Source organism: Streptomyces galbus, from assembly GCF_005280195.1.
Lineage (GTDB): Bacteria > Actinomycetota > Actinomycetes > Streptomycetales > Streptomycetaceae > Streptomyces > Streptomyces galbus.
In genome coordinates this window covers 1-57414 of the sequence record NZ_SZPR01000008.1, presented here as the reverse complement: position 1 = coordinate 57414, position 57414 = coordinate 1, and the positions used below count along the sequence as shown (strand labels likewise).

Annotated in this window: 51 protein-coding genes, 1 tRNA gene and 2 pseudogenes (1 of these 54 only partly in view); 40 read left to right on the top strand and 14 right to left on the bottom strand. The window is 73.8% G+C overall.

Features of this window, described 5'->3' with window-relative positions; translation table 11 throughout:
- A protein-coding gene (locus E4U92_RS04745) for a sugar ABC transporter ATP-binding protein (RefSeq protein WP_137298980.1) crosses the window boundary here: on the top strand, positions 1 to 4 show its final stretch. Its footprint begins 1520 nt before the window's first position; 4 of the gene's 1524 nt are visible here — the last part of the coding sequence; its start codon lies off the left edge, out of view; its stop codon occupies positions 2 to 4.
- A complete protein-coding gene (locus E4U92_RS04740) occupies positions 1 to 1020 on the top strand; it encodes an ABC transporter permease (protein ID WP_137298979.1) in 1020 nt (339 codons plus the stop codon). Before E4U92_RS04745 ends, E4U92_RS04740 begins: the two co-directional genes overlap by 4 nt.
- Positions 1021 to 1037: 17 nt before the next feature.
- A complete protein-coding gene (locus E4U92_RS04735) occupies positions 1038 to 2081 on the top strand; it encodes a substrate-binding domain-containing protein (protein WP_137298978.1) in 1044 nt (347 codons plus the stop codon).
- A gap of 53 nt (positions 2082 to 2134) precedes the next feature.
- A complete protein-coding gene (locus E4U92_RS04730) occupies positions 2135 to 3445 on the top strand; it encodes a Gfo/Idh/MocA family protein (protein ID WP_137298977.1) in 1311 nt (436 codons plus the stop codon).
- Positions 3446 to 3457: 12 nt separating this feature from the next.
- On the top strand, positions 3458 to 4456 hold the full coding sequence (locus tag E4U92_RS04725) for a sugar phosphate isomerase/epimerase family protein (RefSeq protein ID WP_137298976.1): 999 nt from the start codon (positions 3458 to 3460) through the stop codon (positions 4454 to 4456).
- 174 nt (positions 4457 to 4630) lie between these two features.
- A complete protein-coding gene (locus tag E4U92_RS04720) occupies positions 4631 to 7132 on the top strand; it encodes a PQQ-dependent sugar dehydrogenase (RefSeq protein ID WP_137298975.1) in 2502 nt (833 codons plus the stop codon).
- Between the two features lie 12 nt (positions 7133 to 7144).
- Positions 7145 to 8464, top strand: coding sequence for a ThuA domain-containing protein (locus E4U92_RS04715; protein ID WP_137298974.1), 1320 nt, complete (start codon positions 7145 to 7147; stop codon positions 8462 to 8464).
- 219 nt (positions 8465 to 8683) lie between these two features.
- Positions 8684 to 9808 carry an inositol-3-phosphate synthase gene (locus E4U92_RS04710; RefSeq protein ID WP_137298973.1) on the top strand — a complete coding sequence of 375 codons (1125 nt, stop codon included), beginning with the start codon at positions 8684 to 8686 and terminating at the stop codon, positions 9806 to 9808.
- Positions 9805 to 10683 (top strand): SCO3242 family prenyltransferase, encoded by an 879-nt coding sequence (locus E4U92_RS04705; RefSeq protein ID WP_137298972.1) that lies wholly within the window; start codon positions 9805 to 9807, stop codon positions 10681 to 10683. The genes E4U92_RS04710 and E4U92_RS04705 overlap by 4 nt, the downstream gene beginning before the upstream one ends.
- Complete coding sequence (locus tag E4U92_RS04700) at positions 10680 to 11585, top strand: sugar phosphate isomerase/epimerase family protein (RefSeq protein WP_137298971.1); 906 nt, start codon at positions 10680 to 10682, stop codon at positions 11583 to 11585. The genes E4U92_RS04705 and E4U92_RS04700 overlap by 4 nt, the downstream gene beginning before the upstream one ends.
- Positions 11582 to 12286: an EboA domain-containing protein gene (locus E4U92_RS04695; RefSeq protein ID WP_137298970.1), complete on the top strand. Its 705-nt coding sequence runs from the start codon at positions 11582 to 11584 to the stop codon at positions 12284 to 12286. The genes E4U92_RS04700 and E4U92_RS04695 overlap by 4 nt, the downstream gene beginning before the upstream one ends.
- Entirely contained in the window at positions 12286 to 13134 is an 849-nt protein-coding gene (locus E4U92_RS04690) for a TatD family hydrolase (protein ID WP_137298969.1), read from the top strand. The genes E4U92_RS04695 and E4U92_RS04690 overlap by 1 nt, the downstream gene beginning before the upstream one ends.
- A gap of 3 nt (positions 13135 to 13137) precedes the next feature.
- Entirely contained in the window at positions 13138 to 14307 is a 1170-nt protein-coding gene (gene eboE, locus E4U92_RS04685; protein ID WP_137298968.1) for a metabolite traffic protein EboE, read from the top strand.
- Positions 14304 to 15710: an alkaline phosphatase family protein gene (locus tag E4U92_RS04680; protein ID WP_137298967.1), complete on the top strand. Its 1407-nt coding sequence runs from the start codon at positions 14304 to 14306 to the stop codon at positions 15708 to 15710. The genes eboE and E4U92_RS04680 overlap by 4 nt, the downstream gene beginning before the upstream one ends.
- A complete protein-coding gene (locus tag E4U92_RS04675; protein ID WP_137298966.1) occupies positions 15707 to 16864 on the top strand; it encodes a sugar phosphate isomerase/epimerase family protein in 1158 nt (385 codons plus the stop codon). The genes E4U92_RS04680 and E4U92_RS04675 overlap by 4 nt, the downstream gene beginning before the upstream one ends.
- Positions 16865 to 17006: 142 nt before the next feature.
- Positions 17007 to 17094 (top strand) — tRNA-Leu (locus tag E4U92_RS04670).
- Between the two features lie 535 nt (positions 17095 to 17629).
- Positions 17630 to 18943 (top strand): LCP family protein, encoded by a 1314-nt coding sequence (locus E4U92_RS04665; RefSeq protein WP_137299480.1) that lies wholly within the window; start codon positions 17630 to 17632, stop codon positions 18941 to 18943.
- A 330-nt stretch (positions 18944 to 19273) separates the two neighbouring features.
- The gene (locus E4U92_RS04660) at positions 19274 to 20476 is read left to right on the top strand and encodes an ATP-binding protein (protein ID WP_137298965.1); all 1203 of its coding nucleotides are present in this window, start codon (positions 19274 to 19276) and stop codon (positions 20474 to 20476) included.
- 14 nt (positions 20477 to 20490) lie between these two features.
- Positions 20491 to 20871, top strand: coding sequence for a roadblock/LC7 domain-containing protein (locus E4U92_RS04655; protein ID WP_137299479.1), 381 nt, complete (start codon positions 20491 to 20493; stop codon positions 20869 to 20871).
- On the top strand, positions 20868 to 21245 hold the full coding sequence (locus E4U92_RS04650; RefSeq protein WP_137298964.1) for a DUF742 domain-containing protein: 378 nt from the start codon (positions 20868 to 20870) through the stop codon (positions 21243 to 21245). The genes E4U92_RS04655 and E4U92_RS04650 overlap by 4 nt, the downstream gene beginning before the upstream one ends.
- Positions 21220 to 21813 (top strand): GTP-binding protein, encoded by a 594-nt coding sequence (locus tag E4U92_RS04645; protein ID WP_067230591.1) that lies wholly within the window; start codon positions 21220 to 21222, stop codon positions 21811 to 21813. Before E4U92_RS04650 ends, E4U92_RS04645 begins: the two co-directional genes overlap by 26 nt.
- 74 nt (positions 21814 to 21887) lie before the next feature.
- On the top strand, positions 21888 to 23174 hold the full coding sequence (locus E4U92_RS04640) for a cytochrome P450 (protein ID WP_373311456.1): 1287 nt from the start codon (positions 21888 to 21890) through the stop codon (positions 23172 to 23174).
- 225 nt (positions 23175 to 23399) lie between these two features.
- Entirely contained in the window at positions 23400 to 24557 is a 1158-nt protein-coding gene (locus E4U92_RS04635; protein WP_137298962.1) for a tryptophan dimethylallyltransferase family protein, read from the top strand.
- A 325-nt stretch (positions 24558 to 24882) separates the two neighbouring features.
- On the opposite strand, the gene E4U92_RS04630 is transcribed toward E4U92_RS04635, so the two are convergent.
- Complete coding sequence (locus tag E4U92_RS04630; protein ID WP_229861992.1) at positions 24883 to 25263, bottom strand: SH3 domain-containing protein; 381 nt, start codon at positions 25261 to 25263, stop codon at positions 24883 to 24885.
- 279 nt (positions 25264 to 25542) lie between these two features.
- On the bottom strand, positions 25543 to 26829 hold the full coding sequence (locus E4U92_RS04625; protein ID WP_137298961.1) for a flavin-containing monooxygenase: 1287 nt from the start codon (positions 26827 to 26829) through the stop codon (positions 25543 to 25545).
- Between the two features lie 250 nt (positions 26830 to 27079).
- Between E4U92_RS04625 and E4U92_RS04620 the strand changes: the two genes are divergently transcribed.
- Both E4U92_RS04620 and fusA read left to right on the top strand, forming a co-directional pair.
- Positions 27080 to 27784 (top strand): nucleotidyltransferase domain-containing protein, encoded by a 705-nt coding sequence (locus E4U92_RS04620; protein ID WP_137298960.1) that lies wholly within the window; start codon positions 27080 to 27082, stop codon positions 27782 to 27784.
- A gap of 359 nt (positions 27785 to 28143) precedes the next feature.
- Complete coding sequence (gene fusA, locus E4U92_RS04615; RefSeq protein WP_137298959.1) at positions 28144 to 30204, top strand: elongation factor G; 2061 nt, start codon at positions 28144 to 28146, stop codon at positions 30202 to 30204.
- A 63-nt stretch (positions 30205 to 30267) separates the two neighbouring features.
- On the opposite strand, the gene E4U92_RS04610 is transcribed toward fusA, so the two are convergent.
- Positions 30268 to 32079: a coagulation factor 5/8 type domain-containing protein gene (locus E4U92_RS04610; protein WP_137298958.1), complete on the bottom strand. Its 1812-nt coding sequence runs from the start codon at positions 32077 to 32079 to the stop codon at positions 30268 to 30270.
- Between the two features lie 258 nt (positions 32080 to 32337).
- Between E4U92_RS04610 and E4U92_RS04605 the strand changes: the two genes are divergently transcribed.
- The 5 genes from E4U92_RS04605 to E4U92_RS04585 all read left to right on the top strand — a co-directional run bounded on the left by E4U92_RS04605 (position 32338) and on the right by E4U92_RS04585 (position 39049).
- Positions 32338 to 33654: an ABC transporter substrate-binding protein gene (locus tag E4U92_RS04605; protein ID WP_137298957.1), complete on the top strand. Its 1317-nt coding sequence runs from the start codon at positions 32338 to 32340 to the stop codon at positions 33652 to 33654.
- 5 nt (positions 33655 to 33659) lie between these two features.
- Positions 33660 to 34655 carry a carbohydrate ABC transporter permease gene (locus E4U92_RS04600; RefSeq protein WP_137298956.1) on the top strand — a complete coding sequence of 332 codons (996 nt, stop codon included), beginning with the start codon at positions 33660 to 33662 and terminating at the stop codon, positions 34653 to 34655.
- Positions 34648 to 35517 carry a carbohydrate ABC transporter permease gene (locus E4U92_RS04595; protein WP_137298955.1) on the top strand — a complete coding sequence of 290 codons (870 nt, stop codon included), beginning with the start codon at positions 34648 to 34650 and terminating at the stop codon, positions 35515 to 35517. The genes E4U92_RS04600 and E4U92_RS04595 overlap by 8 nt, the downstream gene beginning before the upstream one ends.
- A gap of 29 nt (positions 35518 to 35546) precedes the next feature.
- Positions 35547 to 36905, top strand: coding sequence for a GH1 family beta-glucosidase (locus E4U92_RS04590; RefSeq protein WP_137298954.1), 1359 nt, complete (start codon positions 35547 to 35549; stop codon positions 36903 to 36905).
- Between the two features lie 236 nt (positions 36906 to 37141).
- A complete protein-coding gene (locus tag E4U92_RS04585; protein WP_137298953.1) occupies positions 37142 to 39049 on the top strand; it encodes a discoidin domain-containing protein in 1908 nt (635 codons plus the stop codon).
- Between the two features lie 24 nt (positions 39050 to 39073).
- On the opposite strand, the pseudogene E4U92_RS36510 reads toward E4U92_RS04585, so the two are convergent.
- Positions 39074 to 39208, bottom strand: a pseudogene (locus E4U92_RS36510) (deoxyxylulose-5-phosphate synthase); the annotation flags it as partial.
- Positions 39209 to 39368: 160 nt separating this feature from the next.
- On the opposite strand from E4U92_RS36510, the gene E4U92_RS04575 reads away from it, so the two are divergent.
- Positions 39369 to 39767: a hypothetical protein gene (locus E4U92_RS04575; RefSeq protein ID WP_137298952.1), complete on the top strand. Its 399-nt coding sequence runs from the start codon at positions 39369 to 39371 to the stop codon at positions 39765 to 39767.
- Positions 39768 to 40047: 280 nt separating this feature from the next.
- The gene (locus E4U92_RS04570) at positions 40048 to 40923 is read left to right on the top strand and encodes an alpha/beta fold hydrolase (RefSeq protein WP_137298951.1); all 876 of its coding nucleotides are present in this window, start codon (positions 40048 to 40050) and stop codon (positions 40921 to 40923) included.
- 22 nt (positions 40924 to 40945) lie between these two features.
- On the opposite strand, the gene E4U92_RS04565 is transcribed toward E4U92_RS04570, so the two are convergent.
- A complete protein-coding gene (locus E4U92_RS04565) occupies positions 40946 to 41713 on the bottom strand; it encodes a CDP-alcohol phosphatidyltransferase family protein (RefSeq protein WP_137298950.1) in 768 nt (255 codons plus the stop codon).
- A gap of 118 nt (positions 41714 to 41831) precedes the next feature.
- Here E4U92_RS04565 and E4U92_RS04560 point away from each other — a divergent pair, with 118 nt between their 5' ends.
- From E4U92_RS04560 to E4U92_RS36505, 5 genes and pseudogenes are all read left to right on the top strand, one after another.
- The gene (locus E4U92_RS04560) at positions 41832 to 42812 is read left to right on the top strand and encodes a zinc-dependent alcohol dehydrogenase (RefSeq protein WP_137298949.1); all 981 of its coding nucleotides are present in this window, start codon (positions 41832 to 41834) and stop codon (positions 42810 to 42812) included.
- Positions 42813 to 42952: 140 nt separating this feature from the next.
- A complete protein-coding gene (locus E4U92_RS04555; RefSeq protein WP_137298948.1) occupies positions 42953 to 43351 on the top strand; it encodes a 6-pyruvoyl trahydropterin synthase family protein in 399 nt (132 codons plus the stop codon).
- A complete protein-coding gene (locus E4U92_RS04550) occupies positions 43348 to 44535 on the top strand; it encodes a glycosyltransferase family 4 protein (RefSeq protein WP_229861993.1) in 1188 nt (395 codons plus the stop codon). The genes E4U92_RS04555 and E4U92_RS04550 overlap by 4 nt, the downstream gene beginning before the upstream one ends.
- Positions 44532 to 45617, top strand: coding sequence for a methyltransferase domain-containing protein (locus E4U92_RS04545; protein WP_174863704.1), 1086 nt, complete (start codon positions 44532 to 44534; stop codon positions 45615 to 45617). Before E4U92_RS04550 ends, E4U92_RS04545 begins: the two co-directional genes overlap by 4 nt.
- A pseudogene (locus tag E4U92_RS36505) lies at positions 45614 to 46528 on the top strand (lysylphosphatidylglycerol synthase transmembrane domain-containing protein); the annotation flags it as partial. The gene E4U92_RS04545 and the pseudogene E4U92_RS36505, both read left to right, overlap by 4 nt.
- Before the next feature lie 191 nt (positions 46529 to 46719).
- Here E4U92_RS36505 and E4U92_RS04535 read toward each other — a convergent pair.
- The gene (locus E4U92_RS04535; RefSeq protein WP_137298947.1) at positions 46720 to 47499 is read right to left on the bottom strand and encodes a creatininase family protein; all 780 of its coding nucleotides are present in this window, start codon (positions 47497 to 47499) and stop codon (positions 46720 to 46722) included.
- A gap of 39 nt (positions 47500 to 47538) precedes the next feature.
- Between E4U92_RS04535 and ribA the strand changes: the two genes are divergently transcribed.
- Positions 47539 to 48198 carry a GTP cyclohydrolase II gene (gene ribA, locus E4U92_RS04530; protein WP_137298946.1) on the top strand — a complete coding sequence of 220 codons (660 nt, stop codon included), beginning with the start codon at positions 47539 to 47541 and terminating at the stop codon, positions 48196 to 48198.
- A 102-nt stretch (positions 48199 to 48300) separates the two neighbouring features.
- On the opposite strand, the gene E4U92_RS04525 is transcribed toward ribA, so the two are convergent.
- Genes E4U92_RS04525 through E4U92_RS04515 form a run of 3 tightly spaced genes read right to left on the bottom strand, consistent with a single transcriptional unit; the run spans position 48301 to position 51562 of the window.
- Positions 48301 to 49533, bottom strand: coding sequence for a serine hydrolase domain-containing protein (locus E4U92_RS04525; RefSeq protein ID WP_137298945.1), 1233 nt, complete (start codon positions 49531 to 49533; stop codon positions 48301 to 48303).
- 59 nt (positions 49534 to 49592) lie between these two features.
- Positions 49593 to 50990, bottom strand: a complete 1398-nt coding sequence (locus tag E4U92_RS04520; protein WP_137298944.1) for an MFS transporter — start codon at positions 50988 to 50990, stop codon at positions 49593 to 49595.
- Complete coding sequence (locus E4U92_RS04515) at positions 50987 to 51562, bottom strand: TetR/AcrR family transcriptional regulator (RefSeq protein ID WP_137298943.1); 576 nt, start codon at positions 51560 to 51562, stop codon at positions 50987 to 50989. The genes E4U92_RS04520 and E4U92_RS04515 overlap by 4 nt, the downstream gene beginning before the upstream one ends.
- A gap of 106 nt (positions 51563 to 51668) precedes the next feature.
- Here E4U92_RS04515 and E4U92_RS04510 point away from each other — a divergent pair, with 106 nt between their 5' ends.
- Positions 51669 to 52118, top strand: coding sequence for a PPOX class F420-dependent oxidoreductase (locus E4U92_RS04510; protein WP_137298942.1), 450 nt, complete (start codon positions 51669 to 51671; stop codon positions 52116 to 52118).
- A 13-nt stretch (positions 52119 to 52131) separates the two neighbouring features.
- Here the strand turns inward: E4U92_RS04510 and E4U92_RS04505 are convergent, their stop codons facing one another.
- Complete coding sequence (locus E4U92_RS04505) at positions 52132 to 53013, bottom strand: NAD(P)-dependent oxidoreductase (RefSeq protein WP_137298941.1); 882 nt, start codon at positions 53011 to 53013, stop codon at positions 52132 to 52134.
- A gap of 122 nt (positions 53014 to 53135) precedes the next feature.
- On the opposite strand from E4U92_RS04505, the gene E4U92_RS04500 reads away from it, so the two are divergent.
- Positions 53136 to 53744, top strand: coding sequence for a TetR/AcrR family transcriptional regulator (locus tag E4U92_RS04500; protein ID WP_137298940.1), 609 nt, complete (start codon positions 53136 to 53138; stop codon positions 53742 to 53744).
- Positions 53745 to 53759: 15 nt separating this feature from the next.
- Here the strand turns inward: E4U92_RS04500 and E4U92_RS04495 are convergent, their stop codons facing one another.
- The 4 genes from E4U92_RS04495 to E4U92_RS04480 all read right to left on the bottom strand — a co-directional run.
- The gene (locus tag E4U92_RS04495) at positions 53760 to 55226 is read right to left on the bottom strand and encodes a membrane-associated oxidoreductase (RefSeq protein ID WP_137298939.1); all 1467 of its coding nucleotides are present in this window, start codon (positions 55224 to 55226) and stop codon (positions 53760 to 53762) included.
- 33 nt (positions 55227 to 55259) lie between these two features.
- Positions 55260 to 55868 carry a histidine phosphatase family protein gene (locus E4U92_RS04490; protein WP_137298938.1) on the bottom strand — a complete coding sequence of 203 codons (609 nt, stop codon included), beginning with the start codon at positions 55866 to 55868 and terminating at the stop codon, positions 55260 to 55262.
- A gap of 36 nt (positions 55869 to 55904) precedes the next feature.
- Positions 55905 to 56786, bottom strand: a complete 882-nt coding sequence (gnd, locus tag E4U92_RS04485) for a phosphogluconate dehydrogenase (NAD(+)-dependent, decarboxylating) (protein WP_229861999.1) — start codon at positions 56784 to 56786, stop codon at positions 55905 to 55907.
- Positions 56787 to 56794: 8 nt separating this feature from the next.
- On the bottom strand, positions 56795 to 57414 hold a 620-nt coding region (locus E4U92_RS04480), incomplete at its 5' end, for a glucose-6-phosphate isomerase (RefSeq protein WP_479681746.1).

Below are 57414 nucleotides of genomic sequence, written 5' to 3'. Positions count from 1 at the left end.
ATGACGCAGCACGCCTCCCCGCCGCGGGACAGCGCCGACACGGTCGCCCCGGCCGGCCGCACCCCCGCCTGGCGCGGCCTGCGGGCCCGCGCCGACGTCCGCACCCTCTCCCTGCTCGGCGTGCTCGCCGCGCTGGTCGTCATCGGCGGCGTCACCAAGCCGGACGAGTTCCTCGACACCCGCAACCTCCAACTGGTGCTCACCCAGGCGTCGGTGATCGGCGTGGTCACCGTCGGGATGACGTTCGTCATCACCTCCGGCGGCATCGACCTGTCCGTCGGCGCGATCGTCGCCCTGGCCTCCGTGTGGGCCACCACCGTCGCTACCCAGGAGTACGGCTTCGGCGGCATCCTGTTCACCGCGGTCCTCGTCGGCCTCGGCTGCGGGCTCGTCAACGGCCTGCTGGTCGCGTACGGCGGGATGGTGCCGTTCATCGCGACCCTCGCCATGCTGGCCTCGGCGCGCGGACTGGCCCTGCAGATCACCGACGGCCGCACCCAGATCGTCACCGTCGACGGCGTCCTGTCCCTCGGCGAGCGCGACTCCTACCTTCTCGGCATCCCCCCGCTCGTCCTGGTCTTCGCACTCGTGACGGTCCTCGGCTGGCTGGTGCTCAACCGCACGACCTTCGGCAGGCGCACCGTGGCGGTCGGCGGCAACGCGGAGGCGGCCCGGCTGGCCGGCATCGACGTCCGCCGCCAGCGCCTGTACCTCTACCTGCTGTCCGGACTGTGCTGCGGCATCGCCGCCTTCCTGCTGGTCGTCCTGTCCGGCTCGGGCCAGAACACCAACGGCAACCTCTACGAACTCGACGCCATCGCCGCCGCGATCATCGGCGGGACCCTGCTCAGCGGGGGGCGCGGCACCATCACCGGCTCCGTGCTCGGTGTGCTGATCTTCACCACGATCACCGACATCTTCGCCCTGAACAACCTGCAGAGCGACGTCCAGCAGATCGCCAAGGGCGCGATCATCGTCGCCGCCGTGCTGGTCCAGCGCCGTACCGCGAGCACGACCTGAGGAAAGGGTTCACCGTCATGTCGCACCGCACCAGTCGCAGAGGACTGCTCTTCGGGACCGCCGCCGTCTCGGCCGGCGCACTCCTGGCCGGTTGCACCAGCAACGACACCAAGGACGAGTCGTCGGCCGCCGGCGGCACCCGGCCGGCCGCCGACGACAAGCCCGGCAAGCACGTCACCATCGGCTTCGCGGGCCCCCAGGCCGACCACGGCTGGCTCAACGCGATCAACGACAATGCCGAGCAGCGGGCGAAGAAGTACGCCGACGTCAGCCTGGAGATCACCGAGGGCTCCAACGACACCGCCCAGCAGATCGGCCAGATCGAGACGCTGATCAACAAGAAGGTCGACGTGCTGGTCGTGCTGCCCGCCGACGGCAAGGCCCTCACCCAGGTCGGCCTGAAGGCGATGCGCGCCGGGATCCCCGTCGTGAACCTGGACCGGATCTTCAACACCCCGCAGGCGTACCGCTGCTGGATCGGCGGCGACAACTACGGCATGGGCCTGAGCGCCGGCCACTACATCGGCGAGAAGCTCAAGGGGAAGTCCGGTGCTCGCGTCATCGAGCTCGCCGGGCTGGACAACCTGGAGCTGACCAAGCAGCGCACCCAGGGCTTCGACGACGCCCTGAAGAACTACCCCAACATCCGCAAGGTGGCTCGCCAGGCGGCCGAGTTCACCGTCGAGTCCGGCCAGGCCAAGATGGCGCAACTCCTGCAGGCCCAGCCGAGGTTCGACGCCCTGTGGAACCACGACGACGACCAGGGCGTGGGAGCGCTGCGCGCCATCGAACAGGCCGGCCGGGACGACTTCCTGATGGTCGGCGGCGCCGGCGCCCTGTCCGCCTTCCAGGCCATCAAGCAGGACAACGGCGTCCTCAAGGCGACCGTGCTGTACCCGCCGACCATGGCCGCCTCCGCGATCGACCTCGCCCGCGCCCTCGGCCAGGGCAAGGGTGTCGGCGGGCTCGCCGAGTTCGAGATCCCCTCGTCGATCACCCTCTACTCGGCCGTCGTCGACAAGGACAACGTCGACCAGTACATGCCCACCGGCTTCCGCTGAGGCGCCCTGCCCCGCACCCCCCACCGCGCCACCACGAAGAGGAGGAGCACCGCATGGAACAGCCGCAGCAGCCAGCGGAACCGGAGGCGGAGGACACCGCACCGGCGGACACCGCGGCGGCGGGGCCCGCAACGGCCGGGACCGAAGCCACGGACCCGTCCGGGCGGACCACGCGGTCACCGGCCCCGGCCGACCGGCCCCCGCTGCGCGTCGGCATGGTCGGGTACGCGTTCATGGGTGCCGCGCACTCCCAGGGCTGGCGCACCGCGGGCCGGGTGTTCGACCTGCCCCGCCGGCCCGTGCTGTCGGTGGTCTGCGGACGGGACCGGGCAGCCGTGCGGGCCGCGGCCGACCGGCTCGGCTGGGCGGACACCGAGACCGACTGGCGGGCCCTGATCGCCCGGGACGACGTCGACCTCGTCGACATCTGCACCCCCGGCGACAGCCACGCCGAGATCGCCCTCGCCGCGCTCGCGGCCGGCAAGCACGTGCTGTGCGAGAAGCCCCTCGCCAACACCGTCGCCGAGGCCGAGGCGATGACCCGGGCCGCCGAAGAGGCGTACGGGCGAGGGCAGATGGCGATGGTCGGCTTCAACTACCGCCGGGTGCCCGCCACCGCCCTGGCCCGGCGAATGGTGGCCGCCGGCCGGCTCGGCACGCTGCGGCACGTGCGGGTGGCCTACCTCCAGGACTGGCTCGTGGACCCGGGGTTCCCGCTGACCTGGCGGCTGCGCAGGGAACTGGCCGGCTCCGGCTCGCTCGGCGACCTGGGCGCGCACATCGTCGACCTCGCCCAGCACCTGGCCGGGGAGCGACTGGCCGGGGTGTCCGCGCTCACCGAGACGTTCGTACGGGAACGCCCCCTGCCCGGCGGGACCCGCAGCGGTCTGAGCGCCGTCGCGGCGGGCGGCACCGGCACCGTCACCGTCGACGACGCCGCCCTGTTCACCGGCCGTTTCGCCTCCGGCGCCCTCGCCTCCTTCGAGGCCACCCGGTACGCGACCGGACGCAAGAACGCCCTGCGCCTGGAACTCAACGGCGAGCGCGGCTCCCTCGCCTTCGACCTGGAGCGGCTGAACGAGCTGTGGTTCCACGACGGCACCGACCCGGGCGCCGAGGCGGGCTTCCGCCGCATCCTCGTCACCGAACCCGACCACCCCTACCTCGACGCCTGGTGGCCCCCGGGGCACGGCCTCGGCTACGAGCACACCTTCGTCCACCAGGCCCGCGACCTCGTCCACGCCGTCGCCGAGGGCCGCCGCCCCGACCCCTCCTTCGCCGACGGGCTCCAGGTGCAGCGCGTGCTGGCCGCCGTCGAGGAGAGCGCCGAGAAGAACTCCGTCTACACCCCGATCGCGGACTGAGGAGGCACCGCCATGCCCCGCCCGTTCACCCTGTTCACCGGACAGTGGGCCGACCTGCCGCTGGAGGAGGTCTGCCGCCTGGCCCGCGACTTCGGCTACGACGGACTCGAACTCGCCTGCTGGGGCGACCACTTCGAGGTCGACAAGGCCCTCACCGACCCGGGGTACGTCGACTCCCGCCACCACCTGCTCGACAAGTACGGGCTGAAGTGCTGGGCCGTCTCCAACCACCTGGTCGGGCAGGCCGTGTGCGACGCCCTCATCGACGAGCGGCACCGGGCGATCCTGCCCGCCGACGTGTGGGGCGACGGCGACCCCGAGGGGGTGCGGCGGCGCGCCGCCGACCGGATGCGCGACACGGCCCGCGCCGCGGCCGCCTTCGGCGTCGACACCGTCGTCGGCTTCACCGGCTCCGCCATCTGGCACCTGGTCGCCATGTTCCCGCCCGCGCCCGCGTCGATGGTCGACCGCGGCTACGAGGACTTCGCCGAGCGCTGGAACCCGATCCTCGACGTGTTCGACGCGGAGGGCGTGCGCTTCGCCCACGAGGTCCACCCGAGCGAGATCGCCTACGACTACTGGACGACCGTACGCGCCCTGGAGGCCGTCGACCGCCGGCCGGCCTTCGGACTCAACTTCGACCCCTCCCACTTCGTGTGGCAGGACCTCGACCCGGTCGGCTTCCTCTGGGACTTCCGCGACCGGATCTACCACGTCGACTGCAAGGAGGCCCGCAAGCGCCTCGACGGGCGCAACGGCCGCCTCGGCTCCCACCTGCCCTGGGGCGACCCGCGCCGCGGCTGGGACTTCGTCTCCGCCGGACACGGCGACGTCCCCTGGGAGGACGTCTTCCGGATGCTGCGCTCCATCGACTACCGCGGACCGGTCTCCGTGGAGTGGGAGGACGCCGGCATGGACCGCCTCCAGGGCGCCCCCGAGGCACTCAGGCGCCTCAAGACCTACGACTTCGAGCCGCCGTCGGCCTCGTTCGACGCGGCCTTCTCCACCTGACCGCACCCCGTAGCCCACTTGACCGCACCCCCGTAGCCCACCTGACCGCACCCCGTAGCCCCCTGGTCCGACCGGCCCCCACGGCACCACGCCGGTCGGCACCCCCTCCGGGATGACGGCGCATCCCGGCGATCGCACCCGCCCGTACCACCGGCCCCTCACTGGAGGCATTTCGTGCACGGGAACGACCGCACCACCCCCACGGCAAGACCCACCACCCCCCGGCGGCGCCTGCACCGGGCCGTCGCCCTGCTCGGCGGAGCGCTGCTCGCGGGCGCCTCCCTCACCCTCTCCACCCCCGTCGCCGGCGCAGCCGTCGCCGCCCCGGACACCGCCCCGGCCGTCGCCGCCGAGGACTTCCAGCAGGTCACCCTCGCCAAGGGTGAGCCGGAGGTCGGCGAACCCATGTCGCTGGCCGTCCTGCCGGACCGCTCGGTCCTGCACACCTCACGCGACGGCGAACTGCGCCTGACCGACGCGGCCGGCACCACCAGACTGGCCGGCAAGCTCGCCGTCTACTCCCACGACGAGGAGGGCCTGCAAGGCGTCGGCGTCGACCCCGGCTTCGCCACCAACCGGTTCATCTACCTCTACTACGCGCCCCCGTTGGACACCCCCGCGGGCGACGCCCCGGAGACCGGCACCGCCGCCGACTTCGCCCCGTACGACGGCGTCAACCGCCTGTCCCGCTTCATGCTGAGGACCGACGGCACGCTCGACACCGCCAGCGAGACGAAGATCCTCGACGTCCCCACCACCCGCGGTCTGTGCTGCCACGTCGGCGGCGACATCGACTTCGACGCGGCAGGCAACCTCTACCTGTCGACGGGTGACGACACCAACCCCTTCCAGTCCGACGGCTTCACCCCGATCGACGAACGCGCGAACCGCAACCCCGGCTTCGACGCCCAGCGCACCTCCGGCAACACCAACGACCTGCGCGGCAAGATCCTGCGCATCAAGGTCCAGGCGGACGGCGGCTACTCCATCCCCGACGGCAACCTCTTCCCCGTCGGCACGGACCGGACCAGGCCCGAGATCTACGCGATGGGCTTCCGCAACCCGTTCCGCTTCAGCGTCGACCGGCAGACCGGCATCCTCTACGTCGGTGACTACGGCCCCGACGCCGGCGCCGCCGACCCCGCCCGCGGACCGGCCGGCCAGGTCGAGTTCGCCCGCGTCACCGGTCCCGGCAACTTCGGCTGGCCGTACTGCACCGGCGGCAACGACGCCTACGTCGACTACGACTTCGCCACCCGCACCTCCGGCGCCGCCTTCGACTGCTCCGCCCCGCGGAACACCTCGCCGCACAACACCGGCCTGACCGAACTGCCCCCGGCCCAGCCCGCCTGGATCCCCTACGACGGCCCCTCGGTGCCCGAGTTCGGCGACGGCTCCGAGTCCCCGATGGGCGGCCCGGTCTACCACTACGACCCCGCGCTCGACTCGCCGGTGAAGTTCCCCGAGGCCTACGACGGCGACTTCTTCGCCGGGGAGTTCGGCCGGCGCTGGATCAAGCGCATCACCAGCGACGCCGACGGCACCGTGCAGGCCGTGAACGACGTGCCGTGGACCGGCACGCAGGTGATGGACATGGCCTTCGGGCCCGACGGCGCGCTGTACGTCCTCGACTACGGCGTCTCCTGGTTCGGCGGCGACGAGAACTCGGCGCTGTACCGCATCGAGAACGCGACCGACGGCCACTCGCCCGTCGCGCAGGCCACGGCGAGCCGCACCTCCGGCCGGGCCCCGCTGAAGGTGCAGTTCTCCTCGGCGGGCACCAGCGACCAGGACGGCGACACGCTGACCTACAGCTGGGACTTCGGCGACGGCACACGGTCGACCGACGCCGCCCCGCGGCACACCTACCGCACGAACGGCACGTACACCGCGACGGTGACCGCCAAGGACCCCACGGGCCGCACCGGCAGCGCCAGCGTGCAGATCGTCGTCGGCAACACCGCGCCCACCGTGGTGCTGCAGACCCCGAAGGACGGCCAGCTCTTCAGCTTCGGCGACGCCGTCCCCTTCACCGTGAAGGTGACCGACCCCGAGGACGGACGCCGGATCGACTGCGCCAAGGTCAAGGTGACCTTCGTCCTCGGCCACGACACCCACGGCCACCCGCTCACCTCCGCCACCGGCTGCTCCGGCACCATCCAGACCAGCGCCGACGGCGGACACGACGAGGACGCCAACATCTTCGGCGTGCTGAACGCCGAGTACACCGACAACGGAGGCGGCGGCCAGGCGGCGCTCACCTCGCACGACCAGAGCGTCCTGCAGCCCCGCCACCGCCAGGCCGAGCACTTCGGCGACAGCGCCGGCGCCTCGGTGATCGCCAAGGACACCGCGCACGGCGGCAGGGTCGTCGGCGACCTCCAGCACGGTGACTGGATCTCGTTCACGCCGTACGTCGTGGACAACGCCCGGAAGATCACCGCGCGGGTCGCCTCCGGCGGCGCCGGCGGGACCCTGGAGATCCGGGCCGGCTCGGCGAGCGGCACCCTGCTCGGCAGGGCCACCGTGCCGGCGACCGGCGGCTGGGAGACCTTCCAGGACGTCCAGGCCGACCTGTCGCGCGCCCCGCGCGGCACCACCACGCTCTACCTGGTGGCCAAGGGCGGCACCGGAGCCCTGTTCGACGTCGACGACTTCACCTTCACCACGGGCTGAGAGGAGCCGCACATGCGCACAGTGACTGCCATCGCCACGGCCGCCCTGCTCCTCGGCTGCGCCTCCGCACCGGCCGCGTCGCAGGACGCGGACGACGGCGGACGGGTGCTGGTCTTCTCCAAGACGGCCGGTTTCCGGCACGACTCGATCCCCGCCGGTGTGGCGGCGGTGCGCGAACTCGGCGAGAGCGCCGGCCTCACGGTCGACGCCACCGAGGACGCCCGCGCCTTCACCCCGGCCGGGCTCAGGCGCTACGACGCCGTGGTGTTCCTGTCCACCACCGGCGACGTCCTCGACGCGGCCCAGCAGCGGGCGTTCGAGGACTACGTCCGCCACGGCGGCGGCTGGGTCGGCGTCCACGCGGCGGCCGACACCGAGTACGACTGGGCGTTCTACGGCGGCCTGGCCGGGGCCTATTTCCAGTCGCACCCCGCGATCCAGCCCGCCACCGTGCGGGTCGAGGACCGCGCCCACCCGGCCACCGCCGGCCTCGGACCGACCTGGCAGCGGACCGACGAGTGGTACAACTACCGCTCCGACCCCAGGGAGAGGGCCCACGTCCTCGCCTCGCTCGACGAGACGTCCTACAGCGGCGGCACCATGAACGGCGACCACCCGATCGCCTGGTGCCAGGAGTACCGGGGCGGCCGGGCCTTCTACACCGGAGGCGGCCACACCCAGGAGTCGTACGCGGACCCCGCGTTCCGCCGCCACCTGCTCGGCGGAATCCGGTACGCGATCGGCGCCGCACAGGCCGACTGCCGACCGGAGACGGGATACACCGCCCTGTTCGACGGCGGCTCGCTCGACGGCTGGCGCCAGGCGGGCCCCGGCTCCTTCACCCTGTCCGAGGACGGCACGCTCACCTCGACCGGCGGGATGGGCCTGCTCTGGTACGCCGACCGCGGCTTCGGGTCGTACTCCCTGAAGCTCGACTGGAAGACGGCCGGCGACGACAACTCGGGCGTGTTCGTGGGCTTCCCGCCCTCGGACGACCCGTGGTCGGCCGTCGACCACGGCTACGAGGTCCAGATCGACGCCACCGACGTCCCCGAGAAGACCACGGGGTCCGTCTACGGCTTCCGCTCCGCCGACCTGAAGAAGCGCGACCGCGCGCTGAACCCGCCGGGGGAGTGGAACACGTACGAGATCCGGGTCGAGGGCGAACGCCTGCGCGTCTGGCTCAACGGCGTGAAGATCAACGACTTCACCAACACCGACCCGGCGCGCAGCCTCACCGACGGACACATCGGCCTGCAGAACCACGGGGCCGGTGACGAGGTGTCCTTCCGCAACGTCCGGATCAAGGAACTGCCCGTCAGGGGCCGCTGACCGGCGGCGGGCGGGGGACGCCGGACTCCCGCCCGCCGTCGCTCCCCGTGACTCCAGCCGGACTCCGCCGGCCCGCGACCCGTCGTCGCCCCGCTCGATCCGCGACCCGTCGTCGCCCCGCACGATCCGCGCCCCACCCGCGCACCAGCCGCTGCGGAAGGCAGCGCGTCCTTCCCCTCACCCCCTTCCCGGTGTCCGCGTACGACAAGGAGGCTGCCCATGTCCGCGCCCCCCGCCCGTTCCCCGCGCGTCGGCGTCTGGCTGATCGGAGCCCGCGGCTCCGTCGCCACCACCGTGGTCGCGGGCTGCGCCGCACTGACCGCGGGCCTGCACCCGCCGACGGGCCTGGTCACCGAGGGCCCGGAGTTCGCCGGCAGCGGTCTGCCCGCCCTGTCGTCCCTCGTCTTCGGCGGCCACGACACCACCGACTGCCCCCTGCCCAAGCGCGCCGAGCAGCTCGCCGCGGGCGGGGTCCTGCCGCACCGGCTGCCCGGCGCCGTCGCCGCCGAACTCGCCGCCGCCGACCGGGAGATCACCACCGGCGGGCCGCTGCCCGGCGACACCCGCACCGACGAGGAACTCATCGCCGCCTTCACCGAGGACCTGCGCGGCTTCGTCCGGCGCAACGGCCTGGCCCGCGCGGTCGTGGTCAACGTCGCCTCCACCGAGCCGGTCGCGACCGGCGACGACCTGCCGCCCAGCTCGCTCTACGCGGCCGCCGCCCTGCGCGCCGGCTGCCCCTACGTCAACTTCACCCCCTCCACCGGCCTGCACCACCCCGCCCTCGCCGGGCAGGCCGCGGCCGGCGGACCGCCGTACGCCGGGCGGGACGGCAAGACCGGGCAGACGCTGCTGCGGGCCGCGCTCGGGCCGATGTTCGCCCAGCGGGCGCTCGCGGTGCGCGCCTGGTCCGGCACCAACCTGCTCGGCGGCGGCGACGGCGCCGCGCTCGCCGACCCGGCGGCGGCCGCCGCCAAGAACGCGGGCAAGGAGCGCGTCCTCGCCGACACCCTCGGCACCGTGCCCGAGGGCGAGGTCCACATCGACGACGTGCCGGCCCTCGGCGACTGGAAGACCGCCTGGGACCACATCGCCTTCGACGGGTTCCTCGGCACCCGCATGGTCCTGCAGACCATCTGGCAGGGCTGCGACTCGGCGCTCGCGGCGCCCCTGATCCTGGACCTGGCCCGCCTGGTGGCCCGCGCGCACGAGACGGGCCGGTCGGGCCCGCTGGGCGAGCTGGCGTTCTTCTTCAAGGACCCGGTCGGCACGGCACCGGCCGCGCTCGCCGCCCAGTACGCCGAACTGGTCGAGTTCGCCCGGCAGTTGAGTGAGGCCCGATGAGCCGGTCGCGCGCCTGGGCGGAACTGCTGCGGCTGCCCGCCCTGTTCACCGTCCCCGGCGACGCGCTCGCCGGGGCCGCGGCCCTCGGCACGCGCCCCACCGGGCGGACCCTGCTGGGCATCACCTCCTCGCTGTGCCTGTACGAGGCCGGCATGGCCCTCAACGACTGGGCCGACCGGGACGAGGACGCCGCCGAGCGCCCCCACCGCCCGCTGCCGTCCGGGCGGATCCGTCCCGCGGCCGCGCTGGGCGCCGCCGGTGCCTTCACCGCCGCCGGGCTGGCGCTGGCCGCCGGCGCGGGCCGGACGGCGCTCGCGGTCGCCGTGCCGCTGGCGGCCACCGTCTGGTCGTACGACCTGGTCCTCAAGCGCACACCGGCCGGCCCGCTCGCGATGGCGGCCGCCCGCGGCCTGGACCTGCTGCTCGGCGCGGCCGCCACCGCCGGACGGGTCCGCCCGGCCCTGCCCTCGGCGGTCCTGCTCGGCGCCCACACCCTCGCGGTCACCACCGTGTCCCGCCAGGAGACCGGCGGCGGTACCCCGCTCGCCCCGCTGACCGCGCTGGCCACCACGGGAGCCCTGACCTGGCGCCTGCGCCGCCGCGCCACCGGCCGGCCGCAGGCCCCGGCGCCCGCCGAACCCCTGCCGCTCGCCCTCGCCGCCGGGTACGCCCTGACCACGGTCCGCCCCTACCTGCACGCCGCGCTCAACCCGTCGGCACCGCTCACCCAGCGCGCCGTGGGCGCCGGCATCCGCGCGACCATCCCCCTGCAGGCCGCCCTCACCGCCCGCTCCGGCGCCCCCGCCACGGCCCTGTGCACGGCGGCCCTCGCCCCGCTCGCCCGCGCCTTCGCCAGGCGGGTGAGCGTCACATGACCACCCCGGCGGACCCCCGCTCCTTGCGCTTCGGGTACGGCACCAACGGCCTCGCCGACCTGCGGCTGGACGACGCGCTGGGCCTGCTCGCCGACCTCGGCTACGACGGCGTCGGCCTGACCCTCGACCACATGCACCTCGACCCGTACGCCCCCGACCTCGCCGCCCGCACCCGGCACGTCGCCCACCGGCTGGCCGCGCTGGGGCTGGAGGTGACCGTGGAGACCGGTGCCCGCTACGTCCTGGACCCGCGCCGCAAGCACGGCCCGACCCTCCTGGACGCCGCGCCCGAGGACCGCCGGCGCCGGACCGGCCTGCTGCTGCGGGCCGTCCGGGTGGCCGCCGACCTCGGCGCGCACGCGGTGCACTGCTTCAGCGGAATCGTTCCGCCCGGTACGGACCGGGAGGCGGCCTGGGAGCGCCTCGCCGCCTCCCTGACCCCCGTGCTGGAGGCGGCCGCCGGCGCGGGCGTGCCGCTCGCCGTCGAACCCGAGCCCGGCCACCTGCTCGCCACCCTCGCCGACTTCCACCACCTGCGCCGGCTCCTCGGCGACCCCGCACCGCTCGGCCTCACCCTCGACATCGGCCACTGCCAGTGCCTGGAGCCGCTCCCGCCCGCCGACTGCGTGCGCGCCGCCGCGCCCTGGCTGCGGCACGCGCAGATCGAGGACATGCGCCGCGGCGTCCACGACCACCTGCCGTTCGGCGAGGGCGAGATCGACTTCCCGCCCGTGCTCGCGGCGCTCGCCGACATCGGCTACCGGGGCCTGACCGTCGTCGAACTGCCCCGCCACTCGCACGCCGGACCGCACCACGCCGAGCGGTCCCTGCCGTTCCTGCGCCGAGCGGCGGCCGACACCCCCGCGCCCCGCTCCGCCACCCCAGAAGGGAGCACCGCATGACCCCCCTGCGCTCCGCCGGCACGGCACCCGCCCGTCTGGACGCGCTGCGCGCCGACCTGGACGCCGGCCTCGGCGCCGACGCCCGCGCCTGGTTCCACCGCGCCCTCCAGGAGGCCGCCGCGCACCCCGGCACCCACGGGCCGATCTCCGTGTGGGAACTGCGCCTCGCCGAAGCCGGGCGCCGCTGCGGCAACCGCCACGCCGACGCCGTACGGGTCCTGCTGCTGCACGCGGCCCGCGCCGACGCCGCCACCCTCACCCGGGTCTACCACCAGGGCACCGCCGACGAACGCCGCGCCGTCCTGCACGCCCTGCCCCACCTGGTGCCCGGCCCCGACGCCCTGCCCCTGGTCGAGGACGCCCTGCGCACCAACGACACCCGCCTGCTCGCCGCCGCCGTCGGCCCCTACGCCGCCCGCCACCTCGACGCCCACGCCTGGCGGCACGCGGTCCTGAAGTGCCTGTTCACCGGCGTCCCCGTCGACGCGGTGGCCCGCCTCGCCGACCGCGCCCGCGGCGACGGCGAACTCGCCCGGATGCTCACCGACCACGCCGCCGAACGCACCGCCGCCGGCCGGACCGTCCCCGAGGACCTGCGGCACGTGCTCGCCCTGACCGGCGCCGCCCCGGCCCCCTCCTCGGCCCCTTCCCCGGCCGCGGACCACAGCAGCACGGACCACCCCCACGGCAAGGAGTCCTGATGCGCATCTTCGACCCCCACATCCACATGACCTCCCGCACCACCGACGACTACGAGGCGATGCACGCCGCCGGGGTGCGCGCCGTGGTCGAGCCGGCGTTCTGGCTGGGCCAGCCCCGCACCTCGCCCGCCTCCTTCCTCGACTACTTCGACTCGCTGCTCGGCTGGGAGCCCTTCCGCGCCGCCCAGTACGGCATCGCCCACCACTGCGCCCTCGCCCTCAACCCCAAGGAGGCCAACGACCCGCGCTGCACGCCCGTCCTCGACGAACTGCCCCGCTACCTCGTCAAGGACCGCGTGGTGGCCGTCGGCGAGATCGGCTACGACGCGATGACCCCGGCCGAGGACAAGGCGCTCGCCGTCCAGCTCCAGCTCGCCGCCGACCACGGCCTGCCCGCCCTGGTGCACACCCCGCACCGCGACAAGCTCACCGGCCTGCGCCGCACCCTCGACGTGGTCCGCGAGTCCGCCCTGCCCCTCGACCGCGTCCTGGTCGACCACCTCAACGAGACGACCGTGCGCGAGGCCAAGGACAGCGGGTGCTGGCTCGGCTTCTCGGTGTACCCCGACACCAAGATGGACGAGCGGCGCATGGTCGCCCTCCTGCGCGCGTACGGACCCGAGCGGGTGCTGGTCGACTCCGCCGCCGACTGGGGCCGCAGCGACCCCCTCAAGACCCGCAAGGTCGCCGACCTGATGCTCACCGAGGGCTTCACCGAGGACGACGTCGACCGGGTTCTGTGGCGCAACCCCGTCGCCTTCTACGGCCTCAGCGGCCGCCTCGACCTGGAGGTCACCGCGCCCGACGCCACCCACGAAGGCAACTCGGTCCTGCGCGGCGGGGAGTGAGCGATGCGCTTCCGCCACCCCGACGGAACCACCGTCCACCTGGCCTACTGCACCAACGTCCACCCGGCCGAGACGCTCGACGGCGTCCTCGCCCAACTCCGCGACCACTGCGAGCCGGTGCGCCGCCGGCTCGGCCGCGACCGCCTCGGCATCGGCCTGTGGCTCGCCCGCGACGCCGCCCGCACCCTCGACACCGACCCGGCCGCCCTGCGCGCCCTGCGCGGCGAACTGGACCGGCGCGGCCTGGAGGTCGTCACCCTCAACGGCTTCCCCTACGAGGGGTTCGGCGCCGACGAGGTCAAGTACCGCGTCTACCGGCCCGACTGGGCCGACACCGAGCGCCTGGAACACACCACCGCGCTCGCCCGGATCCTCGCCGGGCTGCTCCCCGACGACGTCACCGAGGGCAGCGTCTCCACCCTGCCGCTCGGCTGGCGCACCGCCTGGCCGGCCGAGCGCGCCGCGGCGGGCCACCGTGCCTTGACGACCCTCGCCGAGCGCCTCGACGCGCTCGCGGACCTCACCGGCCGCTCCGTGCGCGTCGGCCTGGAACCGGAGCCCGGCTGCGTCGTGGAGACCACCGGCGACGCCCTCGCACCGCTCACCGCCGTCGGCCACCCCCGCATCGGCGTCTGCGTCGACACCTGCCACCTCGCCACCTCCTTCGAGGACCCCGCCCGCGCCCTCGACGCCCTCGCCGAGGCCCACGTGCCGGTCGTCAAGTCCCAGCTCTCGGCCGCCCTGCACGCCGACCGTCCCGACCGGCCCGAGGTGCGCAGCGCCCTGGCCGCCTTCGCCGAGCCCCGCTTCCTGCACCAGACCCGCACGGTCGACGCCGGGCGGCTGCGCGGCACCGACGACCTCGGGGAGGCCCTCGGCGGCGACGCCCTGCCCACCGCCGCCCCCTGGCGCGCCCACTTCCACGTCCCGCTGCACGCGGCACCCGCCGCTCCGCTCACGGCCACCCACGACGTCCTGCGCGACGCCCTCGCCCGCCTCGTCGGCGGACCCCGCCCGCGCACCCGCCACCTCGAGGTCGAGACCTACACCTGGCAGGCCCTCCCGCCGGCCCAGCGCCCCCGCGGCCGGGCGCAGCTCACCGACGGCATCGCCGCCGAACTCTCCCTCGCCCGCGACCTCCTGACCGACCTCGGCCTGAAGGAGCTGCCATGACCGCCCCCACCCCGCTCCTCGTCCTGGACGTGGTCGGCCTCACCCCGCGCCTGCTCGCCCACATGCCGAACCTGCGGGCCCTCGGCGCCGCCGGCTCCCGTGCCCCCCTCGACACCGTGCTGCCCGCCGTCACCTGCGCCGCCCAGTCCACCTTCCTGACCGGCGCCCAGCCCTCGGAACACGGCATCGTCGGCAACGGCTGGTACTTCCGCGAACTCGGCGACGTCCTGCTGTGGCGCCAGCACAACGGCCTGGTCACCGGCGACAAGCTCTGGGACGCCGCCCGCCGCGCCCACCCCGGCTACACGGTCGCCAACATCTGCTGGTGGTACGCCATGGGCGCCGACACCGACCTCACGGTCACCCCGCGCCCCGTCTACTACGCCGACGGCCGCAAGGAACCCGACTGCTACACCCGCCCGCCCGAGCTGCACGACGAACTCACCGAGATGTTCGGCACGTTCCCGCTCTTCCAGTTCTGGGGCCCCGGCGCGGGGATCGCCTCCAGCCGCTGGATCATCGACGTCACCCGGCACATCCAGCGCACCCGCCGGCCCGACCTGACGCTCTGCTACCTCCCGCACCTCGACTACGACCTCCAGCGCCACGGCCCCGGCGACCCGCGCTCGGCCCGGGCCGCCGCCGAATTGGACACCGCCCTCGCCCCCCTGCTGGCGGACGCCCGCGCCGAGGGGCGCACCGTCGTCGCGCTGTCCGAGTACGGCATCACCGACGTCCGCCGCCCCGTCGACATCAACCGCGCCCTGCGCCGCGCCGGACTGCTGGAGGTGCACACCCAGGACGGCATGGAGTACCTGGACCCGATGGCCTCCCGGGCCTTCGCCGTCGCCGACCACCAGATCGCCCACGTCTACGTCCGCCGCCCCGAGGACCTGCCCGCCACCCGCGCCGCCCTCGAGGACCTGCCCGGCCTCGCCGAACTCCTCGGCGACGAGGGCAAGAAGGCCCACCACCTGGACCACCCGCGCTCGGGCGAACTGGTCGCCGTGGCCGAGCCCGACGCCTGGTTCACGTATTACTACTGGCTCGACGACGCCCGCGCGCCCGACTTCGCCCGGCTGGTGGAGATCCACCGCAAGCCCGGCTACGACCCGGTCGAGCTGTTCATGGACCCGCAGGACCCCTACGTGAAGGTCAAGGCGGCCACCGCGCTGGCCCGCAAGAAGCTCGGCCTGCGCTACCGGATGGCCGTCGTGCCCCTCGACCCGGCACCGGTCCGGGGCAGCCACGGCCGCCTCCCCGCGAGCGACGACGACGGTCCGCTCCTGCTGTGCTCCACCCCCCACGCCGTCGGCGACCGCGTGGCGGCCACCGACGTGAAGTCGCTCCTGCTCCGCCTTGCCGGCCTCGGCGCGGACCCCTCCACCGAAAGGCACCCGTGAACGAGACACACGACACGTATCCCACCCCCGACGACCGGCTGCGCCGCAGCCTCGGCATCGGCCGCCGCCGCTTCCTGAGCACCTGCACCGCCGTCGCGGCCGGCGCGATCGCCGCCCCCGTCCTCGGCGCGGCCCCCGTGGCGGCGGCCCCGCGGCCCGACGCCGGACCCGGCAAGGGCCACGCCCTGGTCCCCGCCGACAAGCGCGGCATCATCCTCTACACGGTGCGGGACGCCATCGGCCGCGACCCGGGCTCCACCACGCTGCCCTCCGGCTTCCGTGCCGTCTTCGAGCAGCTCGCCCGCTTCGGCTACCGGCAGGTCGAGTTCGCCGGCTACGGCCAGCACGCCGACGCCCCCGGCGGCGCGAACCTGGAGTCCGCCGCCGGAGCCCGCCTGCTGCGCCGCTGGCTCGACGAGTACGGGCTGCGCGCCCAGGGCAACCACGGATTCATCCCCGGGAGCTGGCCGCTGACCACCGCCGACCTCGACACCTTCAAGAAGCACCTGGAGATCGCCAACATCCTCGGCATGCCCCACGTCGGCACCGGCGGCGACCCCACGAACAGCTCCTACCGGGCCGACTGGGACGCCGCCGCCGACAAGTGGCACGCCCTCGGCGAGATCGCCCGCCGCGCCGGCCTGAAGCTCTACACCCACAACCACGACGCGGCGTACGGCTTCCTGCTGGACGGCGGCCCGCTCGACGACCAGGGCCGCCCCACCCGCAGCTCCGGCATCCGCAAGCTGGAGTACTTCCTCTCCGTGACCGACCCCCGCCTGGTCTGGCTCGAGATGGACGTCTTCTGGGCGCACGTCGCCCAGTACAAGTTCCGCACCTACACCGCCCACGACGGCTCCACCCGCACCCGCGTCTTCGACCCGGCCGGACTGGTCCAGCGCCACGACCGGCGCTACCCGCTGTTCCACGCCAAGGACGGCGTCGTCGACACCACCAACGGGATGGGCTACGACATGGTGCCGTTCGGCACCGGCGTCATCGACTACACGACGTTCTTCTCCCGCGTCGGCCACCGCACCTACCACAACCCGATGGTCGAGCAGGACAACGCGCCCAGCTCCACCGACCCGGCCCAGTCGCTGCGGCACGCGGCCACCGGCTACCACAACCTGGCCGCCCTCCGCCGCGCGTGACGGAGGGCACACGAGCGGTGACCGGGGTGTGAGGAGCACCCCACGCGCCCCCTGCCTGCGGATACTCGGGTGAGACCCACTCGGAAAGCTTGCTATTGTGGTGTGTGTCGCCGCGGGGAACACCCCGCGCGGCGCACACCTGGTCCGGGTGGCGGAATGGCAGACGCGCTAGCTTGAGGTGCTAGTGCCCTTTATCGGGCGTGGGGGTTCAAGTCCCCCCTCGGACACCAGTGAGAGACCCCTGTTCGCAGGGGTCTCTTTCGTTGTGCCGGGCGGCGCCGGCCGGGCTGTCGATCTTGGCCCCGCCGCCCTCGATGACCGGGTGATTTCCGGGTAAGTGTGCGACACAGGCAACCGAGGGGGCCCGTACCGCTGTCTGAGGAAGGTGAGACGTCCGGGTGGTCCGTGCGTATGTCACCACGGGTCCTCCGGGACACCGGGGGACGTCCGGCAGGGGGCGCCGGGTCGCCCGGCGGGACCGGGCCGCAGGGGCCGGGCAGGGTGTAGGGGCGACACGGCCGAGGCGGAGGGCGAGCGCGGGTGGGCGGATCGGGCAGGCGGAGGTCGGGCGCGTCCGGGGCCGGACGGAACGGCACCGGGCAGAGCGGGTCCGGGCGCAGCGGCGGCGGGCACGGACGCGGCGGCCAGGGCGGCGCCGCACGGGCCGCCCGCCGCCCGGCCGACGGCGGGCGCGGCCGGGCGGCCGGGCCCGGGCCCGCGGCGGCACGGGCCGCCGGCGGTACGCGGCTCACCCGGCGCGGCCGGATCGTCGTCTGGGGCGCCGGGGTCAGCGCGCTCGTGCTGCTCGGCGTGGGCGGGGTCGGCGCGTGGATCTACGAGGACCTCAACAACAACATCACCTCCGCCGACGTCGACGACAAGCTCGGCGGCGACCGTCCGGAGAACCTCAGCCCGGGGTCGAAGAACATCCTGGTCGTCGGGTCCGACAGCCGTGAGGGCGCCAACGCCAAGTACGGCAAGGACCTCACCACCATGCAGTCGGACACGCTGATGGTGCTGCACGTGCCGGCCGACCGGAAGTGGGCCACGGTCGTGTCCTTCCCGCGCGACTCGTGGGTGCGCATCCCGGCCTGTGCCAAGGGCGACGGCAGCACCTCCGACCCCCACCACTTCAAGATCAACGAGGCGTTCGCGCTCGGCGGGAGCACCGGCGAGGTCGCCTCGGCCGCCGCCTGCACCATCAAGACCGTCGAGGCCAACACGGGCCTGCGCATCGACCACTTCATGTCGGTGGACTTCCAGGGCTTCAAGGGGATGGTCGACTCCCTGGGCGGCATCGAGGTCTGCCCGAAGCAGGCCATCCACGACGAGAAGGCGAAGCTCGACCTGGACGCGGGCTGCCAGACGGTCGCGGGGGAGAAGGCGCTCGGCTACGTCCGCGCCCGCTACGGCGTGGGCGACGGCTCCGACATCGGCCGCATCGGCCGCCAGCAGGAGTTCATGGACGCCCTGGCGAAGAAGGCCAAGTCCAAGCTCACCAGCCCCAACGCCCTCTACGGCTTCCTGCAGTCGGCGACCAAGTCGCTGACCACCGACCCCGATCTGGCCGGCATCCAGCCGCTGTACGGCCTGGCCGACGAGCTCAAGGGCGTCCCCAGCGACCGGCTGACCTTCCTGACCGTGCCCAACTACCCGCGCGAGGCGGACGTCCCGGCCGACAAGGCCAACGTGGTCTGGCAGTACCCGCAGGCCAGCGGCCTGTTCAGCGCGCTGGCCCGGGACAGGGAAGTCAGCAAGGAGCAGTTGGCGGCGCAGTCGAAGAACCCGGTGTACGCCTCCGCCGTACGCGTCCGGGTCCTCAACGCCACCGGAGTGCAGGGGCGGGCCGCCGCCGTCGCGGAGAAGCTGCGGGCGGCCGGGTTCACCGTGGTGGGCACGGGCAACGCGCCCCGCACCTCGGCCACGACCACGGTGTCGTACCCCGCGGGGCAGGAGCGGCAGGCCGCGGTGCTGACCGGCTGGCTGCCCAGGGCGGGCTCCGGGCGGGACGCCTCCGCGCAGGCCGGCTCCGTCACCCTGGTCGTCGGGCGCGACCTGAAGGCCGATGCGCTGAAATGACCCGGCCGGGCGTTTTCGGGACATGGTGAAGCGTGCCCGAATAAGGACCCATTGCGGCGGAATCCCGTTTATCGGTTGCGTTGTCGGTGTGTCAGCCCGACCTCAGCTGACTGACCGTCAATGTTCATCCCGGCACGGGTATTGACGGTCGGTGAGCGGTTCGCACGGTGATACGATCACGCTCGTTTGTAGAGCGGGCGGATGCGTGCAAGACGACATCCCCGACTGCAGGGGACGGTCCGGGCGGTGACCCCGGTGCGGGCGGTCCGCCGGTCCACCCGCGTCGACGGAAATTCAGCAACTGGCCGTCAGTCGCCTGAAGAGAGTCTTATGACGCATTACATACCGGACCCGGTGGCCGGGATTCTCCTGGTCGCCGTCATCGCCGCCATTGCGCTCGTGGTACGCCAGCGCAGGGCGGCACGCGCCTTGAGGCAGGAGATCGACGGCCTCCGCTCCCACTACTCCGAGCTGGAGAACCAGTACGCCCAGTCGGTCCAGACGGCCCAGGAGCGCGCCGACGACGCCACCAAGACCGTGCTGAAGTCGGCCATGCGGACCCTGCAGGGCCTCGCCGCCGAGCAGCAGCTGATCGTGTCACGGCTGCAGACCAAGTACGGCGAGTCGGTCATCCTCCAGGACCTGCTGGAGATCGACCACACCAACTCCCAGTTCGGCCGCCGCGCCCAGTCCATCGCCGTGCTGTGCGACGGCTGGCTCGGCCGGCAGCGCGACGTCGCCTCGGTCTACGACGTGGTGCGCAGCGCCCAGGGCCGGATCCGCCACTACCGGCGGGTGGAGATCCTCTCCCAGGTCGACTTCGGCATCACCAGCCGCGCGGTGGAGCCCGTCGCCCTGGCCCTCGCCGAGCTGCTGGACAACGCGACCAGCTACTCCAGCCCCGACACGGTCGTGGAGATCAACATCCGGACCGTGCCCAAGGGCATCTGCATCGTCGTCGACGACGCCGGTGTCGGCATGAACGACGAGGAGCGGGCCCGCGCCGAGAAGCTCCTGTCCACCGAGCGCGTCTCCGGCGTCGCCGGTCTCGGCAACCCGCCGCAGTTCGGGTTCGCGGTGATCGGTGTGCTCGCCGAGCGCTTCGGCTTCGAGGTCTCCGTCGACTCCACGTCCCCGTACGGCGGTGTGCGCGCCGTCCTGCTGCTGCCCCACGACCTGCTCACCAGCGCGCCCGAGCAGCGGGAGCCCGCTCCGGTCCTGCCCACGGTCGCCACCACGGCGAGCCTCGGCGGTCCCGAGCCGGCGCTGGGCGGCACCACTACCGCCGACGGCCTGCCCAAGCGGCGCCGCAAGCGCCCCATGGCGGTCGTGCCGAGCACGCCGTCGGCCGCGCCCGCCCCCTCCCTGCCTCCCGCCGCCCCGGCCGGTGCGTCCCGGCGCAGCGGCGCCGAGTCGGCGGCGATCATGGGCGCCTTCCAGCGGGGTACGCAGTCGGGCCGGGCCACACAGGCGGACACCGACATGACGAGCAGCACCCGTGGTGCGAGCAGTGAAGGGCATGAGATCTCGTGAACGATCTGTCATGGATGCTGGACAGCGCCCTGGAGATTCCCGGGGCTCTGCACGCGGTGCTGATCTCCGCGGATGGCCTGCTGATGGCCCGCACCAAGGACTTCGACAAGGACAACGCCGACCGGGTGGCCGCCGCGATGAGCGGGGTGCAGTCGCTCAGCCGCTCGCTGGGGTTCTTCTGCGAGGGCGCCAACCAGCAGTGGCGGCAGACGCTCGTCGAGTTCGACGGCGGCTGGGTGTTCCTGATCTCCGCCGGTGAGGGCGCCTACCTCGGCGTGTCCGCCTCCCCGGACGTCGACATGGCGGACATCACCTTCCGCATGCAGCAGCTCGTCGGCCAGCTCGGCAAGGCGCTCACCACGCCGCCGCGCGAGAACCTGGGCGCGCGCTCATGACCGGCTACGACGAACTGGAGCCGCAGACGCCCGAGTTAGTGCGTCCGTACGTCATCACCAAGGGACGCGGGCTGCCCGACGAGGACCAGCTCTCGCTGATCACCCTGGTCACGGCGGTGGCCGACCACCGGCAACGGCCGACCCGCCTGTCACCGGAGGAGCAGAACCTGCTGGACCTGTGCTCGGCCGGCTACCTCTCGGTCGCCGAGATCGCGGGCCACACCCAGCTGCCGCTCGGCGTGGTGAAGATCCTTCTCGCCGCCCTCACCGAAGGCGGCTACCTCATCACCCGCCCGCCCGTGCAGCGGGCCCCCCTCGCCGACCGGGACATCCTGGAGGAGGTGCTGAATGGTCTCAGGGCCAAGTTTGGATGAGGCGGCGTACGTCCGCGGCGGCGCGACCCAGACCGCCGTGAAGATCCTCGTGGTGGGCCACTTCGCGGTCGGCAAGACCACGTTCATCGGGGCGATCTCCGAGATCGAGCCGCTGTCCACCGAGGAGACGATGACCCGGGCCGCCGAGTCCGTCGACGATCTCAAGGGCGTCCAGGGCAAGACCACCACCACGGTCGCCATGGACTTCGGCCGGCTGACCATCAGCGACCGCGTCGTGCTCTACCTGTTCGGCACGCCCGGCCAGCAGCGCTTCGTGCAGATGTGGGAGGACATGGCCCGCGGCGCGCTCGGCGCGCTGGTGCTGGTCGACCCCGAGCGGCTGGCCGACTCTTTCGCCGTGATCGACCTGATCGAGCAGTACGGCCTGGACTACGCCATCGCCGTCAACCGGTTCGACGGCAGCACGCCCCGCGACGAGTCCGCCCTGCGCGAGGCACTCGACCTCCTCGACGACACCCCCGTCGTCACCTGCGACGCGCGCGACGAGCGATCCTCCGCCGAAGCACTCATCACCCTCGTCCGCCACCTGCAGGACCGCGCCCACTAGGAGCCACCCCCTTGGACGACCTCTCCACCCCTGTGCCCCCGCCGGGGTGCCCGGCGCACCACTCCGGTGCCCGAGTGCCCCTGTACGGCCCCGAGTTCGCCGCGGACCCCCAGGCGTACTACGCCTACCTGCGCCACTACGGCCCCACCGCGCCCGTCGAGCTCGCCCCCGGCGTCGAGGCCACCCTCGTCACCGACTACGCCACCGCGCTGCAACTCCTGCAGGACTCCGCCTCGTTCCGCAAGGACGCCCGCCGCTGGCGCGCCCTGGGCGAGGGCAAGGTCCCGCCGGACAGCCCGGTCGCGCCGGTGCTGGCGTACCGCCCGAACGCCATGTTCAGCGACGGCGCCGAGCACCTGAGGCTGCGTCAGGCGATCACCGACAGCATGGCCAAGGTGGACCCCCGCAAGGTCAGCCAGGCCACCGCGCGCGTCTCCGACTTCCTCATCTCCCAGTTCGGCGCCCGGGGTTCGGCCGACCTGCTGGGCGACTACGCCAAGCAGCTCCCGCTGTTCGTCTTCAACGAGCTGTTCGGCGTCCCCGCCGACATCGGCGACCGCGTGGTGTTCGGCATCGCCGGCATGTTCGACGGCGTCAACGCCGAGAAGGCCATGGGCGTGCTGTTCACGGCCGTCGGTGAACTGGTCGCGCTCAAGCGGAGCCGGCCCGGCGACGACGTCACCACCTGGCTGATGCAGCACCCGGCGCAGCTCACCGACGAGGAGATGGTCCACCAGCTCGCGCTGCTGATGGTGGGCGGCAACGAGCCGCTGCGCAACCTCATCGGCAACACCCTGCACCGGCTGCTCACCCACGACGCGTACGCCCACCAGGGCGGGCTGATCGACGAGGCGATCGACGACACGCTGTGGGAGAACCCGCCCATGTCCAACCTGGCCCCGCACTACCCGGTGGCCGACATGGAGTTCGGCGGGACCCGGCTGCAGGCCGGCGACCTGCTGCTGGTCAGCTTCGCCGCCGCCAACACCGGCCCGGCGCTGACCGCCGCCCGGCAGGCCGGCAGCAACCGGGCGCACCTGGCGTGGAGCGCGGGCCCGCACGCCTGCCCCTCCAAGGAGCCCGCCCGGCAGATCACCGTCACCGCGATCGAGAACCTGCTGAACAAGCTGCCCGACGTGGAGCTCGCGGTGCCCGCGGACAGCCTGACCTGGCGCCCCGGCCCGTTCAACCGCGGACTGGCCACCCTGCCCGCCCGGTTCACCCCGGTCGACGTCGCGCGCCGCTCCTCGGCCGCCGCCCCGGCCGACACCTCCGCGCGCCAGGAACCGGCCGCCGCGACGGACCGCAAGACCGAACGCGGAGGTATGTGGAGCCAGTTCCTCAACTGGCTGACTAGGTGATTCACGCAACATCCACCAACTCATCACCGTCGCATGACGATTCAACCTCTTGGGTAGTGAGCAACGCGGTCATCCGTGTTGCTCACGAGTCGAAGGAGGTGTCGTGGACCCTCTATCCACCGACGCCGTTCACATACCCCGGCCCCTCGTCGTGCTCCCCCCGATACCCGCCCACGACGGCGGGTATCTTCTTGTCCGGCTGACCGGCCGGCGGTCGGAGGCGTGGTGAGAGCCCCCGGCGACGGCACACCCACGCTCCCCGAGGCCGCCTCGCTCGGCGGCCACACCGCCCGGCAGCTCCTGCGGCTGTGCGAGGTCGCGGGCCTCGACGGGAGCGACGCCGCCGCTTACGTACGCGTCCTGCTGGAGGCCCTGGGCCCGGCGGCCGAACGGCCGCTGGACCTGCCGCCGCCCCACCCTTCCTTCCTCTCCGACGACCACACCCCGGTCGAGTTCTCGCTGTCCTTCGTGCCGGACGCCGCCCCGACCCTGCGGGTGCTGCTGGAACCGGGGTGCGGCGCAGGCACCCTGGCCCGAAACGGCCGTGCGGGGCTGCGGTTCCTGCGGGAGACGGCGCGGCGGTGGGCCTTCCCGACCGACCGGCTCGACGAGCTGGAGGACCTGTTCTTCCCCGACGCCCCCGAGGGACCCTTGGCCCTGTGGTGCGCGCTCGAGCTGCGGCCCGGCGGCGTGCCCCGACTGAAGGCGTACCTCAACCCGGCGGCCCGCGGCGCCGACCGCGCCGCCGACACCGTACGGGAGGCGCTGGCGCGGCTCGGTCACGGCCGGGCGTTCGCCGCGCTGCCGGAGGGCGACCGGCACCTGTTCCTCGCCCTGGACCTCGGGGACTGGGACGCGCCGCGGGTGAAGGTCTACCTGGCCCACCAGAACCTCTCGGCCACCGAGGCGGGAGCACTGTGCCGGACCGCCGGGGGACCGCCGGCCGAGGAGACAGAAACGTTCTTCCGCATCGCGTCCGGACTCGGCCACGAGGACGAGGCGGACACCGGACCGGGCGGACGGCCCACCCGCCGGCCCGTGCAGTCCTGCCACGCCTTCACCGAGACGGCGACCGGACGGCCCAGCGGCTTCACCCTGCACGTACCGGTCCGGGACTACGCCGCCCACGACGGCGAGGCCCTGACCCGCGCCACGGCCCTGCTGCACCGCCACGGCATCGACGACGGGGTCCTGCGCGAGGCCACCCGGGCCCTGACCGCCCGCCGCCCGGAGGACGGCGTGGGCCTCGTCGCCTACCTCTCCGCCGCCCACCAGGACGGCCACCCGCCGCGGGTGACGACGTACCTCTCCTGCGAGGCGTACCACGTCCGTCCCCCGGCCCCCTTGCGGGCGGGGCGACCCGCGGTCGCGCGGGTACCCTGAGCCGTGCAGCGCCGTCGGACGGCGGTGGATGTCACGGATGAGTGCGAGCGTCACCGACCACGCTGACGGCCGGTCCTTCAGCGCGGTTGATGGGCTGGGCGGTGCCAAGCTGCCTTCGCTTCAACCGCGCCGTCCCCTCCGCCGTCGCGCACGAAGTCGTGAGGTCCGGCGCTGCTGCCGTCACGGCACGCCGTGCGAACTCGCACGGGGCGAAGGCCCGTACCCTTTGCGGAGCGCAAGGGGTACGGGCCTTCTCAAAGCGGCGCGAGCTCAGGCAAGCTCCTTCATCCTGATCCGGTCACGGTGCTGACCGAGGGCCCAGAACCTAGTCGTACTCGGGGCACAGGACACCGCTGCCGCCGTCGGACAGGACATCGTCGCGAACCCAGCCGTACGTGTCGGGGCTCCGGGTGTCGTTGCGGAGGTAGGTCCAGGTGTAGCCGTCGTTGCCGAACGTGTAGCAGTGGTAGTCCAGGTGGTCGCCCGGACGAGCGCTACTGACTGCCGTGCAGGTCGTGCTCGAACCGGTGCGCATCCGGCTGTTGTCGCCCGTTGCGTTCCAGCCCGTGCTGTCCCGGTCCGCAGGGGCCGACGAACTGCACGGAGCGTGCGCCGCTGCGGTGGTGACGGTCATGCCTGTGACCGTGGGGACGACGAACGCGGCCACAGCCGCGAACGCCAACCCGGTCCGATTCAGTGCTGTCATGGATGTTTCCTCCCCGTTGTGTGTCCACGACCTGTCTGCCATGGACACGCAAGAGTGTGGGGGCAGGTGGGAGAGCGTCACCACGCACAAACTGGCCATTCCGGACGGTTGTTTCATCGGCATCTGCATGCATCGGACGACCGTCACCTGCGGCGAAGAGAAACCGACCCCGACCGGGACATCATGCGACCACTGCCGGACGCACCGAGGGCCCGGTGGCGGGAGACGACCCGCGTCCGGACCCTGGCCGCTCGGCCGGGAGCAGCCCCGGCCGCCGTCTCACACCTCCCGCAACTCCTCCAGGTAGGGCGCGAAGTTGACCTGGATCGACGCGCCCTCGCGGCTGCCGTACTGGCCGGCGATGCCCCCGAGGTACGTGGCGATCTCCTTGCGCATGACCTCCGGCTCGGGCAGCGCCGCCTCGCCCGTCGCCAGCCGCGCCACCCAGTCCACCTGGGCCTCCACGAGCCGGGTGATCGACCCGTGCGGACGGACCAGCCCGATGAAGAACAGCCCCGGGTGGTCGGGAGCCACGACCCGCTTGTACAGCTCGACCGCACCCTGGGGGCCGATCGGGCAGCCGTCGGGCAGGAAGGGGAACGCCATGCGGTACCCCGTGCAGTAGACGACGGCGTCGGCGCGCTCGGAGCTGCCGTCGGTGAAGTGCACCCGGTCGCCGTCGAGCCGGTCGATCGCCGGCCTGGGCACGACACCGCCGTGGCGGATCCGGCTGAGGATCTCGTCCGAGAGCGTCACCGCCGAGGCGAAGACCGGGTGGTCGGGCTCGGGCAGCCCGTAGTCGGAGAGCTTGCCGCGGGCCACCAGCAGCGCCTGTTCGAGGAAGCGGCGCTGCTCGGCCAGCGACATCGCGGTCCACCAGGGCGCCTCGGCCACCTCGTCCAGCGGGACGCCGAAGAGCTGCTTGGGCAGGATGTGCAGCCCGCGGCGCACCGACAGCAGGGTACGTTCGGCGTACCGGGAGAGGTCCGCGGCGATGTCCACGGCCGAGGCGCCGAGCCCCACGACCACGACCCGCCGGCCCGCCCAGTCGCTGCCGTCGCGGTAGTCGTAGGCGTGCAGAATCGTTCCCCCGAAGGTCTCGGAACCCGGGGGCGGGGCCGGCAGGAACGGTTCGGTGTTGTGCCCCGAGGCGACGAGCACCTGGCTGAACGCGCGGGCCGTGCGCGCGCCGCCCGCGGACCGGCTGACCACCGTCCAGGCGCCGTCGGCCGTCGGCCGCACGGACTCCACGGTGGTCTCCAGCTCGATGTGGTCGAGCACGCCGGCCCACTCGGCGTACGCCCGCAGGTAGGCGGCCATGTCGCTGTGGCGCGGGTAGACCGGGTAGGAGTCCGGCATCGGGTGGTCGGCGTAACCGGTGAGCTGCTTCGTGGAGTTGAGGTGCAGCGACAGGTAACCCGGGCCGCGCTCACCCGCGCCGGGCGCCCGCCAGATGCCGCCGACGCCGGGCGACTTCTCCAGGCAGACGAACTCCACGCCCCGCGCCTTGAGGGCGCGTGCCGCCGCCAGCCCGGACAGGCCCGCACCGATGACACACACGCTCACGGATTCCCCCACAGGAACGACACCGACCTCTCACGCACGGGCAGGCTGCCCATGCGGAACTCCTCGCACTCCCCGCACACCGGCGACAAGGATCACAGGGGGACGGTCTTGCGAGAGGGGTGAGGGTATGGCCAAAGCCTCGCGGGACGGGCGGCGCCGGGCGGGGCTGACCTGCGCCGACCCGGAAAATGGCGGGTGACCGACCCGTCCGACGCGGCATCATGGCCGGGCCACACCTAGGGGGAACACCATGTCCGTCACCAACGTCCTGCTGTCCGGCATCGTCGGCTCGACCGCGTACGGACTCGCCCGCGCGGGCTCCGACGTGGACCGCCTCGGGCTGTTCGCCGCGCCCACCGAGGACCTGCACGGCCTGCACCGGCCGGCCGAGTCCCACGTCAGCACCGCCCCGGACCGCACCCTGCACGAGGCGGCCAAGTGGTGCCGCCTCGCCCTCGGCGGCAACCCCACGGTTATGGAACTCGTCTGGCTGCCGGACGAGTTGTACGAGGTCCGCACCCCGCTCGGCGAGGAGCTCATCGGCATCCGCGCCTCCTTCCTCAGCGCCGGCCGGGTCCGCGACGCCTACCTGGGCTACGCCACCCAGCAGTTCCGCAAGCTCCTGTCGCGCAGCGCCGGTCCGCTCCCGCCGGGCACCCGCGGGCGCACCGCCAAGCACGCCCGCCACCTCAGGCGGCTGTGCGAGCAGGGCTTCGAGCTGTACCGCACGGGGGAGTTGACCATCCGGGTCGACGACCCGGACGCCTACCACCGCTTCGGCGAGCAGGTCGCGGCCGACCCCGGGGCCGCCGAGCCGCTGCTGCGGCGCTTCGAGACGGCCTTCGCCGAGACCCGCAGCGCCCTGCCGGACCACCCCGACGAGGCCCCGGCGGAGGCGTGGCTGCGCCGGGTGCGGCACGCCTTCTACGCCGCCCCGGTCGCCTCGCGCGGATAAATCCCGCGCCCCGCGCACCCGTTCGTCCCTACACTCACCCCATCGCGCCGCCCACGACAGGGGGTCGCGCGCCGTACCGTGACGATCGAGGGGAGCCGGGCCATGCGTGCGCACAGCGCCGTCGTCGCTCCCCGTCGCCGGTCCGAGGTGATCCTCGTGTCCTGGGCCGTCCGGTGCCCGCGGCGCGGCCGGCACCGGATGCCCTGACGTACCACCAGCCCCCGGACGGGGCCTGCCGCGAACCGACGTGAGCAGGCCGGACGTTCGGCGTGTCGGCGTCCGCCGCACACCTCGGGACGGTGGCGCCGGGGCGCATCGCGCAGCCCGTTCTCCCGGATCATCCCGAAAGGCCGAGGGCCATGCGCGCTCCCTCCCTGTCCACCACCCCGTCCACCCGCCTGTCCGCCGTGCGCAACCTGGGCATCCTCGCCCACGTCGACGCCGGCAAGACCACCCTCACCGAGCGGATCCTGTACGCCACCGGCACCACGCACCGGCGCGGCGAGGTCCACGACGGCACCACCGTCACCGACTTCGACCCGCAGGAGCGCGACCGCGGCATCACCATCTTCGCCGCCGCGGTGAGCTGCGACTGGGCCGGACACCGCATCAACCTGATCGACACCCCGGGGCACGTCGACTTCGCCGACGAGGTGGAGCGCGCGCTGCGGGTGCTCGACGGCGCCGTGGCGGTGTTCGACGCGGTCGCGGGCGTGGAGCCGCAGAGCGAGTCGGTGTGGCGGCAGGCCGACCGGCACGGCGTACCCAGGATCGCGTTCGTCAACAAGATGGACCGGGCGGGCGCCGACCTCGACGCGGCCGTCGCCTCCCTGCGGGAGCGGCTGCACCCGGCCCCGCTCGTCGTGCACCTGCCGATCGGGGCGGAGGAGGGCTTCGTCGGCGTCGTGGACCTGGTGCGCATGCGCGCCGTGGTGCGCGCCGAGGACGCCGCGGCCCCGGCCGGGCAGCCCGTGCCGGACGCGCTGCGGGAGGAGGCGCTGCGCAGGCGCCGCCTGCTGGAGGAGGCCGTCGCCGAACGCCATCCGGCGGCGCTGGAGGAGTTCTGCGACCGGGGCACGCTCTCCGCCGCGACGCTCACGGGCGCCCTGCGGGACCTCACCCGCAGCGGGGACGGCGTGGTCGTGCTGTGCGGTTCCGCCTACCGCGACCGCGGTGTGGAGCTGCTGCTGGACGCCGTGGTCGCCTACCTGCCGTCGCCCCTGGACGTACCGCCCGTGCGCGGCCGCCACGACGGAGCCGAGGTGCGGCGGGCGGCCGACCCCGGCGCCCCGTTCGCCGCGCTCGCCTTCAAGGTGAACGCCACGCCGACGGGCCGGCTGACCTACCTGCGCGTGTACGCGGGCACGCTGGAGAAGGGAGACACCGTGTGGGACCCGACCGCCCGCCGCACCGAGCGCGTCGGCCGCGTCCTGCGGGTCCAGGCCGACCGGCACGTCCCGCTGGAGCGGGCGGTGGCCGGGGACATCGTCGCCGTCGTCGGGCTGAAGGCGGCGCGTGCGGGGACCACCCTGTGCGCGCCGGACGCCCCGCTCGTCCTGGAACCGCCCGGCGTGGCCGAGCCGGTCGTGTCGGTGGCCGTGGAGGCGCGCCGCCGGGCTGACGCCGGCCGGCTGGCGCCCGCGCTCGCCCGGCTCACCGAGGAGGACCCCTCGCTGGTGGTGCGCACCGACGGCGAGACCGGGCAGACGGTCCTGTCCGGCATGGGGGAGCTGCACCTGGAGGTGGCGGTGGAGAAGGTGCGCCGCGCCCTCGGGCTGGAGGTCGCCGTCGGCCGGCCGCGGGTCACCTACCGGGAGACGGTCGGGCGCGGGGTGACCGGGACGGTGTACCGCCACGTCAAACAGGACGGTGGAGCCGGGCAGTTCGCGCACGTGGTGCTCGACGTGGAGCCGTGGGAGGAGGAGTTCGCCTTCCGCTCCGCCGTGGTCGGCGGGCGGGTGCCGCAGGAGTACGTGCGCGCCGTGGAGGCCGGCTGCCGGGACGCCCTCACCGAGGGGCCCCTGGGCGGCCACCGGGTCACCGGGCTGCGGGTCACCCTCACCGACGGGGCGACCCACGTGAAGGACTCCTCGGACACCGCGTTCCGCACGGCGGGCCGCTTCGGGCTCCGGCAGGCCCTGCGCTCCTGCGCGATGGTCCTGCTGGAGCCGGTCGCCGAGGTCACGGTCACCGTGCCCGAGGACGCCGTCGGCGCGGTCCTCGGCGACCTGGCGGCCCGGCGCGGCCGGGTCACCGGCTCGGTGGTGCGCGCCGGTGCCGCCGTGGTCACCGCGACCGTGCCGCTGGCCGAACTGTTCGGTTACGCCGCCCGGTTGCGCGGCCGCACCCAGGGCCGGGGCACGTTCACCGCCCGGCCCACCGGGTACGCCCCGGCCCCCGCGGAGTCCGCGGACCGGTAGGCACCGGCCACTGAGGGCGGCGTCGCGCCCCGCACGCGAGCGCGTGCGGGGCGCGACCCCCGCTCACGGGTACGACACCACCGTGGACGGCACGGTCGAGGTGCCCGAGGTGGGCGCGCCGGTGTCGTTGATGACGTGCGCGTACTGGCCCTGGCCGCCCAGGGAGATCACCAGCAGGTCGTGGAACTTCACGCCGGGCCGCTCGGGTGCGGCGAAGCCGTGGTGCTGCACGATCGTCGGGTCGACGTTGTAGAAGCAGTAGCTGCCCAGCCCCCACGCCTCGTGGGTGCGGACGCGGTCGCCCACCTTGTAGGCGGCGTAGCCGTTGACGGCCCCGTTCTGGATCGCGGCCTGGTTCGGGGCGTCGTACGCCTTCTCGTTCTGGAAGAAGATCGTGCGCCCGCGCTCGCCGTACCACTGGACGTCGTACTTGTTGAAGTGCTCCACGAACAGGCCCGTGCACAGCACGTCGTCGCCGTGGACGACCACGCCGTAGTCGGCGCGGTTGGTCTCCCAGCCGACGCCCTCGCCGTGGTCGGCCCGCCAGACCCAGGTGTGGTCGACGATGGTGTGCCGGCTGTTGATCACCATGCTGGTGGTGGCCCGGCCGGGGCCCGCGCCGCCGATCCGCACGAACACGTCCTGCACGGTGGTCGGGTTGGCGGAGTGGTCCCGGTGGGCGCCCTTCGGTCCGACCTCCAGCAGCGTGTCGGAGGTGACGGGCCCGGCGTCGATCAGGAAGCCGGCCAGCCGGACGCCGTCGACGTCGGCCACCTTCACCGCCGTGGCGCCGTGGTCGGGGATCAGGGTGGCGTACCCGAGGCCCAGCACCACCGTGTCGGGCCGGTGCACCCGGATCGGCCGGTCCAGCCGGTAGATGCCCGGCGTCAGCAGCAGGTGCAGTCCCTGTGCGAGCGCCCGGTTGAGCGTGGCCGCGTCGTCGCCGGGCCGGGCGACGTAGAAGCGGGACAGCGGCAGGGACGTGCCGCGCGGGGTGCCGTTGCCCCAGGACACCCCGCGGGCGTTGCGGCGCAGGGCGGGCAGGAAGACCCGGTACCCGTCGCGGCCGACGTACAGGAACGGCTTCTCCCGGGAGACGGGCGTGGTCGCGAGCGTCGTGTACGGCGGGTTCGGGAAGCCCTGCTCGGGCGCCCCCTCGACGCCCGAGAAGACCATGTTCCACACGCCGTTGAGCCAGCTCCCGATCGCGCTGTCCCGGGTGTACCACTGCTGCTGGGAGTACGGGCCGACCTGGCCCTCGATGCGGCTGTCCGCGATGTAGCCGCCGCTCGCCCAGCCGTACCCGCTCGGCGCGAGGTTGAGGCCGCCGCGTACGTGCATGCGGCGGAACGGGGCCGCCTGGGCGACCGCCCACCGGTTGGTGCCGTCGGCCGGGACCAGGGCGAGGTTCTCCGCCGAGCGCCAGAAGTTCTGTGTGGCGTTGCCGCCGAACCACCCGGCGTCGACCGTCACGTCCCCGTTGATGGTCGTGTCGTCGGGGGAGAGGCCGAGGCCCGCGATCGAGGTGTAGAAGCCGATGCGGGCGGTGAGGTTCTGGTAGGTGCCGGGCTTGAACAGCAGCGCGTAGCGGCCGGTGCCGAACTGGGCCGACTCCTGTTCGGCGAACACGGCGTCGAGCCGGTCCTGGATGCCGGGCGTCGACGGGTCGAAGACCAGCACGTTGGGCCCGAGGTCACCGCCGCCGCGCAGCGGGCGGGAGGCGCGGGCCGGGGCGGCGGCGGCCGCCGGCGCGGACAGGGCGGCGAGGGCCGGTACGGACGCCGCGGCGGCGCCGAGCACGGTCCTGCGCCCGAGGGCGCGGCGGCCGGCGCCGGGTTGTCCGGCGTCGGGGGACTGCGGGGAGACAGCGGGCATGGGGCGGCTCTCCTGGTCGGCGACGAAGCAGGAACCCTCAGGAACCAAAGGTGCGGGGAACCTTCGGGAACAGAAGGAGACAGCGTTGTGAGAGCGCTCTCTCGCTCGCCGATGCTTCACTGCGTGAACGAAGACGTCAAGATGTGGGTCACGACTTGTCCTCCTGCTGCCCAAACCCTTGACGCTGCCCGCTCCGGGGGTTTAACTCACGTCCTAAATTAAGCCATGACGGGACCCCGGGAAGGGACACCACCAGCCATGCGCACCATCCGAGCCGCGGCCATAGGCGCCGTCACCCTGTCCCTCGCGCTCGCCGCCACGGCCTGCGGGGGAGGATCGTCGAACGGGGGCGGATCCGACAGCAACCCCAAGACGCTGACCTACTGGGCCTCGAACCAGGGCGCCAGCATCGCCATCGACAAGAAGGTCCTCCAGCCGGAGCTCGACAAGTTCGAGAAGCAGACCGGCATCAAGGTCAAGCTGGAGGTCGTCCCCTGGTCCGACCTGCTGAACCGCATCCTCACCGCCACCACCTCGGGTCAGGGCCCCGACGTGCTGAACATCGGCAACACCTGGTCCGCCTCGCTGCAGGCGACCGGCGCGCTGCTGCCCTGGGACGCCGACAACTTCGCCAAGATCGGCGGCAAGGACCGCTTCGTGGACTCCGCGCTCGGCTCCACCGGCGCGCAGGGCAAGGACCCGGCCGCCGTCCCGCTGTACTCGATGGCCTACGCCCTCTACTACAACAAGCAGATCTTCGCCGACGCGGGTATCACCAAGCCGCCGGCCACCTGGTCCGAACTGGTCGCCGACGGCAAGAAGATCCAGGCCAAGGGCAAGCAGGTGATCGGCGCCGAGGGCGCGAACGTGTCGGAGAACATCCACCACGTCTTCGTCTTCGCCAAGCAGCACGGCGCCGACTTCTTCACCCCCGAGGGCAAGCCCGACTTCACCTCCGACGCGGCGGTCGCGGGCGTCAAGCAGTACGTGGACCTGATGGCCAAGGACAAGGCCATCCCGCAGGGCAACGCCGAGTACGCGCAGAACCAGTCGGTCAGCGACTTCGCCAAGGGCAAGACGGCGATGCTGCTGTGGCAGTCCGCCGCCGCCAACCTCAAGTCGCAGGGCCTGAGCGAGTCCGCCTACGGTATCGCGCCCGTCCCCGTCCAGTCCGGCACCCCCGGCACCGGCACCCAGGTCAACTCCATGGTCGCCGGCATCAACCTCGCCGTGTTCAAGAACAGCGGCAACCTCGACGGCGCCACCAAGTTCGTGAAGTTCATGACCAGCGACGCCGAGCAGAAGATCCTCAACACCGCCTACAGCTCCATCCCGCCGGTCAAGGGCGCCCAGGCCGACCCCGCCTTCAACAACCAGGCCAACGCGGTGCTGAAGAACACCCTCGCGCAGAGCGCCGCGCCCCTTCCCCAGGTCGCCGACGAGTCGCAGTTCGAGACCGCGGTCGGCACGGCCGTGAAGGAGCTGTTCGCCGACGCCGCCGCCGGCCGCGCGGTGACCACGGAGTCGGTCAAGGCCAAGCTCCAGAAGGCCCAGCAGCAGATGCCGACGAAGTGAGCACGATGACCACCACCACCCCGGAGGCGGTCGAGCATCCCGTGCACAAGAGCTCCCCCGGTGCGGCGAGCGGCCAGAGCCGCCGCACCGGGCGGGTCCGCCGCATCGGACTGCCCTACCTGCTCCTGCTGCCCGCCCTGATCCTCGAACTCCTCGTCCACCTGGTGCCGATGGTCATCGGCATCGTGATGAGCTTCAAGGAACTCACGCAGTTCTACATCCGCGACTGGGGCACCGCGCCCTGGTCGGGCCTCGACAACTACCGCATGTCGGTGGACTTCGACGCCCCCGTCGGCGAGGCGCTGCTGCACTCCTTCTTCGTCACCGTGGGCTTCACCCTGCTCTCGGTCGGCCTGTGCTGGCTGATCGGCACGGCCGCCGCGATCTTCATGCAGGACACCTTCCGCGGCCGCGGCCTGCTGCGCGCGCTGTTCCTGGTGCCCTACGCGCTGCCGGTCTACGCGGCCGTCATCACCTGGGTGTTCATGTTCCAGCACGACAACGGCCTGGTGAACCACGTCCTGCACGACCAGCTCCACCTCACCGACAAGCCGTCCTTCTGGCTGATCGGCGACAACAGCTTCTGGGCGCTGCTGACCGTCTCGGTGTGGAAGGGCTGGCCGTTCGCCTTCCTCATCGTCATGGCCGGCCTGCAGAACATCCCCCGCGAGCTGTACGAGGCCGCGGCGCTGGACGGCGCCGGGGTGTGGCAGCAGATCCGCCGCATCACCCTGCCGTCGCTGCGCCCGGTCAACCAGGTGCTGGTGCTCGTGCTGTTCCTGTGGACGTTCAACGACTTCAACACGCCGTACGTGCTGTTCGGCAAGGCCGCCCCGGAGGCCGCGGACCTCATCTCGGTCCACATCTACCAGGCGTCCTTCGTCACCTGGAACTTCGGCACCGGCTCGGCGATGTCCGTGCTGCTCCTGCTGTTCCTGCTCCTCGTGACGGGCGTGTACCTCGCCGTCACCTCGCGCGGACGGAGGGCCGCCGATGTCTAGCCCGCCCGCGGTCAAGTCGCCGATGGCGTCGCCGCGTTCGTTCCTGTGGACGCGACGGATCTTCCTCACGCTGCTCACCGGCTTCGTCCTGGTGCCGGTGTACGTGATGATCTCCAGCTCGCTCAAGCCGCTCGCCGACGTGACGGGCCGGTTCCGCTGGCTGCCGAGCAGCCTGACCATCCGCCCGTACATCGACATCTGGTCGACGGTCCCGCTGGCGCGGTACTTCGTCAACTCGCTGATCGTGGCGGGCGCGGCGACCGTGTGCTCCGTCGTCATCGCCGTCTTCAGCGCCTACGCGGTGAGCCGCTACCAGTTCCGCGGCAAGCGGGTCTTCACGGTCACCGTGCTGTCGACCCAGATGTTCCCCGGCATCCTCTTCCTCCTCCCGCTGTTCCTCCTCTACGTCAACATCGGCAACGCCACCGGCATCGCGCTGTTCGGCTCGCGCGGCGGACTGATCCTCACGTACCTGACCTTCTCGCTGCCGTTCTCCATCTGGATGCTCATCGGGTACTTCGACTCGGTGCCGCGCGACCTGGACGAGGCGGCGCTGGTGGACGGCTGCGGCCCGCTCGGCGCGCTGTTCCGCATCGTCGTGCCGGCCGCGATCCCCGGCATCGTCGCCGTCGCCGTCTACGCCTTCATGACCGCCTGGGGCGAAGTGCTCTTCGCCTCCGTCATGACCAACGACACCACCCGCACCCTCGCGGTCGGCCTCCAGGGCTACTCCACGCTCAACGACGTGTACTGGAACCAGATCATGGCCGCCTCGCTCGTGGTGAGCGTGCCCGTGGTGGCCGGCTTCCTGCTGCTCCAGCGCTACCTCGTCGCCGGGCTGACGGCCGGAGCCGTGAAGTGACCGACTCTCCTCGCTGTGAAGGGACTCCCGTGACCATCGACCTCGACGCACTCCCGCCCGACTTCCTGTGGGGCACGGCCACGTCGGCGTACCAGATCGAGGGGGCCGTGGCCGAGGACGGCCGTGCGCCGTCGATCTGGGACACCTTCTCGCACACCCCGGGCAAGACCGCGGGCGGCGACCACGGCGACGTGGCCTGCGACCACTACCACCGCTGGCGCGAGGACATCGCGCTGATGCGCCGGCTGGGCGCCAACGCCTACCGGCTGTCGGTCGCCTGGCCGCGGGTGGTGCCCGGCGGCGACGGGCCGCCCAACCCCAAGGGCCTCGACTTCTACGACCAGTTGGTCGACGGGCTGCTCGCGGCGGGCATCACCCCCTCCGTCACCCTCTACCACTGGGACCTCCCGCAGACCCTGCAGGACCGCGGCGGCTGGCCCGAGCGGGACACCGCCGAGCACTTCGCCGCGTACGCGGCCGTCGTCGCCGAGCGGCTGGGCGACCGCGTGCGCCACTGGGCCACGCTCAACGAGCCCCTGTGCTCCGCCTGGATCGGCCACCTCGAGGGCCTGATGGCCCCCGGCCTGACCGACCTCACGGCGGCCGTGCGCGCCTCGTACCACCTGCTGCTGGGCCACGGCCTGGCCGCGCAGGCGCTGCGCGCGGCCGTCCCGGACGCCGAGGTCGGCATCGTCAACAACCTTTCCACCGTGCACGCCGCCTCGGACCGTCCCGAGGACATCGCCGCCGCGCGGCGCATGGACGGCCACACCAACCGCTGGTGGCTCGACCCGGTGCACGGCCGCGGCTTCCCGGCCGACATGCGCGAGTTGTACGGCGTGGACCTCCCCGAGCAGCCGGGCGACCTGGAGACGATCGCCGCGCCGCTGGACTGGCTGGGCCTGAACTACTACTTCCCGCAGACGGTCGCCGACGACCCCGACGGCCCGGCCCCGTACGTGCGTTCCGTGCGCCGCTCCGGGGTCCCGCGCACCGGCATGGACTGGGAGGTGGACGCGAGCGGCATCGAGACGCTGCTGATGCGCCTGACCGACGACTACGGCGCCCGCCGCCTGTACGTCACCGAGAACGGCTCGGCGTACCCGGACGTGGTCCGCCCCGACGGCACGATCGACGACCCCGAGCGCCAGGAGTACCTGGTCGGCCACCTGGCCGCGTGCGCCTCGGCCGCCCGCCGGGGTGCCCCGCTGGCCGGCTACTTCGCCTGGTCGCTGCTGGACAACTTCGAGTGGGCGTACGGCTACGAGAAGCGCTTCGGCCTGGTCCACGTCGACTACCGCACCCAGGCCCGCACGATCAAGGGCACGGGCCACCGGTACGCCGACATCATCCGCAGCCACCGGGACCGGGCGGCGAAGGCCGCGTGAGCCCCGGCCGGGCGGTGGACGACCGCCCGAGCCTGATCGGCCGGACGGTGGCAGCCGTCTGAGCCCTGGTCGGGGTGGGTGCCGGTACGGGAGCCGGCGCCCGCCCCGACCCCGGCGGGGGTCCGTCCCCAGGGGCCCCCGCACACCTCCCCCCTGCGCATCCCCCCTCGGCACGCCGCCTCGCGTGTCATGAACGCGTCATTTGCTGTCCCTCACCCCACCCAGAGGAGAGCCGCATGACCCCCCAGACCCCCGGCCGACCCCGCGCGCCACGCACCCCGCGCGTCCTCCTGACCGCCCTGGCCGCCCTCGCCCTGCTCGCCGCGGGCCCCGCCCTGACCACCCCGGCCGCGGCCGCGCCCACCGCCGCGGCGGCCACCTGGGACACCGACCGCGCGGCCGCCGCCTACGCCGCCGACCCCGCGGCCGTCACCGCCTCCGGCAGCGAGAACGCCGGCAGCGCGCCCGGCCTCGCCTTCGACGGCAACGGCTCCACCCGCTGGTCCAGCAACTTCGCCGACGACGCCTGGATCCGCCTCGACCTCGGCGCGACCATCCGCGTCGACCGGGTGGTCCTGGACTGGGAGGCCGCCTACGGCAAGCGCTACGTCCTGGAGGTGTCGAAGAACGGCACGGACTGGACGCCGTTCTACACGGAGACCGCGGGCACCGGCGGCACGGTGACCGCCCAGACCTACCCGCAGGAGGTGACGGGCCGCTACATCCGCCTGCGCGGCATCCAGCGCGCCACCCCCTACGGCTACTCACTGTGGTCCTTCCGGGTCTACGGCGGCGAACCCGCCCCGGCCTCCACGACCCGCACCAACCTCGCCCTGAACCACCCCGCCTACTCCAACTTCTACCAGCACGCGGGCGTCTCACCCGCGTTCGTCACCGACGGCGGCTGGCCGGCCAACCTCAAGGACGACGCGAGCCGCTGGTCGAGCGACTGGAACGCGGACCGCTGGGTCTCCGTGGACCTCGGGGCCACCTCGACGATCGACACGGTCGACCTGTACTGGGAGGCGGCCTACGCCGTCGACTACCAGCTCCAGGTCTCCGACGACAACCGCACCTGGCGCACGGTGTACCAGCCCTCCGCGTCCGAGGCCGCCGCCCGCCGCGCCGACGTGAAGTCACCGGGGGACGCGGTCGGCCGGCACGACACGGTGCGCCTGCCCTCACCCGCCACCGGCCGCTACGTCCGGATGCTCGGCAAGGAGCGCCGCTCGTTCTACAACCCGGCGCCCGCGACGGCCCAGTTCGGCTACTCGCTCTACGAGTTCCAGGTCTGGGGGACCGGCGGCAGCGCGGCGGCGGCCTACCCGGCCCTGCCCGGTGAACAGCAGGGCACGTACCAGACCACGTTCTTCGACGACTTCACCACAGGCTCGCTCGATCGCTCCAAGTGGCGCGTGGTGCGCACCGGCACGGAGATGGGCCCGGTCAACGGCGAGTCCCAGGCGTACGTCGACTCCCCGGACACCATCCGCACGGAGAACGGCAGCCTGATCCTGCGCGCCAAGTACTGCAAGGGCTGCACCCAGGCGGGCGGCGGCACCTACGACTTCACCTCCGGCCGCATCGACACCCACACCAAGTTCGACTTCACCTACGGCCGGGTGAGCGCCCGCATGAAGCTCCCGGTCGGGGACGGTTTCTGGCCCGCGTTCTGGCTCCTCGGCTCCAACGTCGACGACCCGTCGGTGTCCTGGCCCGCCTCCGGCGAGACCGACATCATGGAGAACATCGGCTACGCCGACTGGACCAGCAGCGCCCTGCACGGCCCCGGCTACTCGGCCGACGGCAACATCGGCGCCCGCCAGACCTACCCGAACGGCGGCCGCGCCGACCAGTGGCACACGTACGCGGTGGAGTGGACGCCGACGGCCCTGCGCTTCTACGTCGACGACCGCCTGGTGCAGGAGACCACCCGCACGGTGCTGGAGTCGACCCGCGGCCAGTGGGTCTACGACCACAACCAGTACGTCATCCTCAACCTCGCCCTGGGCGGCGCCTACCCGGCCGGCTGGAACAAGGTCACCACCCCGTACTGGGGCCTGCCCCAGTCCAGCGTGGACCGCATCGCGGGCGGCGGGGTGCAGGCGGAGGTGGACTGGGTGCGGGTGGAGCAGAAGCGGTAGCCGGTACCCGCGTGTGTCCGGCGCTCAGGGCACCTCGGGCCGGGTGAGCGCCCGCCCGTACGGCTCCCCCGTCCGCCGTGCGTACGCCAACCGCTCGCGCACCTCTCGCAGCGTGCGCGGGCGGTACCCGGGGCCGCCGCAGCAGTTCTTGTGGAAGCGGAAGCACCCGGGTGCACCCCGGAGCGGCACTGCCGGGAGCCGTGCGCGAAAATGTGTACGCACGAGGGGCGTCGGCCTGGCAACATGGGCCGCCGCACTGTGCGTTGCGCGCGGTGCGGCGCATGTCCTGGTCGAAGTGGTCCTGATCTAGGGGGAAACCGTGGCGGACTGGATCTACATCCTCAACCCGCACAGGGACGTCCTGGACCAGGAGCCGTGTGACAAGGAGAAGATCCTCGGGCTCGCGCAGGAGGATCCGGAGGCGGAGTTCTGGCTCAGCCGGCGCAACCGCATGGTGCCCGGCGACCGCGTCTGGTTCTTCTTCACCAGCCCCGACGCGGCCGTCGCCGCCGTGGGCGAGGTCGACGAGGAGCCCCGGGTGGACCCCGACGACCCCGACGTGTCCTACCTCGTCCCGGTGACGCTGCTCACCGAGGCGACGAAGGCGCTCTACCGCACCCCGGTCGGCCGCGACGAACTCGGCCTGGGCCAGGTCCGCTCGGTGCAGAAGGTGAAGCCGGCCGCCCTGCCCCTGCTGCTGGCCCGCGCCGGCCTCTGAGCGGCCGGACGGGCGCCGGCCGCCGGTCGCCACCGCCTCGGGCGCCGTACGCGGCGCGACCGGTCGAGCAGTGACGTTGCTGCGCTGACGAGGGGGCTCCGTCGGGCCGTCGCCGTCCGGTGCGCAAGGGGATGCGGACCGGACCTCGCTGCGGCCGGGCGAGGCGACACCCCGGAGCCGTCGCCCGGCCGCGCCCCGGCGTCGTCCAGCCGTCATCGCCCAACTGCGCCCGTACGGAAACCGGTTGTGGTGCGGCGGGCGCCGCTGTCAGGCTCCCGCCATGCCCACCTTCACCGCCCCCGACGGCACCCGGCTCACCTACCACCTCCTGGGAGACACGAAGGACACGGGAGACGCGGGGGAGGTGACGGACGCGCCCCCGCTCGTCTGCCTCCCCGGCGGACCCCTGCGGGCCTCCTCCTACCTCGGCGACCTCGGGGGACTGGCCGCACGGCGTCCGCTCGTCCGGCTCGACCTGCGGGGGACGGGGGAGTCGGAGCGGCCCCGGGACGCGTCGTCGTACCGGTGCGACCGGCTCGTGGACGATGTCGAGGCGCTGCGCCGGGCCCTCGGCGTCGAACGGCTCGACCTGCTGGGGCACTCCGCCGGGGCCAACCTCGCCGTGCGCTACGTCGAGCGGCACCCCGAGCGGGTCGCGCGGCTCGTGCTGGTCACGCCCAGCGTCATGGCCGTCGGCGTGGACATCGCACCGGAGGACCGGCTCGCCGCAGCCCGGCTGCGGAAGGCGGAACCCTGGTTCGACGTCGCCTACGGCGCGCTGGAGGGCATCACCCAGGGGCGGGCGACCCCTGAGGCGTGGGAGGTCGTCGGACCGTTCTGGTACGGGCGTTGGGACGCCGCCGCGCAGGCTCTGCAGGCCGCCGACGCCGTGGAGAAGAACCACGACGCGATCCCCGTCTTCGCCGGCGAGGGCGCCTTCGCGCCGGAGGCGACCCGCGCCGCGCTCGCGCGCTGCACGGCGCCCGTCCTGGTCCTGGCCGGTGAGACCGACGTCGCCGCGCCGCCCGGTGCCATGGCCGAGGTCGCCGCCCTGTTCCCCGCGGCCGAGCTGGTCGTACAGGCCGGGGCGTCCCACCACCCGTGGCTGGACGATCCAGCGGCGTTCACCGCGGCGGTCGAGCGCTTCCTCGGCTGAGGCGGCCGACGGCGGCCGGCCCTCAGCGCCCGGCCGGCACCAGTTCCTGCAGCCGTGCCACCGGCACCCGCCGCGCCACCCGCGAGGTGCGCCACAGCCACAGCACGTCCCGGCCGAACGACCACAGCAGGGAGCCCAGGGCGAGCAGGACGACCCCGAAGTCCGCGCCGTACGGCAGCAGTCGGGAGCCGGCCAGCAGCAGGCAGATGCCCTGGAGCGCGGCGACCGTCTTGCGGGCCACGGACGGCGGCAGCGGCGCGTCGAGCCAGGGCGCGAGCCACGCCGCGGCGACGAACGCGTACCGCATCCCGCCGATCAGCAGCACCCACGGGCCCACCTGCGTGGAGACGTACACGCTGAGCACCAGGATGAGGAACGCGTCCACCTCCATGTCGAAGCGGGCGCCCAGCGCGGTCGAGGTGCCGGTGCGGCGCGCGACCTTGCCGTCCACGCCGTCGAGGACCAGGGCCACCGCGGTGAGGACCACCAGCAGCGCCACCGGGGGCCGGCCCGTGAAGGAGTCCGCGACCAGCGCCGTCACCCCGCCGACCAGGGTGGCCCGCCCGAGGGTGACCCGGTTGGCGGGGCCGAAGGAGCGCAGCCGGGCGCGGTGCAGCGCCCGCGAGAGCACCGCCCAGCCGGTGACCGCGAAGGCCAGCCCGGCCAGCCAGCCCGCTGTTCCCAGGCCGGTCGCCGAGCCGAGCAGGGCCAGCAACAGGATCTGCACGCCCGCTCCCACAGCGGTCTCCTGCTGGACCAGCCTCGCGTCGTACGTGTTGTTCAGGGCCACCGCACACCCTCCGGCCGTGTGACAAGTCGATCAGCGCCGCGTACTGTGCGCGGCCTGTGCACACCTCGGTACGTGGAGACGTCGCCGATCGTTCACGAGATCGTTCAGGAGGACGGGGATGAAGCGCAGCGCACGCGCGTTCTGGGTCGCCGGGCCGGACCAGGGCGAAATCCGCGAGACGCGGATCACCGCACCGGGTGAGGGCGAGGTGCTGGTGCGCGCCCTGTACTCGGGGGTCAGCCGCGGCACCGAGACCCTCGTCTTCCGCGGCGGGGTGCCCGACAACCAGCGCTCCGTGATGCGGGCGCCCTTCCAGGAGGGCGACTTCCCGGGCCCGGTGAAGTACGGCTACCTCAGCGTCGGCGTCGTCGAGGACGGGCCCGCCGCCCTCGTCGGGCGCACGGTGTTCTGCCTGTACCCGCACCAGACGCGCTACGTCGTCCCCGCCGACGCCGTCACCGTCGTCCCCGACGCCGTGCCCGCCGCACGGGCCGTCCTGGCCGGCACCGTCGAGACCGCCGTCAACGCGCTGTGGGACGCGGCCCCCCTGGTCGGCGACCGGATCGCGGTGGTCGGCGGCGGCATGGTCGGCTGCTCGGTGGCCGCGCTGCTCGCCCGCTTCCCCGGTGTGCGCACGCAGTTGGTGGACGCCGACCCGTCCCGCGCGAAGACCGCCGAGGCCCTCGGGGTGGACTTCGCCCTGCCCCAGGACGCGCGCGGCGAGTGCGACCTCGTCGTGCACGCCAGCGCCACCGAGCAGGGCCTGGCCCGCTCGCTGGAGCTCCTTGCCGCCGAGGGAACCGTCGTCGAACTGAGCTGGTACGGCGACCGCAGGGTGAGCCTGCCGCTCGGCGAGGCGTTCCACTCGCGGCGCCTGACCGTGCGCAGCAGCCAGGTCGGCACCGTCTCCCCGGCCCGCGCCCGCCGCAGCTACGCCGACCGGCTCGCCCTCGCCCTGGACCTGCTCGCCGACCCGGCGCTGGACGCCCTCGTCACCGGCGAGTCCGCCTTCGAGGAACTGCCCGCGGTCCTGCCGAAGCTGGCCTCGGGGGAGATCCCCGCGCTCTGCCACCGCGTGCGCTACCCGTCCGACGACTGACCCCGGGGGACGCCGGACCGCCTGACCTGAGAAAAGAGTGCGGAGCGGCTGAACACGGGGAAGCGATGAGCCGTACTACACGGCATCCGCCGGCAGCGATGGCCGGCGGACCAGACGCGCCGCACCTGGAGGGTCGTCCGTTGTTCAGTGTCACCGTCCGCGATCACATCATGATCGCCCACAGCTTCCGCGGCGAGGTCTTCGGACCCGCGCAGCGCCTGCACGGAGCGACGTTCCTCGTGGACGCCACCTTCCGCCGGGAACAGCTGGACGCCGACAACATCGTCGTCGACATCGGCCTGGCCACCCAGGAACTCGGCGCGGTCGTCAGCGAGCTCAACTACCGCAACCTGGACAACGAACCGGACTTCGCCGGGATCAACACGTCCACCGAGTTCCTGGCCAAGGTCGTCGCGGACCGGCTCGCCGAACGCATCCACCAGGGCGCGCTGGGCGAGGGAGCGCGGGGCATCGCGGGCCTGAGCGTCACGCTCCACGAGTCGCACGTCGCGTGGGCGAGTTACGAGCGTGCCCTGTGACCGGGACGACCCTGCACACGCCGGAGCGGCTGGACTACGTCCCCGCGCAGCCGGCCGCCGCCCCGACGAACGGCGGGATCATCCCCATGTCCCTGCACACCGTGCACTTCGTGATGCCGGGCGGCGTCGCCGACCCGTCCCGGCCGAGCGGCGGCAACGCCTACGACCGGCGCGTCAGCCTGGACCTGCCGGGCTTCGGCTGGCAGGTGCGCGGCCACCTCGTGGACGGCGAGTGGCCCCGTCCGGGCGCGGACGCGCGCGCCGCGCTCGCCCGCACGCTCGCCGATCTGCCCGACGGCACGGTCGTCCTGCTCGACGGGCTGGTCGCCTGCGGCGTCCCGGAGGTCGTCGTCCCCGAGGCCGGACGGCTGCGGCTCGCGGTCCTCGTCCACCTGCCCCTCGGTGACGAGACGGGCCTCGCGCCGGAGGTCGCCGCCGACCTCGACGCCCGCGAGCGGACCGTCCTGCGCGCCGTCCCCGCGGTCGTCGGCACGAGCGACTGGGCGGTGCGCCGCCTGGTCTCCCACCACGGCCTGGCCCCCGACCGCGTCCACGTCGCCGCCCCCGGCGCCGACATCGCGCCCCTCGCCTCCGGCACCGACGGCGTCTCCCGCCTGCTGTGCGTGGCCGCCGTGACCCCGCGCAAGGGGCAGCACCGGCTGGTCGAGGCGCTGGCCGCGGTGCGCGACCTGCCGTGGAGCTGCGTGTGCGTCGGCGGCCTCGACCAGGACCCGGAGTACGTCGCCCACCTGCGGCGGCTGATCGACCGGCACGGCCTCGCCGACCGGCTGCACCTCGCGGGCCCGCGGTCCGGCGCCGACCTCGACGCCAGCTACGCGTCCGCCGACCTGATGGTCCTCACCTCCTACGCCGAGACGTACGGCATGGCGGTCACCGAGGCCCTGGCGCGCGGCATCCCCGTGCTCGCCACCGATGTCGGCGGGCTGCCCGAGGCGGTCGGCCGGGCCCCCGACGGGGGTGTGCCCGGCATCCTGGTGCCGCCGGAGGACCCGGCCGCGCTGGCGGCGGAACTGCGCGGCTGGTTCGGCGAACCCGACGTACGGCGCCGGCTCAAGGCCGCCGCCCGCGGCCGCCGCTCGGCCCTGAACGGCTGGGCGTCCACCGCCCGCAGCCTGGCCGGCGTCCTCGGCCGGCTCCCCGGCGGACCCCGGAGGGCCGCATGAGGAGGACGACGGCGACCCCGGCGGACCTGGCACGACGCGCGGGAGGCGGGCGCATACCGGCGCAGCCCGGGCCGCGGGACGCCGAGACCCCGACGGAGGTGGACGCGGTGACACAGGGCGGACAGACCGGGCCGGGGCCCTCGGCGGCGCCGGGCCGACCCGCGGACCAGGGTTCCGTGATCCCGGGCGCCGGACCGGTCGCGGGGCCCGAACGGCCCACCGTACGGCTGCGCGAGGGCGACCCCGAGGAGCCGCCTCGCTACGCGCCGGAGTGGCTCCGACTGCGCGAGGGCGCCGACGCCTGCGCGCGGGCCCTCGGCCTGCTGGACCCGCTGCGCCCGCGCCTCGCCGACCTGCCGGGCCGCGCCGGCGGGACCGTCGTGCACGACCTGGGCTGCGGCACCGGCTCGATGGGCCGCTGGCTCGCCCCGCGCCTGGCCGGCGCCCAGCACTGGGTGCTGCACGACCGCGACCCCTACCTCCTGCACTTCGCCGCCGTGGCCTCCCCGCGCGCCGCCGCCGACGGCAGCCCGGTCACCGTGGAGACCCGGCGCGGCGACGTCGCCCGGCTGACCCCGGACGCCCTGGCCGGCGCGTCCCTGGTGACCGCCTCGGCCCTGCTGGACGTCCTCACCCGCGCCGAGGTCGAGACCCTCGCCGACGCCTGCGCGGGCGCCGGCTGCCCGGCCCTGCTCACCCTCTCCGTCGCCGGCCGCGTCGAACTGACCCCCGCAGACACGCTGGACGAGGAGATCGCCGCGGCGTTCGACGCGCACCAGCGGCGGGACGGGCTGCTCGGTCCCGACGCGGTCACCGTGGCCGCCGAGGCGTTCGCCGACCGGGGCGCCACGGTGAAGATCCAGCCGAGCCCCTGGCGGCTCGGCCCCGACGAGGCGGCCCTGACGGCGCAGTGGCTGCGCGGCTGGGTCGGCGCCGCCGTCGAGCAGCGCCCCGAACTCGCCGGCCGCGCCGAGCGGTACCTCGCCGCCCGCCTGGCCGCGTGCGCCGCGGGCGACCTCCACGTCACGGTCCACCACAGCGACCTCCTCGCCCTGCCCCGCCCGACGGGCGGCCACCGATGACCACGGCCACCCGGAGCACGACGCTGCCGGGAGCGGCTTCACGGACGCACGCGGCGGGCCCGCCGGGCGCGACTGTCGCGGCGCGCCCGACGGTCCTGCCCCTCCTGCGCCGCCACCTCGGCACCGTCACCGGCGTCGTCATCATGACGGTGCTGCTGTGGCGCATGGGCACCGGCGTCTTCCTGGACGGGCTGCAGCGCGTCGACGCCGCGGCCCTGCTCCTCGGGCTCGGGATCGGGGCCGTGACGACCGTGTTCAGCGCCTGGCGCTGGGCGCTGGTGGCACGCGGGCTGCGGATCCGGCTGCCGCTCGGCGCGGCCGTCGCCGACTACTACCGGGCGCTGTTCCTCAACGCGGCCCTGCCCGGCGGCATCCTCGGCGACGTCCACCGGGCCGTGCGGCACGGGCAGAGCGAGGGCGACGTGGGCCGCGGGGTCCGTGCCGTCGTCCTGGAGCGCGCCGCGGGCCAGACCGCGCTGGCCGTCGTGGGCGCCGCGGTGCTGCTGACCGTGCCCTCGCCGGTCAGGGCGGACGTCCGGCACGTCGTCCCGCTCGCCGCCCTGGCCGGCGCCGGCGCCCTCGCCGTGCTGCTCGCCCTGCGCATGAACCGCGCCGCGTCGGCGCCCACCGGGGGCCGGCGGGTGCGGGCGGTACTCGCCGAGGCGCGCCAGGGGCTGCTGTCCCGCCGCAACGGGCCGGGCGTCGCCCTGTCGTCCCTGGTCGTCCTGGCCGGGCACGTCGCCGTGTTCGTCGTCGCGGCCCGGGTCGCCGGATCGGGCGCCGCGGTGCTGTCGCTGCTGCCGCCGGCCGTGCTCGCGCTGCTCGCGATGGGCGTCCCGCTGAACGTCGGCGGCTTCGGGCCCCGCGAGGGCGTCACCGCCTGGGCGTTCGGCGCGGCCGGACTCGGCGCGGGCACCGGGCTGTCGACGGCCGTGGTGTACGGCGTGCTGAGCTTCGTGGCCGCGCTGCCGGGCGCCGTCGTCCTGGCCGCCCGCTGGTACGCGGGCCTGCGGACCCGGACCGCCGCGACGACGGAACCCCGCCGCGACGCGGCCCCCGCGCCCGCACCGGGACCGGTCGCCGACTGCGCCCCCGAGGCCCGCTACCCGCGCTCGCCCCCCGCGGGACCCGCCCCCTCGGTCAGCAGCGAGAAGTACGCGCCGAAGGAGTCCGCCAGGCTCGCCAGGATGTCCTTCCCCTTGTCCGCGGACCCCAGGGAGGGACGGCCGATGACGCCCGAATCGGTATAGGCGGACATGCCCGTGGTGAGCAGGTGGCGGCGGTCGTCCGCGACGAAGTCCGCGGACGCGTACCCCGGCCGCACCACGTCCGGGTGGGCGTGCAGCAGGATCGACGTCTCGATCTCCCCGGCGTGCATGTCGGTGAGCAGGGACGTCACCACCCCGGCCCGCTCCCGCGCCGTCTCCCAGTCCTCCGGGGCCGGGAACAGCGCCATCCGCTCGCCGCGGGCGGAAGCCTCCTGGACGACGTTGCCGAGCACGTAGTTCCCGCCGTGCCCGTTGACCACCACCAGGGCCTCGACGCCCGAGCGGCGCAACGACGCCGCGATGTCCCGTACCACCGCGTGAAGGGTCACGGAGGAGATGCTGACGGTCCCCGGCCAGGCCGCGTGCTCGTGCGAGCAGGCGATGGTCACGGGCGGAAGGAGGTGCACCGGGTACGCCGCGGCGATCTCCCCGGCGACGGCACAGGCGACGAGGGTGTCGGTGGCGAGCGGCAGGTACGGGCCGTGCTGCTCGAAGCTGCCGACCGGCAGGACCGCGACCCGCGGCGCCGCGCCCGCCCCGATCGCCCGGACGTCCTCGGTGGTGTCCGCCGGCAGCGGACCGTACGCCACCGGCCGTATCCGCGAACCACTCATCTTCTCCCGGCCCTCCGTCTGACGCTTAGGAACCAGATCATGACAGAAAAAATCGGCGTACTCGGCACCAAGGCACCCCAGCACACCGGCGCGGAACGGGTGGTCAGCGCCCCGCTGCCGACCGTGTACGGGAAGTTCCAGGCGGTCGGTTACCTGGACCACGACCGCGGCGACGAACAAGTCGCCCTGGTGTACGGGGACATCGGCGGCGAGGGCGTGCTCACCCGGCTGCACTCCGAGTGCCTCACCGGTGACGCCTTCGGTTCCCAGCACTGCGAGTGCGGTGACCAACTCGCCGCCGCGCTGCGGGCGGTCGTCGCCGAGGGCAGCGGCGTCGTCGTCTACCTGCGCGGCCACGAGGGCCGGGGGATAGGACTGCTCGCCAAGCTGCGCGCGATGGCCCTGCAGGCGGAGGGCCTGGACACGGTCGAGGCGAACCTGGCGCTGGGCCTGCCGGTGGACGCCCGCGACTACGGCGTGGCCGCGGAGATCCTGCGGGACCTGGGAGTGCGCTCGGTGCGGCTGATGTCGAACAACCCCCGCAAGCGCGAGGCGCTCACCGACAACGGCATCCAGGTGACGGAGACGGTGCCGCTGCTGATCCCGCCGTGCGAGAACAACATCACCTACCTGCGCACCAAGCGGGAGCGCATGGACCACCACCTGCCCCACCTGGACGCGGTGGCCCACTGGTTCTGACCCTCCCCGCCCGGCCGCGCCGCCGGGCGGCACCCCTGCCGCCTGCTCCAGCCTCGTCGAAGCGGTGCTGGAGCAGGCTCGCGCCGTCGGGGGCGGGTCGGCTCAGCCGACGACCGCCTCGTGGACCAGGCGCTTGAGGTCCTGGTAGAGCGGGTGGGAGGAGCGCGGGCGGACCTGGGTCATGAACTGGACCGTGAGGTCGCGGCCCGGGTCGACCCAGAAGGTCGTGGTCGCCACCCCGCTCCAGCCGTACGTGCCGAGCCCGGACGGGGCGCGGGTGCGGGACGGGTCGATCACCACGGAGACCCCCAGGCCGAAGCCCACGCCGTCGTTGCCGGGCTCGTCGTGGGCCGGGCGGCTGCCGAAGGACCTGAGGTCGGCGCCGCCGGGGAGGTGGTTGCGGGTCATCAGGCCGACCGTGTCCGGCGACAGCAGCCGCACCCCGTCCACCTCACCGCGCCGCCGCAGGAGCTCCATGAAGCGGTGCACGTCGTGGGCGCTCGCCACCAGGCCGCCGCTGCCGGACAGGAAGCGCGGCCGGCCGCCGCGCAGGGGCAGCCCCGCGATCGGTGTGATGCCGCCGTCCTCGGTCTCGCCGTACAGCTCCGACAGCCGGTCCGCCCGCGCGTCGTCGACCCAGAACCCGGCGTCGGCCATGCCGAGCGGGCGCAGCACCCGCTCGGCGATCACCTCGTCCAGCGGCTGCCCCGCCACCACCTCCAGGAGCCGGCCGAGGACGTTGGTGGCGACCGAGTAGTTCCACTGGGTGCCCGGCTCGAACTGCAGCGGCAGCGAGGCGTACACGTCGACCGTGCCGGCCAGGTCCTCGCCCGGCGCGACGGAGGAGTCCAGGCCGGCCTCCCGGTACAGCGCGTCCACCGGGTGGCAGTGGTAGAAGGCGAAGGTCAGCCCCGCGGTGTGGGTGAGCAGGTGGCGGACCAGGAGGGGGCCCTCCGCCGGGCGGGTCACCAGGTCGGGGCCCGAGCCGCCGGCGTACACGCGCGGCTCGGCGAAGGCGGGCAGGTGGTCGGCGACCGGGTCGTCGAGCGAGAGCCGGCCCTCCTCGACCAGGGTCAGCGCGGCGACGGTGGTGACGGGCTTGGTCATCGAGTAGATCCGCCACAGCGTGTCCGGCTCCACCGGCAGCCCGGCGGCGACGTCACGGTGTCCGTGCGTGGTGAGGTGGGCGACGCGGCCACCCCGCGCGACGGCCACGAGGAAGCCGGGCAGCCGGCCCTCGTCGACCTCCTGGACGAGGTGCCGGTCCAGACGGTCCAGCGCCTTCTCGTCCAGCCCGGCCTCGCTCGGGTCCACCTCTTGCCGCAGACGTGCCATCGTTCTCCTCCGGTCCCGTTCCTCGAGGTGCGAACCGTCGTACCCCGCACGGACGTCCCTCAGACGTCATCGTGGCGCAGTGATCGCCGCGGCGGAATCGTTTCGGCCGGGGGCGTGGCGCGGGGCCGGCCGACCGGGTCGGCGACGGCGGGTCCGCTCGGTCCGGGCAGGGCGCGGGCCAGGGGCAGGGCGGCCGCCGCGCCGAGGGCCAGCACCGCGAGGGGGGTGCGGGCGTCGCCGAGGTCCATCAGCACGGTCGCCGCGGCCACGCCCAGTACCGGGCCCGTGTTCATCGCCGTCTGCTGGAGCCCGCCCGCCACTCCGGCCGACGTGACCGGGGACTGCCGTACGACCACGTGCGTGGCCGTCACCATCACGGTGCCGAACCCGGCGCCGACCAGCGCGAACCCGGCGGCGAACGCGGCGGGCCCGGGAGCGCGGGCCAGCACCAGCACCCCCAGCGCGAGCACGCCGACGCCGGTCGCCGTCGTACGCCGCGCCCCCGCCCGGCGCAGCAGCACGGCGCTCGCCGGGGCGGCCGCGATCAGCAGCGCCGGCAGCGGCAGGCTGACCAGCGCGCAGCGAAGCGGGGTGAGGCCCAGGTCGCGCTGGAGGGCGTAGACGCAGGCGAACAGGGCGCCGTTCAGGGCGGCCGACACGGCGACCAGGACACCGAGCGCGGCCCGCACGGCCGGAACGCCGACCACGTCGGCGGGTATCAGCGGGCGCGGCGTCCGGCGCTCGTGCCGGACGAACGCCGCCCCCGCGAGGACGGCGGCCGCCGCGACCGGCCCGCCCGGCACCCACCGGCCGGCGCCCGGCAGGGTCACCAGGGCGTGCGCCGCACCGGCCAGACAAGCCGCCAGCAGCAGCGCACCGGGCAGGTCCAGCGCGACGCCCGGCCGGACGCGGCGCGGCGCACGGGCGAGCGCGAGCCCGCCGAACAGCAGGGCCGGGACGACGTTGACGAGGAACACCGCCCGCCAGCCGAACCCGGTGGCCAGGGCCCCGCCCACCACCGGACCGGCCGCGGCGGCCACGCCGATGGCGGCCGTGCGCGCGGCGAGCGGACCGCGCAGCCGGTCCGCCGGGAACGCGGCCCGCAGCATCCCCAGCGTCGCCGGCTGCAGCAGCGCGCCGAACACCCCCTGGACGACCCGCAGGGCGATCACCCAGCCGATGCCGGGCGCGACCGCGACACCCGCCGACGCGGCGCCGAAGCCGAGCATCCCGACGGCGAACGTGAGCCGGTGCCCGTACCGGTCGCCGAGCCGCCCGGCGAACACCAGCAGGGCCGCCACGGCGACGAGATAGCCGGTGCTGGTCCACTGGACGCCGGCGAAGGACGCGTGCAGGTCGCGTTGCAGGGTGGGCTGGGCCACGGTGAGGACGGTGCCGTCGAGGGCGACGACCACGGCCCCCGCGATGCTCGCCGCCAGGGTGACGGCCGGCCTCACGCCGGGGCCTCCGGGCCTAGGTGGGCGTCCAGCAGGGCCCCGAGCAGCCCGGAGACGTCGTCGGCGCCGGTGGCGAGCGACAGGCTGCCCCAGCGCCAGAGCTGGGCGAGGCCGTGCAGGTTGGCCCACAGGGCGGCGGCGACCGTGCGCGCGTCGGCGCCCGGGCGGACCGCGCCCACCAGGTCCACGAGCACGCCGAACAGGGGCAGGCTGGTCTCCCGCAGCCCCAGCCGGCCGCTCTCCAGCAGGTCGTGACGGAACATCAGCTCGTACATGCCGGGCCGGGCGAGCGCGAAGTCGAGGTAGACGCGGGCCAGTTCGGCGACGCGGATGCGCGGCGGCGCCGCGTCGGGCACCTCCTGGACGCGGGCCGCGAGGTCGGCGAACCCGCGGCGCGCGACGGCCGACAGCAGGTCCAGGTGGGTGGGGAAGTGGCGGCGCGGCGCCCCGTGCGAGACACCGGCGCGCCGGGCGATCTCCCGCAGGGACAGCGCCCCGAGGCCCTCGCGGTCCACCAGTTCCACCCCGGCGTCGACGAGTCGCGCGCGGAGTCCCTGCTCCGGATCGGTCATGTAGACAGTGTCTACCAGAAGTGCGTAGACACTGTCTACGCTCAGTTCGCGGTCCGGCGGGAAGGGCGGCAGGAATGCGCGCCGCGGCGGTGCGGGTTCTCCCCGTATGACTCAGGACACGACGCACCACGCACTGCTCGCACTGCTCTCCGACGGGCGCAACGGCGTACTGGTCACCCTCAAGCGCGACGGGCGGCCCCAGTTGTCGAACGTGAGCCACCACTACTACCCGCAGGAGGGCGTCCTGCGGATCTCCGTGACCGACGACCGGGCCAAGACCCGCAACCTGCGGCGGGACCCCCGCGCCTCGTACCACGTCTCCGCGCCCGACCACCGCGCCTACACGGTCGTCGAGGGCACCGCGGAGCTCTCACCCGTGGCCGCGGACCCCTACGACGACACGGTGGAGGAGCTGATCCGGCTGTACCGGGACGTTCTCGGCGAGCACCCGGACTGGGAGGACTACCGTGCCGCGATGGTCCGCGACCGCCGCCTGGTGGTCCGGCTGCGCGTCGAGCGGGCGTACGGCATCCCGCGGGGCGCGAACCAGGGCTGACCCGGGCGCCCGGTCAGGGGCGGCCCCCGGCGGTGCGGGCCTCCAGGGCGTGCAGGACGGCCACCATGTCCGCGTCGCCGTGGCCCAGCTTCACCGTCTCCTCGAACAGCGCGTGACAGGTGTCGAGCAGGGGGGAGGCGAGGCGGGCGGCGCGGGCGGACTCGGCGATCAGGCGGTTGTTCTTCAGGACGTCCAGGGCGGCCGCCTGCACCGTGAAGTCCCCGTGCAGCAGCTTGGGCGCCTTCATCCGGGAGACCGCGCTGGCCATCGGGCCCGCGTCCAGGACGTCCAGGAACAGCCCCCGGTCCAGGCCCTGCCGGTCCGCGAAGTGGAACGCCTCGGTGAGGCCGGTGACCTGGGTGATCAGGAACAGGTTCACCGCGAGCTTCATCAGCAGCGCGCCGGGGACCGGCCCGCACGTGAACGTCTCCCGGCACAGCGGGGCGAGCAGCGGCCGTACGGTCGCGACCGCGTCCTCGTCGCCGGCCAGCATCGCCACCAGCTGCCCCTGCTGCGCGGGCACCCGGGAGCCGGAGACGGGGGCCTCGACGTACCTCCCCCCGGCCGCGCGGACGTCGGCGGCCAGCGCGCGGGAGTACTCGGGCGAGGTGGTGCCCATGTGGACGACGGTCCGCCCCCGCACCCGACCGGCGAACCCCGCGGTGTCACGGGCCAGTACGGCGTCCACGGCGGCCTCGTCGGCCAGCATCAGGAACACCACCTCGGTGCGCGCGAACACCTCGGCGGCGTCGGCGGCCACCTCGGCGCCGGCCGCGCGCAGGGGCTCGGCGCGGGCGGGGGTCCGGTTCCAGACCAGCAGGGGGGTGCCGGCGTGGGCGAACCGCAGGGCCATGGGCGCGCCCATCACACCGAGACCGAGGAAACCGACGTGCACGGCGGGTCCGCCTTCCGCTCCGGGCGCCCCGGACGCTTCGTCCCCGGGCCGCTATGACCGCGGTCATAGTAGCGCGCTCTATGACGCCGGTCATAGGGTGGGCGCGAGCACGAGGAGGTCGTATGCCCGGATCGTCGTCGGAGCGCGGACCGCGCGAGCGCATGGTCTTCAGCGCCGCCCAGCTCATCCGCCGCGACGGGGTCGCCGCGACCGGCATGCGGGAGGTCGCCGAGCACGCCGGCGCCCCCCGTGGCTCGCTCCAGCACTACTTTCCCGGCGGCAAGCGGCAGTTGGTGGGGGAGGCGGTGGACTGGGCCGGGCGGTACGCCGGCAACCGCGTCGCCCGCTTCCTGGCCGAGCTGTCCCGGACCGGGACGCCGACCCCCTCGGGGCTGTTCGCGGCGATGGTCCGGCAGTGGACCGAGGAGTACGAGGCCGGCGGGTACGGCACGGGCTGCCCGGTGGCCGCCGCGACCACGGAGTGCGCGGCCACGGACGCGGACACCCGCCGCGCCGCTGCCACGGCGTTCGCCACCTGGACCGCCCCGGTCGCCGCGGCCCTGACCGACATGGGCGTCCCCGCCACCCGGGCGGCCTCCCTGGCCACGCTCATGATCAGCGCCCTGGAGGGCGCGATCCTCATCGCCCGCGCGGAGCAGGACAGCCGGGCCCTGACGACGGTCGTGGCGGAGCTGGCGCCCCTGCTGGACGGCGCGGCGGCACCGGGCTGAGCCGGCCGCGGGCGTTCACGGCCGGCTGACGGCGCGGGTCACGCCCGCGACGACCGCCGTGGCGAGGATCCAGCCGGTGAGGACGAGGACGTACGACAGCCACTGGTACCCGCCGGCCGGGGCGAAGGCGCCCTCCTGGCCGAAGGAGATCACCGGCAGCAGCAGGTCCAGGGTGAAGAAGACCGGGTTGAACGGCGGTGCCTCACCCGCCTTCAGGGGCGGCGGGTGGTGCAAGGCGAACGCGACCGAGCCGACCGCGAGCAGCGACAGCAGCCAGCCCAGGGCCCGCAGCGGCCGGAAGCCGTAGCCGACGGTCGCGTCCTGGACGTGCCCCCACAGCCGCCCGTACCAGGGCAGGGTGGAGCGGTGCCGGCGCTGCTTGGCCAGTTGCACGAGCCGCGCGGCGCGGTCGTCGCCGATCCGGCGGTACGCGGCGGTCAGCTCCTCGTACGCCTGCGGGATGTACCCGTCGCGGTCCCGGGCCAGCAGGGGCAGCCGGCGTCCGGCGGGCTCGTGCGGCGCGAGGGAGGTGTAGGAGAGGTCCGCGACCATCACCTCGGCGGGCACCGACTCCGGCTCCAGCAGCAGCGTCCCGATCCGCGCCCGGCGCAGGTTCAGGGTGCCCTCCATCGGCGGTGCCTTGCGCAGCCACAGCTCGCCGAGCGTCGCACTGCCGGCCCGCAGCCCCGGCCCGCCGGGGTTCACCAGACGGCAGGACGACAGGTCGAGACGGCCCGCGATCCGGGCACCGCGCAGCCCCAGCCAGCCGCGCACCTCGGCGGACCGCAGCAGCCACTGCCCCTCGACCGTGAGGCTTTCGGCGTCCACCGCGGCCTCCCCGGTACCGGTCAGCCGGGCGTCGGTCAGGTTGACGGACCCGGCGACCGTGGCCCCGCTCAGCCGGACCCACCCGTGGGTGCGCAGGCCCGGAGCCCACACGTCGGCGCCGATCACCGCCTGGTTGAGCTGGAGCACCGGCTCCTCGGCGTCGGGCGCGAGGACCTGGGCGCTCTCCAGGTAGAGGCTGCCGCCGACGTGCGCCCCGCCGAGCCGTACGACCCCGGTGCAGCGGGCCCGGGTCAGGCGCAGCACGCCGTCGATGTGGACGGCGTGGGCGACGAGGCCCGGCACCGCCGACTCGCTCAGGTTGAGTTCGCGCAGCCGGGCCGCGTAGCAGCGCAGCGGCTCGGCGAAGTGGCAGTGCCGCAGCCGCACGGGGTGGTCGACCGTCGCGTACTGCAGGTCGAGCCGGCCGGTGACGCGGGCGCCCGCGAGATCCAGCGCCGGGATCTCACCGCTCGGGGGCGGGGCGTCCAGCAACAGGGCGCGCAGCACCTCGCCGCGCACCGTGCGCTCCTCGCCCCACAGCGGGCCGTCGCGGGCGGGGTCGTCGTCCGCGGACTCCCGCAGGTCCACCGGCGTGCCCGTGGCGAACGCGGCACGGACACGCCGTTCGGCCGGGGTCAGCTCGTCGATCTCCATCAGCGGTCATCCGACCCGGCCGGACCGCGGCTGTCAACGCCCCTGCGGTGCGCGGGCGTTCCACTCGGCGATCACGGGCCGGCCGTGTTCCGTCGACAGCCGGCTCAGCGTGCCCGTGGCGAGCTGGAACAACCGGCCCTCGGCGGGCGGCAGTCCGAGCCGACGGGCCGTCAGGACCCGCAGGAAGTGGCCGTGGGCGACGAGGACGACGTCACCGTCGTCGCGCGCCAGGGCGGCGTCCACCCGGGCCAGCACGCGGTCCGCGCGCCGGCCGACCTCGTCCGGCGACTCGCCGGGGTGTCCCTCGGGCCCGGGCGGCGCGCCGTGCGTCCACAGGTCCCAGTCGGGCCGGGTGCGGTGGATGTCCACGGTGGTGACGCCCTCGTAGGCACCGTAGTCCCACTCGTGCAGGTCCGGTTCGGGTACGGCCCCCGGGACGCCCGCGAGTTCGGCGGTGCGCACCGCCCGGCCCAGCGGGCTGGTGAGGGCCAGGGAGTACGGCCGTCCGGAGAGCAGCGGGGCGAGGGACTTGGCCTGTTCCTCGCCCCGCTCCGTCAAGGGCAGGTCGGTCCAGCTGGTGTGCTGTCCCGACCTGCTCCGTTCGGTCTCCCCGTGGGGGCACCTCCCACGCCCTTCGGGCAGTGGGGGAGGACCAGGATGAGGTCCCCCACGGCGGTCCTACTCCTTCGCCGACTCGACGGCGTGGCCGCCGAACTGGTTGCGCAGCGCGGCGACCATCTTCATCTGCGGCGAGTCCTCCTGCCGGGAGGCGAACCGCGCGAACAGCGACGCGGTGATCGCCGGCAGCGGCACGGCGTTGTCGATGGCGGCCTCCACCGTCCAGCGGCCCTCGCCGGAGTCCTCGGCGTAGCCGCGCAGCCGGTCGAGGTGCTCGTCGTCGTCGAGGGCGCTGACCGCGAGGTCAAGCAGCCAGGAGCGGATGACGGTGCCTTCCTGCCAGGAGCGGAAGACCTCGCGGACGTTCTCCACGGAGCCGATCTTCTCCAGCAGCTCCCAGCCCTCGGCGTACGCCTGCATCATCGCGTACTCGATGCCGTTGTGGACCATCTTGGAGAAGTGGCCCGCGCCGACCTTGCCCGCGTGGACGTAGCCGTAGGGGCCCTCCGGCTTGAGCGCGTCGAAGATCGGCTGGAGCCGGTCGACGTGCTCCTTGTCGCCGCCCACCATCAGGGCGTAGCCGTTCTTCAGGCCCCACACCCCGCCGGAGACGCCCGCGTCGACGAAGCCGATGCCCCGGGCGCCGAGCTCCGCCGCGTGCTTCTCGTCGTCCGTCCAGCGGGAGTTGCCGCCGTCGACGACCGTGTCGCCGCTCTGCAGCAGGCCGCCGAGCTCGTCGATGACCGACTGGGTGGCGGCGCCGGCCGGCACCATCACCCAGACGGTGCGCGGCGCTTCGAGCTTGTCGACGAGTTCGGCGAGGCTCGCCACGTCGGAGACGTCGGGGTTGCGGTCGTATCCGATGACGGTGTGGCCCGCGCGGCGGATCCGCTCGCGCATGTTGCCGCCCATCTTGCCGAGACCGATCAGTCCGAGCTGCATGTCCGTGATCACTTCCTGAGTTCGCGGTAGGCGGCCACGAGGGCGGCGGTGGAGGCGTCCAGGCCGGGGACGTCGGCGCCCTCGGTGAGGGCGGGTTCGACGCGCTTGGCGAGGACCTTGCCCAGTTCCACGCCCCACTGGTCGAAGGAGTCGATGTTCCAGATCGCGCCCTGGACGAACACCTTGTGCTCGTACAGCGCGATGAGCTGGCCGAGCACCGACGGGGTCAGCGCGGTGGCCAGGATCGTCGTGGTCGGGTGGTTGCCCTTGAAGGTGCGGTGGGCGACCTGCTCCTCGGCCACGCCCTCCGCGCGGACCTCGTCGGCGGTCTTGCCGAACGCGAGGGCCTGGCCCTGTGCGAACAGGTTGGCCATCAGCAGGTCGTGCTGCGCCTTCAGGGTGTCGTCCAGCTCGTCGACCGGGCGGGCGAAGCCGATCAGGTCGGCCGGGATGAGCTTGGTGCCCTGGTGGATGAGCTGGTAGTAGGCGTGCTGTCCGTTGGTGCCGGGGGTGCCCCAGACGACCGGTCCGGTCTGCCATTCGACCGGGCGGCCCTCGCGGTCCACCGACTTGCCGTTGGACTCCATGTCCAACTGCTGCAGATAGGCGGTGAACTTGGACAGGTAGT

Bases quoted from the DNA above. Each gene is read 5' to 3' on its own strand.
- E4U92_RS04695 (WP_137298970.1), top strand. From the start codon at position 11,582: ATGACCCCCCTGCGCTCCGCCGGCACGGCACCCGCCCGTCTGGACGCG.
- E4U92_RS04655 (WP_137299479.1), top strand. From the start codon at position 20,491: ATGCTGGACAGCGCCCTGGAGATTCCCGGGGCTCTGCACGCGGTGCTG.
- E4U92_RS04525 (WP_137298945.1), bottom strand. From the start codon at position 49,533: ATGGCACGTCTGCGGCAAGAGGTGGACCCGAGCGAGGCCGGGCTGGAC.
- E4U92_RS04735 (WP_137298978.1), top strand. From the start codon at position 1,038: ATGTCGCACCGCACCAGTCGCAGAGGACTGCTCTTCGGGACCGCCGCC.
- E4U92_RS04605 (WP_137298957.1), top strand. From the start codon at position 32,338: ATGCGCACCATCCGAGCCGCGGCCATAGGCGCCGTCACCCTGTCCCTC.
- E4U92_RS04570 (WP_137298951.1), top strand. From the start codon at position 40,048: ATGCCCACCTTCACCGCCCCCGACGGCACCCGGCTCACCTACCACCTC.
- E4U92_RS04545 (WP_174863704.1), top strand. From the start codon at position 44,532: ATGAGGAGGACGACGGCGACCCCGGCGGACCTGGCACGACGCGCGGGA.
- E4U92_RS04535 (WP_137298947.1), bottom strand. From the start codon at position 47,499: ATGAGTGGTTCGCGGATACGGCCGGTGGCGTACGGTCCGCTGCCGGCG.
- E4U92_RS04700 (WP_137298971.1), top strand. From the start codon at position 10,680: ATGACCACCCCGGCGGACCCCCGCTCCTTGCGCTTCGGGTACGGCACC.
- E4U92_RS04500 (WP_137298940.1), top strand. From the start codon at position 53,136: ATGCCCGGATCGTCGTCGGAGCGCGGACCGCGCGAGCGCATGGTCTTC.
- E4U92_RS04645 (WP_067230591.1), top strand. From the start codon at position 21,220: ATGGTCTCAGGGCCAAGTTTGGATGAGGCGGCGTACGTCCGCGGCGGC.
- E4U92_RS04730 (WP_137298977.1), top strand. From the start codon at position 2,135: ATGGAACAGCCGCAGCAGCCAGCGGAACCGGAGGCGGAGGACACCGCA.
- E4U92_RS04585 (WP_137298953.1), top strand. From the start codon at position 37,142: ATGACCCCCCAGACCCCCGGCCGACCCCGCGCGCCACGCACCCCGCGC.
- E4U92_RS04510 (WP_137298942.1), top strand. From the start codon at position 51,669: ATGACTCAGGACACGACGCACCACGCACTGCTCGCACTGCTCTCCGAC.
- E4U92_RS04715 (WP_137298974.1), top strand. From the start codon at position 7,145: ATGCGCACAGTGACTGCCATCGCCACGGCCGCCCTGCTCCTCGGCTGC.
- E4U92_RS04610 (WP_137298958.1), bottom strand. From the start codon at position 32,079: ATGCCCGCTGTCTCCCCGCAGTCCCCCGACGCCGGACAACCCGGCGCC.
- E4U92_RS04690 (WP_137298969.1), top strand. From the start codon at position 12,286: ATGCGCATCTTCGACCCCCACATCCACATGACCTCCCGCACCACCGAC.
- E4U92_RS04710 (WP_137298973.1), top strand. From the start codon at position 8,684: ATGTCCGCGCCCCCCGCCCGTTCCCCGCGCGTCGGCGTCTGGCTGATC.
- gnd (WP_229861999.1), bottom strand. From the start codon at position 56,786: ATGCAGCTCGGACTGATCGGTCTCGGCAAGATGGGCGGCAACATGCGC.
- E4U92_RS04630 (WP_229861992.1), bottom strand. From the start codon at position 25,263: ATGACAGCACTGAATCGGACCGGGTTGGCGTTCGCGGCTGTGGCCGCG.
- ribA (WP_137298946.1), top strand. From the start codon at position 47,539: ATGACAGAAAAAATCGGCGTACTCGGCACCAAGGCACCCCAGCACACC.
- fusA (WP_137298959.1), top strand. From the start codon at position 28,144: ATGCGCGCTCCCTCCCTGTCCACCACCCCGTCCACCCGCCTGTCCGCC.
- E4U92_RS04600 (WP_137298956.1), top strand. From the start codon at position 33,660: ATGACCACCACCACCCCGGAGGCGGTCGAGCATCCCGTGCACAAGAGC.
- E4U92_RS04740 (WP_137298979.1), top strand. From the start codon at position 1: ATGACGCAGCACGCCTCCCCGCCGCGGGACAGCGCCGACACGGTCGCC.
- E4U92_RS04560 (WP_137298949.1), top strand. From the start codon at position 41,832: ATGAAGCGCAGCGCACGCGCGTTCTGGGTCGCCGGGCCGGACCAGGGC.
- E4U92_RS04595 (WP_137298955.1), top strand. From the start codon at position 34,648: ATGTCTAGCCCGCCCGCGGTCAAGTCGCCGATGGCGTCGCCGCGTTCG.
- E4U92_RS04495 (WP_137298939.1), bottom strand. From the start codon at position 55,226: ATGGAGATCGACGAGCTGACCCCGGCCGAACGGCGTGTCCGTGCCGCG.
- E4U92_RS04680 (WP_137298967.1), top strand. From the start codon at position 14,304: ATGACCGCCCCCACCCCGCTCCTCGTCCTGGACGTGGTCGGCCTCACC.
- E4U92_RS04650 (WP_137298964.1), top strand. From the start codon at position 20,868: ATGACCGGCTACGACGAACTGGAGCCGCAGACGCCCGAGTTAGTGCGT.
- E4U92_RS04660 (WP_137298965.1), top strand. From the start codon at position 19,274: ATGACGCATTACATACCGGACCCGGTGGCCGGGATTCTCCTGGTCGCC.
- E4U92_RS04620 (WP_137298960.1), top strand. From the start codon at position 27,080: ATGTCCGTCACCAACGTCCTGCTGTCCGGCATCGTCGGCTCGACCGCG.
- E4U92_RS04705 (WP_137298972.1), top strand. From the start codon at position 9,805: ATGAGCCGGTCGCGCGCCTGGGCGGAACTGCTGCGGCTGCCCGCCCTG.
- E4U92_RS04515 (WP_137298943.1), bottom strand. From the start codon at position 51,562: ATGACCGATCCGGAGCAGGGACTCCGCGCGCGACTCGTCGACGCCGGG.
- E4U92_RS04725 (WP_137298976.1), top strand. From the start codon at position 3,458: ATGCCCCGCCCGTTCACCCTGTTCACCGGACAGTGGGCCGACCTGCCG.
- eboE (WP_137298968.1), top strand. From the start codon at position 13,138: ATGCGCTTCCGCCACCCCGACGGAACCACCGTCCACCTGGCCTACTGC.